This is a genomic window from Paenibacillus sp. HGH0039 (assembly GCF_000411255.1).
Lineage (GTDB): Bacteria > Bacillota > Bacilli > Paenibacillales > NBRC-103111 > Paenibacillus_F.
Genome location: NZ_KE150412.1, coordinates 2,154,942 through 2,212,612, shown reverse-complemented (window position 1 = coordinate 2,212,612; position 57,671 = coordinate 2,154,942). Strand labels below are relative to the sequence as shown.

Below are 57,671 nucleotides of genomic sequence, written 5' to 3'. Positions count from 1 at the left end.
TTGTGCTCGGCAGCAGCGAGCTCGGGATGAGCGAAGCGGAGGTATCCGCCTGCCCGCCGGAAGAACTAAAGCGCAGATGCGAGGAAGTGCGCGAGAGATTTTATGAAGCCGGGGCCCACTATGTGATTGAATCCGTCGGCAAGCTGGATGCGGTGCTGGAATTGATTGAGGCGAGACTAAAAGCCGATGCGGTCGCCCCTGCAGGTACGGCTGTATCTGCGCCGGAAGGTGTACGGCATGCATAAGGGGGAAGCGGAAATGGTACAGACGGACACCATGTACTCGGCGATGCCGGACAACGAATACCTGCTGCTGACGCCCGGACCTTTAACGACGACGAAACGCGTCAAAGCGGCCATGCTGCGGGATTGGTGCACCTGGGACCGGGATTATAACGGACTGGTCCAGGATATACGCGCCCGCCTTGTCGCTTTGGGTGCAGGACGTGCGGAGGGCTACACCTGCGTGCCGATGCAGGGCAGCGGAACGTTCTGCGTGGAGTCTGTCATCGGCTCTGTTATCCCGCCAGGAGGCAAGCTGGCGGTGCTCACGAACGGGGCTTACGGAGACCGTATCGCCCAGATGGCACGCGTACTCGGCATCGAAACGGCCGTTCTCGATTCGGGAGAGCTCAGCCCGGTCAGTCCCGGCGAGCTGGAGGAACTGCTTCGGCGGGATGAGACGATTACCCACGTGGCGGTCGTTCATTCGGAAACGACGACGGGCATGCTGAATCCGATAGCCGAAGTAGGCGCCGCAGCCAAGAAATACGGCAAAACCTTTATCGTCGATGCCATGAGTTCGTTCGGCGGTATTGAAATGGATATGAGCGAGCTCAATATCGACTTCCTGATCAGCAGCGCCAACAAGTGCATTCAGGGCGTTCCGGGCTTCGGCTTTGTGCTGGCCCGCACGGAGGAACTGAAGCGCTGTGAAGGGCAGGCAAGGTCCCTGTCGCTGGATCTGTATGACCAGTGGAACACGATGGAACGGCAGTCGGGCAAGTGGAGATTTACATCTCCCACGCACGTGGTTAGAGCTTTTCACGAAGCGCTTAAAGAGCTGGAGGACGAGGGGGGCATCAAGGCCCGCTGCGAACGTTACACCGAGAACCAGCGCACGCTGGCCGAAGGGATGGAAGCGATCGGGTTCCGGCCGCTGTTGGACCCGTCCGTGCAGTCTCCTTTTATCACTTCTTTTTACTATCCCGATTCGTCGGACTTCACGTTCCTTGCCTTTTACGAGGAATTGAAAAAGAACGGGTTCGTCATTTATCCCGGTAAAATATCCGCCGCCCAGACTTTCCGAATCGGATCGATCGGCGATATTCATCCGGCCGATATGCAGCGGCTTGTACGCACAATAGCGGACGTCACGGGAGGCGCTGCGGTAACAAAGGATGCAGCCCGGAACTAAGGCGGGAGAGCGGGATTTAAAGTGAACGGGACAAGCGGAATGATCACTTGCGGGGAGGATTCGTCATGAAAGTATTTTGTCTGGGCGGAGCGGGCCGGATTTGCAGGGAAGCGATCCTGGATCTTGTCCAGTATTCCGTATTCGAGCAAATTACGGTCGCCGATTTTAACGAAGAGGAAGGACGCAAGGTCGTGCGGGAGCTGAACGATCCACGTGTGGAATTCATAAAAGTGAACGTTTATGACAAAGAAACGACCGTCGCACAGATGCGGGGCTACGATATCGTCATGGACGGTACGGCGATCACGCTTAACGGCTTGTCTACGGCGTGCATAGCGGAAGCGGGCTGCCACGGCATCAACCTGAACGGCTTCGGGGACGAAGACGCTTCGGCGGCTCTGTTCGAGCGGTACGGCAAAACTTGCGTACCCGGTTTCGGCATGACCCCGGGCGTCACCCAGATGATGGCGATGCACGCCGCTTCGCAGCTCGATACGGTGGATACCGTCCGCGTCAGCCACGGGTCTTACCGGCCGATCGCTTTTTCGAGGTCCATTACGGAAACGACGACCTATGAGTACGATCCGAACCTTCCGGGCCGCGTCGTGTATGAAAACGGGCAGTTCATCCAGGTGCCGCCTTTTGCGCGTCCCCGTGAAATCCGGCTCCCCGAGCCTTACGGCACGTCGGTTCAATATATCATCCCGCATGCCGAAACAAAGACGCTGGCAAAGGCTCTGGCGAAGAAAGAAGTCCGTCTGATCGAAGTCCGCGGTACTTGGCCGCAGCCGAATATGAGGCTCGTCAAGGCTCTCTATGAGTATGGGTTTATGCGCAACGACAAGATACGGGTCAACGGCGCGGAAATCGGCATCATGGACTGCATCAGCGAATATTTGTACCACTCCCGCGAAGGCGCGGAGACGGAGCTGTACGGCTACGCACTGCATATCGAAGTCACCGGCGTTAAAAACGGCGTGCCGATGCGGCTGACGCTTACGCATACGCATCCGGCCTCCGACGGCTCCGTGCCGGGCTGGGAAGGACTTCGCGCCTACACCCGCAATGTGGGCATCCCGATGGCCATTGCGGCCGTCATGATCGCGGAAGGGCGGGTCAACGGCGCGGGCATCCTGACGCCGGAAGAAGCTTTCGAGCCGCAGGCGGTCTTCGCCGAGCTGGAGAAGCGAGGCATCCGCATCCATCAGGCCACGGAAGTGCTGATGGAACGGGAGCCGGTCCAGGCATGAGCGCAGCCATATCTTTCCACTCCGTTCCGCTCGGCTGCGCAGTTGATTTTGTACGAAGGCACAGAATAAAAGACGAACGGCCGATCATCAAGCGGCTGACCGTATGGATTGATCCGTCCGGAACTCATCATGGGTGCCGTATCCATAAAAGGCTGTCGCCCTTCCACAAGGTTGGGTATAATGAATCCGGAAACTATCACAGAACCGAAAGAACGGAGGCGGGCATGTGTCTCTAGTAGGGGAAGAACGCAAGGAACACATCCTCCACTTGCTCAATCTTCACAATAAAGTCCGGACACACGAACTGGTGGAGCATTTCGAAGTTTCCTCGGAAACGATCCGGCGCTATCTGGAGGAGCTGGAGCAGGAAAACAAACTCAAGCGCGTGTACGGCGGGGCGGTCAAGTTTGACTTGATGAGGGAAGAACCTTCCCCCTTTAACCGGGAAGTCACGAAAGCGGAGGAGAAGAAGCGGATCGGCCGGGCGGCCGCCGCGATGGTCCGGGACAACGACGTGATCGTCATCGACGACGGAACGACGACCCTGCAGATGATCAATTATTTGGCGAATACACGGAATTTGACCGTTCTGACGCCGTCGGTGCCTGCCTTGTCTCTGCTTATCGAATACAAGAACAAAGAAATGTTCTCCGGGGACATTTATTTTATCGGGGGCAAAATCAATGCGAAGCATTACCGTGCATCAGGCTCGGTAGCCGAGAGTATGATGGAATCTTTCTACGTGGACAAAGCGTTCGTGGCCGTCGACGGGCTCCATCCGCAAAGCGGGTTAACGAGCTACGATGCCGAGCGGGGGCTTCTCGTCCGGAAGTTTATGGAACATGCGGCCCAGACAGTCGCGCTGATGGATCATACGAAGAACGGCAAGACGCACTTCTACAAAATTTCGGATCTGAAAGAAATCCACGCGGTTATTTGCGATACGGAGCATCCACCCGAGTGGAACGGAGATTTCGAGGCGATAGACACGAAGTGGATTGTGGCGGAATAACCCGCCAGGACGGCGCGCGGTGTTAGGCGTCGCATGACGGTGGTCAACTACATGCAGGAATAAGGGAGGATGGCTCTGTAAGCCGTCCCCCTTCTCAAGAAGGTCTTGTCCCAAAATAGTGTTCGCACGGTAGGTCGGTATCCCCAATGGAAAACGAAAAGATCTCAAACCCACCGCAAGGTGGAGATGAGATCTTTTTTTATAGAAACATTTGATTGAAGTGGGGCGCGTAAAATCAAAATTGACTTTGTAACGGCCCCTTCGCCGCTTTAATAGGGAAGCCAAGTGAGCTTGCTGACGGGCTCGAATCGTTCATTGACATGATCCCAGTTGACGACTTTCCACCAGTCTTCGATGTATTTGGCCCTGTTGCTTTTATGTTTGAGGTAATAAGCGTGTTCCCACACGTCAAGCACCAGCAAAGGAATAACGTCCCATTGGGAAAGGTTCTGGTGTTTTTCCGCCTGCAAAATTTCAAGCCGGTGGCTGCGCGGGCTCCAAACCAGAATAGCCCATCCGCCGCCTTCCACTTTCTTGGCGGCTTCGGTGAACTGCTTCTTGAACCGGTCGAAGCTGCCGAACGATTTGTTGATTTCGGCGGCAATGGGACCGTAGGCTTTCCCGCCGCCGTTCGGTTTCATGATGTTCCAGAAAATCGTGTGCAGGTAATGGCCCGCGCCGTTGAAAGCCAGCTCCCGCTCCCAGTGCTTGACGAGATCGAAGTCTCCGCTGTCGCGGGCTTTCGCAAGCATCTGCTCGGCCTTGTTGAGATCATCGACATAGGCTTTGTGATGCTTGTCGTGATGCTCGCGCATGGTCGCCTCGTCGATATGAGGCTCCAGAGCGTTGTAGGCGTACGGCAGGGGAGGAAGCTTGTGCCCGCCTATCGGCACGGGCTTGTAGGGCGACAGAGCCGGGACGGTCTGCCCCTGCCCCGAAGCATGGGCCGGAGGCGGCGCTGCACCGCTCTGTGCCGCCATATCGCTTAGGGGCGGACGGTCGCCTTCCGTGCGCGTGTCCCAGGGGCCTTCCGGCCCGACAGGTCCGATCCCCGCGCCGGGATAAGCGGACGGTCCCGGCGTGTAGCTCGCCGGAGGACCGGGCACCCCGACGCCGAAGCCGGGAGGCACACCCGTTCCGGGTGTGGGGCCCACGCCCTGCGGGACGGGAAAGCCCGGGCTGCCGGATGAGTAACCCGGAGGGGTATACCCGGGGTATCCGACAGGATCGGGGCCGTCCGAATCGTGGCCGGGGACGGGCACGCTGTAGATCCCGTACTGTCCCGGACCGGTTCCGGGACCGGCTCCTCCGCCGCCCGGCCCCGGCGTGCTGACGCCTTCCAGCGAGCTGCCGGCTCCGCCGATGGAGGTACCGGGCAAGTCATGGCCGTCCGGGTTGTTCTCGGACCTGCCGAAGCCCGCCCCGGGCAAGATTACGCCGCCCGGCCCGTAATAGCCGGGAGCGCCCCATGCTCCGGGCGCTCCCCATGCTCCGGGCGCTCCCCATGCTCCGGGAGCGCCGCCCGGACTCCCGGGCGCCCCGAAAGCGCCCGGACCGTCCCCGGCTTGGCCCGCGTAGCCGCCAAGGCTCGAATGAGCGCCCGGCGGCCATTGGCCCGGTACGCCGAAGCCCCAGCTCCCCGTACCGTAGGGGCTGCCCTTCTGGGCGGTTTCAAGGCCTTTGAGCGTGCCGAGGAAGTACTCCGACTCGCGGATAATATGCTCGATGACCGTTTTGACAACGGGATTCGAGCTGACGGGTTTGCTTTCTTTTTCTACAATCTGCAAAAACTCGATAAATTGAACCGACTGCTTGGTGGAGACATCGATCAACTGACGCAGCTGCTGCTGAAGGAAGGGATCGGTGGGATTTTGAGTGCGGATCGCCCATTCTACCCATTGTACGGCTGCCGCCTCCGTCTTGGCGAAAACTTCCTCCCACTCCTTGAGCGCCTGCACATAGGCCGGCTCCAGCGCAGGGACCAGTTCGCGGATAACGACGGTATGCTCCTTCTCTTGGGTTTTCCAGAAACGGATTTCTTCTAAAATTCTAAGCGGCATCAAGCTGCCGTAGACCGAAAGCATCAGGACTAACCTCCCCGGAATCAACGTTATTCCTATCTTTATTCAAGGGAGGGATTGGCCTATTCTACTTACATTTCAACAAAACCCGATTCCGAAAGCTGGGGACGGGAGATTGTTTTCAGGAACCCGAAGGTGCGGGTGATGTATTCGTCGGGTTTCGCCGAGTAAATCAGTTCGTGTTTGCCGGTCGGAAGCACCCAGTAGTTGCTGAACACGTTGTGCTGATTTTTATAGACCTGTTCGGCAATTTCATGCGGGGCCCGTTCATCTTCATCGCCGTGAATGAAATAAATCGGCATCGGATATTCATGAGTAGTGACGGCCTGATACGGAATCTGATTCATGTTAACCCCGTTAAGAAGCGGGAAAAATACACGGACAAGAGGGAGCGAAGGGAATTTAGGAATATTTACATACTGTTTCATATTATGATAAAGCGTATCGGGATTGAGCAGGAACGTGCTGTCCAGAATCATGCCGTCGATATCTTTGGTCTGCAGGGCGGCCTGGAGGGCTGTGCCCGCTCCCATGGAGAAGCCCCATACATAGACGCGCTCGGAGCCTTTTTCTTTAATATAATTAACGGCCCCAAGAAGCTCTTTGGATTCCTGGATACCGGCCGTAACGATCCGGTCGTTTTCGGGATGGACGTAGCCGTAATCGAACATCAGCACGTTGTATCCGCTGTCATGAAGCTTTTTGGCAAGAGAATAGATGGGAACCCACAGTTCTTCGCGGTTGCCGCCGTACCCGTGCGAGAAAATGACCGTCTGGGAGGAAGCTTGTGCCGTCGGAATGTACCAGCCGCTAAGCGTGCTGCTGCCGTTCGAACTGGGAAATGTAACGTTCTGATAAGGCAGACCGACCGCTTTCGCAGGGTTCGAGCTTAACGGCGCAATGGTAGGCCGAGCCAGCGTCCAGGCGATAAAACCGTGGAAGCCGAGGATCAGACTGGAACAGAGCACGAAGAAGCAGAGAAGAGAAAGCAGGACAGCCTTCTTGCGTCGCGAAAACGATTTAACCGGAATATGATCCAGCGGTGCGGGTTGAAGGGGAGTCGAGTTAACGGGATGCATGCTCATATAGGTTCCCTCCTTTGGAGAATGGGTCTTTGTAGGAGAATTTAGTTAGTAGGAACCTGAATAATTAGAAGGTTTATAATTAACTAAATATTCTGAAAAGGACCTCGTGGTACTCTTATATTATGTCAACTTACACGCTTCGTCAATATGTGCAACACAATGTTAATTGTCTTGTAATCTCGCTGTAATACAAGGCTTTCGGGCGGTTTTTTCCTTTGCCTTTCGAGGGTTCATCAAGTATAATAAAAGAAACAGAGTTTCACTATGTGAAACAAAAATAGGCGGTGGTGAAACCCGATGGAGGAAGCAAAATCGACCGTCCGCGCCGTGGAACGGGCACTGGATGTACTCCTGTGTTATACCGACGCAACCGAACTGACGTTAACGGAGATTTCATCCAAAGTCTCTTTGCATAAAAGCACGGTTTACCGTCTCCTTGCGTCCCTGGAGGCGAAGGGATTCCTTGTGAGGGAGTCCGACGGAGACAAATACAGGCTCGGCTTCAGCATCTGGGAACTTGCCGCGCACATGTCCCAGAGCGACGACCCCGGCATGATCCTGCTGCCGGAGATGGAACGCTTGCGCGATCAGGTGAACGAGACGATCTCGCTGTACGTGCGAGACGGCCGGGAACGCGTACGCGTCCAGGCCGTGCAGAGCAACCACGCGATCCGGCGGGTCGCGCCGATCGGTGCGAGAATGCCCCTGTTCGTCGGGGCATCGAGCAAGATCCTTCTCGCCTTCGGCGAGGCGGAGGTGCAGGAACAGGCGATGCTGGAGGCCGAGCTTGCGGGCATCCTGCGGGAACCGTTCCTGCAGCAGCTTCACGAGACGCGGAAGGCGGGCTACGCCACCAGCGTCGAGGAGCGCGAACCGGGAGCGGCGGCGCTTGCCGCTCCGGTTTTTAACCGCGCGGGCAAGCTCGTGGCCGCGCTGGCGGTGTCGGGGCCGTCCAACCGGCTCACGCTGGAGGCCATGCTGGAGCAGGCTCCGGTCGTGATGGAGGCGGCCCGGCGGATGGGCACCATGCTGAGATAGCGCGGCATGGGGGTTGTGCGGACACAGGAAACAAGATGGCCGGAGAGGGACTGCGGGAGAAGCATCGGAGGGGATACCGGAGAACGGCCGGGACTACCGAAGAACAACCGGGAGACTACCGAAGAACAGCCGGACAACCGACTGCCGGAGGCATTCTTCAACCTGAAGGTCCTGTCCGGGATCTGGAGCGGGTTAGGCCCGCGGCCGGCCTGCTGTTTCAAACCCTTCCGCGGAAGCGTATCAATAGATAAGGCCAGCTGAGCCCTCGCCAGCTGGCCTTCGCTTGCCCGTGCGGGAAAGGGGAGGGAAAGCATGCTCCCTTTCCGAGAGGCCGTTTTCCCCAATATTCGATTGAGGAAGGCGCGTACAGGAATTTTTTTCCACCGTGGGGGCAATACTAGATCGGAACATACGGAAGGGGACGGGTTGATGGAACAGCGCAAGTCGATGATTGCGATCTGGATCAGCCTGATTAGCAATGTCGTCCTAACGGGCATCAAGCTGGTCGTCGGCTGGTTGTTCGGCAGCCAGGTTCTGATTGCAGACGGAATACATAATGCCGGAGACGTGATTGCCACGGCAACGGCTTACAGCTCCATGCGGATTTCCAACCGCCCGGCCGACCACGATCATCCTTACGGGCACGGCAAAGCGGAGGTGCTCGGCTCGGGGGCCGTCGCGCTTCTGCTGGGCGCCGCGGCAATCTATATGGGGTATCATGCGGTTATGGCGCTTTTAGAGCCGCCTGGCGAAGCTCATGTCCTCGCTCTGGTCGCGGCGGTTATTTCCCTGGTCTGGAAGCAATGGCTGTACGTATATACGATGAGGCTGGGCAGGGCCGCGAACAGCAAAGGCCTTATTGCCACGGCTTACGATCATCTGGCTGACGTTTATGCTTCCATTGCCGCTTCTGCGGGGATCGCATTGGCCCTGGCCGGGGATTACTTTGATATTCCTTTCTTGGCCTACGGGGATCCGGCAGCCGGAATTATCGTCTCTTTTCTCGTCATCAAGCTCGCTTATACGATGGGGACGGAAGCGGTCAATATTCTAATGGAAACGAACGTCGAGGACGCCAAGCTGCAGCAGTATAAGGAGATCATTGAGTCGTTTCCCGACGTCAAACGCATCGACCGGCTGCGTGCCCGCGAACACGGTCATTACATACTCGTTGATGCGCGGATCGGGATTATGGGCACGTTAACGATTCAGCAGGGGCACGATATCGGGCGCAGCATCAAGGAAGCGATCCGGGCCAAGCATCCCGAAGTGGACGAGGTGCTTGTGCATCTGAATCCTTGGTACCCGGATGAGGAACATAACCCGGATGCCGGCCGGATCCCTCATTCAAAAGCAGCAGCTAACCCGGTTAACGGAAAAAAGTGAAAAATAACGAAGACGGCATTCCTGCGGAAGGAAGGGCCGTCTTTTTCTATGCCATACAAAGCGGATCTTATGAACGCCGCTGCCTGAATTTAAAATTTAAGTTTTGCACGGCCTTTTACTAAAATTTATAAGATCGCTGCGCCTCTAAAGGTTTAGAAGATGTCTGTATGCGGCGGCTTTTCTTTTATACACTGAAGTTAGATCAAAGCATCGAGGATCAAATTCGTGTTAAAGGGGATATGGATATGGGTCTTGCCATGAAAACGGATTGCCAGATTTGCGGGCACACGCTTGACGCTCGGTCGGAAGCTTACATTTGCGTGCATGAATGCACATTCTGCAAAAATTGCACGGAAGAGAGAGGTCACATCTGCCCTAACTGTTCGGGAGAATTGGTGCGAAGACCGCGTACGCCGTTAACTGAGGCAGCAGCTTGTCCACTAGGCTAGGAAGAGCGAGAAGAGAAGCGCGAGAGATAGCTCATGTCCTTGATTGTTAAGGACAGAAGAGGGTCTCAGGAAGCATAGAGTTGAGGGCATGCTCCTCTTTTTAGCGCCGTTTGAGCTTAGAAGAATGAGGAACGCAGCATTTCTAACGCAAAAAAGAGAGCCCGAGGGCTCTCTTTTTTTGTTTACTGGTTACTAAGCGTTGGTTTTTAGTACATCATTTGACGGAGTACGGTTTGCAGGATACCGCCGTTACGGTAGTAATCCACGTCCACCATGCTGTCCAAACGAACGATAGCTTTGAACTCGAACGACGTGCCGTCTTCACGGGTAGCCGTTACGGTTACTTGCTCGCCTGGCTGCACATCGTTGGACAAGCCGGAAATCTCGATCGTTTCGCGGCCGGTCAGACCAAGCGTTTTCCATCCTTGACCTTCGAGGAATTGAAGCGGAAGTACGCCCATACCTACCAGGTTGCTGCGGTGAATACGCTCGAAGCTCTCTGCGATAACGGCTTTGACGCCCAGCAGAAGCGTACCTTTGGCCGCCCAGTCACGGGAGCTTCCGGTTCCGTACTCTTTACCCGCGATAACGACGAGGGAAGTGTTTTTATCCTGATAGTTCATCGAAGCATCGTAAATCGACATCACTTCGCCTGTCGGCAGGTAAGTCGTTACGCCGCCCTCGGTGCCCGGAGCCACTTGGTTACGGATGCGGATGTTCGCGAACGTACCGCGCATCATGACTTCGTGGTTACCACGGCGGGAGCCGTAGGAGTTAAAGTCTTTTTTGTCCACGCCATGCTCGATCAGGTATTTGCCCGCAGGGCTGTCTACCTTGATGTTACCGGCAGGAGAGATGTGGTCCGTCGTAACGGAGTCGGCAAGAAGCGCAAGCGTTTTGGCGCCGCGGACGTCTTTGATGTCGTCCAGGGACTGGCCAAGGTTTTGGAAGAACGGAGGCTCTTGAATGTAAGTGGAGTTTTTGTCCCACTCGTACAGCTCGCCTTCCGGTACCGCGATTTGGTTCCAGCGCTCGTTGGCACGGAACACGTCTTTATATTTCTCGCGGAAAGCTTCGGCCGTAACGGCTGTCGCGACAGCTTCCTCGATTTCTTTGTTGCTCGGCCAGATGTCTTTCAGGTAGACAGGCTCGTTGTTCGTGCCGTAGCCGATCGGATCTTTCGTCAGATCGATGTTCACGTTGCCTGCCAGCGCGTAAGCGACAACCAGCGGCGGGGAAGCGAGGTAGTTCGCTTTAACCTGTGCGTGAACGCGGCCTTCGAAGTTACGGTTACCGGACAGAACGGCAGCGACCGTCATGTCGTTGTCGGCAACGGCTTGGCTCACTTCGTCCGGAAGCGGACCGGAGTTACCGATACAAGTTGCGCAGCCGTATCCCGCTACGAAGAAGCCAAGATCTTCAAGCGGTTTAAGCAGGTTGGCTTTCTCCAGATAGTCGGTAACGACCAGGGAACCCGGAGTCAGGGAAGTTTTCACGTAAGCCGGCGTTTTCAGGCCGCGCTCGACGGCTTTCTTCGCGAGAAGGCCCGCACCGAGCATAACGTTCGGGTTGGATGTATTTGTACAGCTCGTGATCGCTGCAATTACAACGGCGCCCGTGCTCATTTTGGCTGTTCTGCCGTCCGCGTATTTCACTTCGACTTCTTCGGCGATTTTCTCGTCGGACAGGCCGTATCCGCCTTTGTCTACAGGCGTACGCAGGATGTCGTTGAAAGATTCTTTCATCGCCGTCAGCTCGACGCGGTCTTGAGGACGTTTAGGGCCTGCAAGGCTCGGTACAACGGTGGACAAGTCGATTTCGATTACATCGGAGTAGATCGGCTCTTCCGAGTCTTTCGTACGGAACATGCCTTGCGCCTTATAGTAAGCTTCAACGAGAGCGATCTGCTCTTCGCTGCGGCCTGTGTTTCTCAGGTATTCCAGCGTGCTGTTGTCAACCGGGAAGAAACCTACGGTTGCGCCGTACTCAGGAGCCATGTTGGCAACCGTCGCACGGTCGGACAGGACGAGGTCGTCAAGGCCGGGACCGAAGAACTCGACAAATTTACCGACAACGCCCTTCTTGCGAAGCGTTTGAGTGACGGTGAGGGCAAGGTCGGTCGCCGTTGCGCCTTCGGCAAGACGTCCGGTCAGTTTGAAGCCGATAACTTCAGGCGTTACGAAGTACAGCGGCTGTCCGAGCATACCGGCTTCGGCTTCGATACCGCCAACGCCCCAGCCTACGATACCGAGACCGTTGATCATGGTGGTGTGGGAGTCGGTACCTACCAGGGAGTCCGGATATACGGTCGTTTCACCGTCTACGGTTTTGGTAGCCGCAACGGAAGCGAGATACTCCAGGTTTACCTGGTGAACGATACCGGTCGCCGGAGGTACGGCACGGAAGTTATCGAATGCGGTTTGCGCCCAGCGCAGGAAGCGGTAGCGCTCTTCGTTACGCTCGAATTCAAGCTCCATGTTGGTTTCAAGCGCCATACCGTTACCGAAAGCGTCGACCATAACGGAGTGGTCGATTACGAGGTCAACCGGTACGAGCGGGTTAATGCGTTTAGGGTCTCCGCCTGCGCGTGCAACGGTGTCTCTCATGGCCGCGAGGTCAACTACGACCGGTACGCCGGTAAAGTCCTGCAGGACGATACGGGCAGGAATGAAAGGAATTTCTTTGTTGTGGTCGGCGTTCTCGTCGCCCCAAGTTGCGATTTGCTTCACGTGTTCGTCCGTGATGGCGCGGCCGTCGTATTGGCGGATTGCGGCTTCAAGCAGAACTTTAATGGAGAAAGGCAGTTTGGAAATTCCGGCGAACTGCTGCTGGAGATCCTGCAGGCTGTAGTAGTGGTAAGATTTACCGCCTACCGTCAGCTGCTTGCGTACGTTAAAAGCGTCTTTTTGCGGCATTGCAAAGCCTCCCTTATGATCTTTGAATGGCGAATTGAAATTTGTCCGTGTCTTACGTTTGGTTGGTTGGTGGTGTTTCATCTGATGAAACTCAATTTCATATTTCGCTATATCCTTAGTATACCGTGTTCCCCCTGCCGCGTAAAGAATAAAATGACTCATTTTTATTTGAAATTTTTCATATATTTAAGCGAATATCCACGCGGATTATCCATGCGTATAAGGCCGGTCCCCGTAACGGACTGTAGGCTCTTGGGAGGGAAAGGCATGTCCTGGAAAACAGCGCTGTACGATTATCTGCACGCACGCAATACGGCGGAAACGGAAGCGTCGGCCGGAGTGCTGGCAAACGTGGTGGAAGACGAACGGTTCAGCCGGGAAACCGACGCCCGGTATCACCGGCTGATCGAAAGCCGCAAAGAACGCGGAGTCAAGGCGCTGCGTGGAGAAATGCGGCTTAAGCTTCAGCATGTGCACGAACACGAGGAAGGCGTTACCGCGGATGTCGAGTGCCAGCGGCAGTTTTTTTACGAACAAGGGGGCAGGGAGCGGAAGGAGTGCATCGTCATCCGGGAACGGGTCGGCTTGATCCGTAAGGGATCGCGCTGGATCATCGCGCAGATTTCGGCCCGGGAGAGCGAGCGGGAAAAAACGAGACAATCCTACTCCTGGCTGGCGGAGGAAGGAATTTACACGCCCGAAGGTGAAATCTCCTCGTCGCAGCCCTACCTGAATTATAGTATACTGAACCATGTCGGAACTTACCCCGAAAGCCGGAAGAAGCTTTACGATCGCGACAAAGCGGTCAAATATGCGGACACCTGGTGGAACCGGTACAATCCGGCTTTTATTGAATTTGAAGTGGACTGCACAAGCTACGTCTCCCAATGTCTCTTTGCAGGGGGGACACCGATGAACTATACTGGGAAAAGAGGCGCCGGCTGGTGGTACGCGGGCAAGCAGGGCAGCCGCGAGTTCTGGAGTTACAGCTGGGCGGTCGCCCAGGCTCTTCAGCTTTACGTGCCCGCTTCCCGCAGAGGGCTGAGCGGAACGCTCGTTTCCTCGGCCGCCGAACTAAGGCCGGGCGATTTTATCAGCTATGACTGGGACGGAGACGGACGTTTTCAGCACAATACGTTCGTGACCGCACTGGATGCGAGCGGCATGCCGCTCGTGAATGCGCATACCGTCAGCAGCAAGCACCGCTACTGGGATTATAAGGACTCGTACGCGTGGACGGATAAAACCCGGTACGCCTTTGTCCGTGTTTCGGATGAAATGGATGGATAAATAAAGATGATCGAAATCAGGCGGAGGGGAAACATGAGCCGGAAATTGCGGATAGGACTGATCTATGGCGGTAAATCCGGGGAGCATGAGGTATCTTTGCAAACCGCGCATGCCGTCATTGGAGCATTGGATGCATCGAAGTATGAAATTACTCCTTTCTATATTACAAAGCAGGGGGAATGGCGCCGGGGAGCGGCTCTGAACGGCCGCGTGGAGCGCAAGGAGCTGCTCGCTTTCGACGCTTCCGAGGGCGAAGCGGCGGGTGCGGCTCTGGCTCCTTTCTTCTCCGGCCTTACGAGCCAGGCGGGCGGGGTAATGGCCGAAGTGGCCGCTGCGGGTGAAGCCGCCCGGACGGAAGCCGTCGATGTCGTGCTGCCGCTGCTGCACGGCACCTTCGGAGAGGACGGCACCATCCAGGGGCTGCTTGAGATGGCGAACATTCCGTACGTTGGAGCGGGCGTGCTCGCCTCGGCCGTCGGAATGGACAAAGTCGCCATGAAGAAAATGTTCGCGCAGGAGGGGCTCCCGCAGTGCGTGTACCGGCACTTCACCCGCTCCCAGTGGGAGAAGGATCAGCCGTTCTTCCTGATGGAAACCGAAATTTCCATCGGCTATCCGTGCTTCATCAAGCCGGCCAACCTGGGTTCGAGCGTGGGTATTTCCAAAGCCCGCAACCGGCAGGAGCTGATCGAAGCGGTGGAGTATGCCTTCCAGTTCGACCGGAAGGTGATTGTGGAAGAGTTCGTGGACGCGCGGGAGATTGAAGTCGCCATCCTCGGCAACGAAGAGCCGCTGGCCTCCGTTCCGGGCGAGATTGTATCTTCCAGCGAGTTTTACGACTACAAGGCCAAATACGTCGACGGCAAATCGACGATGGTCATTCCGGCGGATCTGCCGGAAGAAACCGCCGCGCAGATTCAGGAGCTCGCCGTCCAGGCATTCCAGTCCATCGACGGATCGGGCCTGTCGCGGGTCGATTTCTTCCTGACCCGGACGGACGGCCAGATTTATATCAATGAGATCAACACCATGCCGGGCTTTACCCCGTTCAGCATGTATCCCCTTCTCTGGAAGGAATCCGGCAAACCTTACGCGGAGCTGCTGGACGATCTCATCCGGCTTGCGCTGGAACGCCACGCGGCCAAACAGCAAATCAAATATACGGTGGAGTAACGGCTTGGCCGGACACCGTTTTCGCATGCAGGGGAGCAGGTTGCCGTCCGCAGGTACAACCCCGCGGGCCCGGGGAAACCGGAGGCTGACGATGACGCCGGAGAGCGGCTTTCCCGTATGCTCTTTTAGCAACGACTACTATTTCGATCAGCCGGGAGGGCGCTATGGGCTTTCAGACCGAATTTAATTCCGTATGCAAATTCAAATCCGAGCAGGAACTGTACGAGCTGTTGGAATACGGGCGCTGCAAGATGCGCAAAAGCGGGTTTCGCGTATATCCGACCGGCCAGAAAGTAATCGCGTATTCGCCGGCCAACGAGGCGGTGGCTATCGTAAAGATCAGCGCTTCCATTGCGGAAATCACTTTTCAGGGGGATGAAGTTACCCTCGTGGAAATGGATCTGGTGCGCAAGCTGACCGAGGAAGAGGCGCGCGTGCAGACCGCGTTGGCCCACGAGATGTTTTTCGGCGAACAAGGAAGCCAGTAAGAAGCGACCGTTTCGGACAATCCTTTTCGTTGTATACCATGAATATGAAAAGCAGCTTTGATCTCGGCCCCGGTTGAGAAAACGGCTGCTTTTTGTTTTGGGCCGCTGAAATTTCGGATCGTTAAAATTTTGCCTCCATAAATATAGTAGCCTTTTATTCGGGGCATCTTATCACTAAAGACCAATCAGGAGCAAGGATGTGACCAACGGCCATGATCGTACGCTTGGGGTATGTGGCGATGTCCACGGAAGTGAAGAATGCGTCCCCGTCCAAGACGATGACGGCAACGCTGTTCGGCCAGTTGAATGACCGGGAAGCCGCTGTCCGCAAGCTGGAGAGAATAGGAGCCGAGAACCTTCACAATACGCTCCGGTTGCTTAGGCATAACCGCGCTTACGATATCAAGGTGTACCGCTATTCGTCCAAATTGATTCCCTTGCTGGGCCATGACATGCTGGAAGGCTGGGATCCGATCCCGGCTCTTGCCGAGGAATTTAAAGAAGTGGGGGATTACGCCAAGCTGCACGGAATGCGGACGAGCTTCCATCCCGATCACTTTACGGTTCTCAGCACCCCCCGCAAAGATGTCCTGCTCAAGTCTTATGCGGACCTTGAGCGGCATGCCGCGATGCTGGAGGCAATGGGACTCGGAGAGGACGCCAAGCTCAACATCCACGTAGGCGGAACTTACGGAGACAAACCGAAAGCGGCCAAGCGGTTTCTGGCTCATTTTGCCGATTTGAACGAAAGCGCCCGGCGCCGTCTCACTCTGGAAAACGACGACAAAACGTTCACCGCCCGCGAAACGCTGGAAATTTGCGAGAAGGTCGGAGTGCCCATGGTGCTCGATGTCCATCATCATCAAGTGAATAACGAGGGGGAGGACATTCTGGAGCTGTGGCCCCGGATACAGGCGACATGGGAAGGGCAGCTCTGCGTCTCGCTTCCGGATAGCGCGGATCAGCCGCTGCCGCCCAAAATCCATGTGTCGAGCCCCAAGAACGATAAAGACATTCGAAGCCATGCGGATTACGTGGAAGCCGGACCTTTGCTGGAATTTTTCAGAGGCATTGCCGGGATCACTCCGCGGCTCGACGTTATGATTGAAGCCAAAATGAAGGACGCCGCCCTTTTTCGTCTGATGAAGGATCTGGAACCGGAAAAAGACGTAGACATACTGACAGAGGCTTCCGTGCAAATAAACGTTCCGTAGGATCGTGCCGGAAGCGATGAAGGCAAGGGAATCGGTCTCTGCGAGATGATGGCCCACATAGGCTGCGATTTTTCGCTTAAATCTATAAAAACCTCCGGAATTCCGCGTTAATCCGGTAACGGTGCATGTTTTTGCCGTGTTCTTCTTGTCTTTGCCGGTCAAATGGGGTACCTTGTTAAAGTGAAGGATTGTCCAATTTCGAACCGAGAGGAGATTGTCGAATGACGACATCGGGTTTATTGAACGGCAAGAACATTCTGGTTATGGGGGTTGCCAATGACCGCAGCATCGCATGGGCGATTGCGCAATCTTTGGCGGCTCAAGGCGCGCGCCTCGCATTCACTTATGAGAGCGAGCGTGTGGAAGAGCGTGTACGCAAATTGGCCGGTAATATTCCGGATTCGCTTATTTTGCCCTGCAACGTAACGGTAGACGAAGATCTCGTACGCCTGGCTGATACGCTCAAAGGCGAGTTCGGCGTTCTGCACGGAGTGGTGCACAGCATCGCGTTCGCACGCACGGAAGAGCTGGAAGGCATGTTCGTGGATACTTCCCGCGACGGCTACGCTCTGGCACAGGACATCAGCGCATTCTCGCTGGTTGCGGTGTCGAAGCACATGTATCCGCTGATGACGGAGGGCGGCAGCATCATGACGATGACCTACCTCGGCGCGGAACGCGTTATGCGCAACTACAACGTGATGGGCGTGGCCAAAGCGGCGCTGGAAGCAAGCGTACGTTACCTGGCAGCCGATCTTGGCCAGCACGGTATCCGTGTGAACGGCATTTCGGCCGGTCCGATCCGTACCCTCGCCGCCAAAGGCATTAAAGATTTCAACTCCATCCTGCATCAGGTGGAAGAGAAAGCTCCGCTGCGCAAAACGACGGAAACGGCGGAAGTCGGCGATACGGCCATGTTCCTGATGAGCCATCTGTCCCGCGGCATTACCGGCGAAATTATTCACGTAGACGGCGGTTACAACATCGTAGGCGCGTAAAGCTGCGCTGCCTGCAAGGAATAGTCCTTCCGAAAATTTGCAACTCCATACATACATGAAGACCCCTTTGGGCGGTTACACCTTGAGAGAATGGAAAGGTGTGCGCCGTCTGTGGGGGTTTTTGTGTTTTTTGTTGTTGTGAAGCGGTCCGATATCAGGTAAAATTTATGAAAATCAAGCTTATTTTGCAAAAAGAGAGGACCTTCCATGACGCGTTTTTTGACCCGGATCGGAAATGAGCGGATCGGCATTGAAACGGACTCCCCGGTACTCGGTGAGTGGTTGAGAGAATCATTTGATAGAGGCTTCGGGGACGACGGGGAAGAGCCGCGTCTGCGGCTGAACATAAAGGGCGGCTACGGCGTGCCGTTTGTCGATTTCGACGTTGCCGCGGAGAAGCGCGGCGGGAAGGTTATCTATACCCGGGCCGATTACCGGATCGAAGCCGACGAGGATCTTAAGTCGGCTTCCGTGGCGGTTCAGGACGAGTTCGCGCTGAAGCATGCGCTGATGAACGTCTACAGCGCTTTCCTGATCCGCAACGGGCTGGGCCTGCTGATGCACTCTTCGTGCGCCGTTCAGGACGGCAGGGGCTACTTATTCGCCGGGCCGTCCGGAGCAGGCAAATCAACGGCCGCGCTGCTGTCCAGGCCGCGTGTCCTGCTCAGCGACGAGGCGACGGTGATCGCCCTTCCCGAAGCGGGACCGGACGGCGGAGCCGAGGCGCTGGCGTACAACTCGCCTTTCCGCAGCGATTCGCGCTGGGATATCGGCGATGGCGTTCCGGCCGCTCCGCTGGAGGGGATGTACGTGCTCAGGCAGTCGGAGGAAGTCCGGACGGAGCCGATGAAAGCGGCGGATGCTCTGCCGATTGTCATGAGCCAGGTCTTCTTCTGGACGACGGGGGCAGAGGAGACCCGCACGGTGATGCAGCTGTGCATGCGTTTCCTGGAACGGGTACCGGTCCACGAGCTTTTCTTCCAGAAGAACGATCTCTTCTGGAATGTCATTGCTCCCCGGAAGGCCGGCGTCTGATGGGCGGAGAGGTCCATAGCCGCCTCGGCAGCGAAGGACTCGGCGCCGAGGCGCTTGTCGTGAGGCGCGCCCTGGAGCTTAAAGGGCGCGTGGAGATTCCGTCGCGCGGCACGAGCATGCGGCCGCTGATCCGCGAGGGCAGCGTCTGCACGTTCGTGCAGGCGAGCGCCGCGGATCTCCGGAGAGGCGATATCGTCCTCTTCCAAGGGGAAGAGGGAGGGCTTATCGCCCACCGTCTGATCCGCCGTGGAGGAGAAGGCCCGCAGGCTCCGCTGCTCTGCAAGGGCGACGCGAACATCGGCTTCGATCCGCCTGTGCCCGCCGCGAAGGTGCTGGCCCGGCTGGAGACGATAAGCCGGGAAGGCCGCGTATCGTCGAGGCTCTCGCCAGGCTTCCGGATCTGGGGCCGGATCATGACGGCTTTTCCGGTACTTTCGCGGGGATTCCGTCTAGCTTCGCGGGTTGCGGGAAGGCTGCGCGGGCAGAAAAATTGACCGGTGGATGAATGTACGGCGTACGCGGCTTTATTTTTTGGCAGATCCTACGAGGAAATTTGGGTGAAACGATGTGGCACGGAATTCGTTTCATTTACTATACTAGAACTATACTAGATTGCGAGAGAAAAGAGTGATATCCAATGACGACTGTAAATCAGGAACCTTACCGTGTCGGCGGCAAAAGCTTTACGGCCGTCGCTATCAATACCGCCGCGAAGGCGGGCGAATGGATTAAGAGCCGGGTGGGTGAAATCCGCCGGGTGGATGTGAAGTATTCCCCCCACGATCTTGTGACGGAAGTGGACAAGGGATCGGAGAAAATGATCCGCAATCTGATTCTGACGCATTTTCCCCATCATGCGTTTCTTGGCGAGGAAGGCGTGGAGCCGGGTCCCGAGGCGTCGGCGGCCGCCCTTGACAACGTGAGCGATGCCGAGTACTTATGGATCGTCGATCCTATCGACGGTACGACGAATTTTATACATGGATTTCCGTTCTTCAGCGTATCCATTGCGCTTGCTTACAAAGGTGAAGTGATTGTGGGCGTGGTCTACGATCCCATGCGCGACGAGCTGTTTGTGGCGGAAAAAGGCAAGGGCGCTTATCTGAAAGCCGCTAAGCTTGGCGTATCGGATGAATCGGCGCTGTCCGAAAGTCTGGTCGGAACCGGTTTCCCCGCCGACCGCGAAGGCGCTCTTCCAATCAACCTGGCCGGTATCAACGCTCTCATGCCGAAGGTGCGCAATCTCCGCAATGCGGGTTCGGCGGCGCTGCATCTGGCTTACGTGGCGGCGGGCCGTCTGTCGGGCTTCTACGAAATCGGGCTGAATGCCTGGGATATAGCCGCGGGTGCGCTGCTCGTCCAGGAATCGGGCGGTCGTGTAACCGATACGGCGGGACAACCTTATACGCTTGGCGTACGCAATGTGATGGCGACAAACGGTCTCATTCACGATGAGCTGCAAAATGAGCTTCAGCAGGCCGGCGCCACAGGTTTATAGGCTTTTCGGACTTGTTGACGTGAGGCGCTGCCGGAACCCGCTTAGGTACCGGGACGCAAGGAAATGCGAAGGCTTAGGCCCCAGGCCCCGAAGGAAACTTCGGGGTTTGTTTTTTTGGCGCGGAGGAAGTAACATGGACAAAGAGAGAAACGGAGGGGAACGGATGAATAGAAGAAAATGGATGATCGGACTCATTTTGTTGTGTCTGGCTGCCGGGATATACGCGGTGATCCGTTTTAACATAGATCCGACGCTAGCGCCCGAGGACATTAAACTCCGTGCCCGGGTCGTGCCTGCGGCGGAGAAGCCTGCGGAGGTGCCGTCTCAGGCATCCGCAGCCGCGGCGTACGCCACGGTGGTCGAGGTAGAGCTGGAGAGCACCGGCGGCAAAGCGCTGAAGCAGGAAGGATACAGCTACAAGGTGTATCCTTACGTTCAGAACGGCACCGTGGCCGCTTGGGAGCCCGCGCCTGACGCGCTCGGCAAGGGCCAGAAGCCGGAGAGCTACGCCTTCGGTCCCGATGCCGTGACGATGCCGCGTGCGCTGGAGATGATCGAGCGCCTTACAGGCGCGTCGACGAACGAAGAAGAAGCGAAGAAGGCGGGCATGTCCGGCGGGTTCGTCTACACCGGCGAGACGTTCCCGGCGAAAGTTCGCTATTACGCCAAGGAAGCGGGAGCGGGCACGGATGCGAACGACGGGCGCACCTATATCCTGTTCTCATACCACGAGAAAAAATGGGGCAAAGACGTCAGTTGGGTCAAAGCGGTGAAAGTCGCTCCTTAGCCGTCGGCGGAGCCGTTCGGGGGAAGGCAAGCGGGTCCGCGCCACGTATGAGCAGAGCGGAATGAGCGGCTTGATGGTGCGTCTGCAGGAGCATGCCACGGGCAGCCTCCGTATGTGGCGCTGCGTCTGGATGCCTGGAGCTTCGGATAGCAGCGCGAAAAGATACAAAATGCCGGTTCGGCGCAGCAGGAAAAACAGCCCTTGTCCGGGAGTGGACAAGGGCTGTTTTTGTTTGGCCGCTATTTCGGCCGGTACGGTCTTCACGTCACGCCGTGTTCTTGCGGTTTCTCCAGGCTGCCGAGCTTACCGTCGCGGTACTCGCGGGGAGAGAGGCCCATCCGCGCCCGGAAGGTGCGGTGGAAATACGAATAGCTGTGGAAGCCGCATGATTCCGCAGCCTGTTCCAGCGTCATCGCGCCGAAGCGGATGCGCTCGCACGCCATCGAGATCCGGACCTCGATGGCGTAATCCATGACGGACTGGCCGAACGTCTCACGGAACAGGTGACCCGCGCGCGAGGTGCTTAGTCCGACGTGGTCGGCCAGATCCTGGAGCGTGAAGGCCTCCGAGGCATTCTGCTCGATGTACGTTTTCATGCGCTGGACCATGTAAGAGAAGCGCGGCTTCTGGGGAAACGACCCCAGATCCGCGAGATCGCCGATGACGCGGTCCAGCGACAGGCAGAGCACGCGAACGAGATAATCGCCGATTTCCTGAAGGTTATCGTGCAGCCGGCGGCGTTCGCGGAAAATTTCCCGCCAGATGTTCAGCCAACTGTCGTCCAGGCCGACCCGGATAATGCCGGGCCTCTTGAAACGCTCCCACCAGGCGTCCATCCAGCTTCCGCTGCACATCAGGTAATAATCGCCGCTGTATACGGTATCGGCGTCCGGCGGTAAAGTCTCGTGCTGGCTGCCGATGCGCAGCTCGTAGGCATCTCCGGGACGGTACAGCAGAAGATCGCCCGGCTCTGCGGTTACATAGCGGCCTTCCTGCCAAACCTGGCAGGTGCCTTCCGTTTGAAGCCGCAGCAAATAGTATTCAATTCCGTCCCGCTGATTGGAGACGAAAGGCTTGCGGTGCACCGAATAACCGGCGGACAAAATATGGACCTCATCTTTAACGGCTGACGCCGGGTCCTGAATTCCTGTCACGAGGCATCGTTCCTTTTTGATAATTTAGCGAAATAGTTCATGTTCTGCGTGGATCATTCATTCTCATTATAAACGAGGTATGGTATCAATAGAAGGAGAGGTTTTTTGGCGAAGGGAAGCGTTTCCCTTCCGACATCCCCATAACCCAGGACAGAGGAAAGGTGATCGTAGATGACAAAGATCGGAATTGGCGTGCAGTTATACACCCTGCGTTCGGAAACGGAGAAGGACTTCAGAGGCTCTTTGCGGAAAGTGGCGGAGCTCGGGTATGAAGGGGTGGAATTTGCCGGTTACGGAGGACTTTCTCCCCGTGAATTGAGTGAACTTCTGAAAGAACTGAACCTGACTTCGGTCGGCAGTCATGTGGGCATTCACCGTCTTCAGGAAAACCTGGACGAGGAAATCGAAATGAACGTGGCCATCGGCAGCAAGTATGTCGCCTGCCCGGGCTGGTTTCCGCCTGAACGTACGGAGGAAGGCTTCCGTGAAATCGTGGAAATTCTCAAGGAGAGCAGCCGCCGTTTCGCGGAACACGGAATCGCTTTCGGGTATCACAACCATTCGTTCGAGTTTGAAGAGAAAATCGGCGATCAGACGATGTTTGACGCATTTTTCTCCGCGCTCCCGCAAAATGAGCTGTTCGTGGAATTGGATGTGTGCTGGGCTCATAACGCCGGCTTCGATCCGATCGGGGTTATGAAGCAGTATGCGGGCAGAACGCCGCTTCTTCACGTGAAAGACCTGCGCAAGGAAGACGGTAAGCTGCTCACGGTTGAGCTGGGCACAGGCGAAGTCGACCTGAAGCCGGTACTGGCCGCCGCCGAAGAAATCGGTACGAAGTGGTTCATCGTCGAGCAGGACGAGTGCCAGAATCCGCCGTTTGAAAGCATTGCCGCAAGCCGGGAATGGCTGCGCCAAAACTATCGGTAAGCATTTAACCCGCCGGGGTTCCGGCGGTTCAGGAAGAGCATTTCCCTTCGGGGAGATGCTCTTTTTTTGTGAGCGTTAAAGGGGATGGATTGCCTTTACGAATACCGGACCAGGAAATAACTTCCCGTGCGGGTGAAATCCTGTTACAATAAACCTGATTGTAAACCTTAATTTATTTTATTTGGTTAACAATTAACGACCGAACGAAATTCATGGAATGTAAAATTCGGATGATTATTCAACTTTTTTTGGCAAGAAAGGACGTGCTGAGCATGCATACGGAACAACAAACGGCTGGGGGGACAGGAATCCTGCCTAGATGGGAACATTACGCGGACAAGGCGCTTCGGGGCGAGAAGCTTGAGATGGAAGAGGCGCTTACCGTACTCCGGGCCGATGACGATGAGCTGCTGCCCCTTATGCAGGCGGCTTTCCGTGTACGCAAGCATTATTACGGACGCAAGGTGAAGCTCAATCTCATCATTAACGCGAAGAGCGGACTGTGCCCCGAGGACTGCGGCTACTGCTCTCAATCCATCGTGTCCAAGGCTCCCATCACCAAGTACCCGCTTCTGGAGAAGGATGTTCTGATCGAGGGGGCGCGGAAAGCGCTGGAGATGAAAGTGGGCACCTACTGCATCGTAGCCAGCGGCAGAGGACCGACTAACCGTGAGCTGGATCAGGTGGTTGAAGCCGTGCAGACAATTAAAGGGGAAATGCCCCTGAAAATTTGCGCCTGTCTGGGCATCTTGTCGGACGAGCAGGCTGTGCGCCTGAAAGAAGCCGGGGTGGACCGCTACAACCACAATCTCAACACGAGCGCTTCCCATTTCGCCAAAATTACGTCCACGCATACATACGATGACCGGGTCCGGACGGTAGAGCAGGCGAAGCGGGCCGGAATGTCGCCCTGCTCCGGAATTATTGCGGGGATGGGCGAGTCGGAAGAGGAACTGGCGGAGATGGCTTTCGCGCTGCGTGAGCTGGATGCCGACTCCATTCCCGTCAACTTCCTGAACCCGATTCCCGGCACGCCGCTGGCGGAGCAACGGAGCCTGAATCCGCGGCAGTGCCTCAAAATTCTCGCGCTCATGCGGCTGATTTGCCCGTCCAAGGAAATCCGCATCGCCGGCGGCCGGGAAGTGAATCTGAAATCGCTGCAGCCTCTGGGCCTGTATGCGGCGAACTCCATTTTCCTGGGGGATTATCTGACCACGGAAGGCCAGGAAGCCGGCGAAGATCACCGGATGCTGGAGGACCTCGGCTTCGAGATCGAATTGTGCGCCTTGTAGGCAGCCTTTTTTAAGCAAATAGCGCAGCGGTCAATCTCGAACGAAAAAGAGCAGAAGGGCAGAACGCCCTCTGCTTTTTTTTGCATTTTTATACAAACGAATGTGAATTGCATTGAATAGTATTAATTTTCGTTGTTCCGTCAAATGGGCGGACAAAGCGAAAGCGGATACAATTAGTCTAACGGCTTAAGGCCGGAAAGGAGGGGAGACAATGGCACAAGTTGCAGTAGAAACCAGCGTAAGTAAAGAGGCGAAAAGCCCGTCGATATGGAAGCGTTTTTTCAAACAGTGGGATATTCAGCTCATGGTATTGCCAGGGATTGTTTTTCTTCTTATCTTCCATTACATTCCGATGTACGGAGTGTTGACTGCATTTAAGGATTATGATCTTTTCAACGGTTTTTTCGGAAGTCCTTGGGTAGGACTCAAGCATTTCAAAATGTTTTTCGAGTCTCCTGATTTCCCGAGGGTCATGAGGAACACGATCATGATCAGTTTGTTCAAGCTTCTGATCGCATTCCCGGCGCCTATTATACTGGCCCTCATGCTGAACGAGGTCCGGAACAAGTTTTTCAAAAACGTCGTACAAACGGTCACGTACCTGCCCCACTTCTTGTCCTGGGTTGTCGTAGCGGGATTCGTGACGTCCTTCCTGTCCACGGACAACGGAAGTTTGAACATCGCTATGCAGAAGCTGAGCATGATCGACGAGCCGATCAACTTCCTGGCGATACCGGAATATTTCTGGACGATCCTGATCTCCACGGGGATATGGAAAGATATCGGGTTCGGCTCGATCGTCTATTTGGCGGCTATCGCGGGAATCGATCCGGCTTTATACGAATCCGCATCGATCGACGGAGCGTCGCGTTTTAAGCAAATCTATCTGATTACATTGCCTTGCATTTTCCCGGTCATCATCATTTTCCTTATTCTCGCCATCGGAAGTCTGATGAACGCGGGCGCCAACGGCGGATACGAAGATATTCTTCTGCTCAGTGCGAATCCGGTCCTTAGGGAATATTCGGACGTGCTGGATACGTTCGTATATCGGACCGGCATTCAGAACCAGCTGTTCTCTTACGCGACGGCAGTCGGATTGTTTAAAGCGGTGATCAGTATTGTTCTGCTGAGCGGCGCCAACTTACTTGCCCGCAGAACGGGGCAAAGTCTATGGTAGCTGGAGAAAGAGAGGCGGACACAACATGTTGAGAGCAAGCTTTGGGGACCGGTTCATGACGGTCGTCATTTATACGCTGCTGATACTTCTGGCCTTCATTACGCTGTATCCGTTCTGGAATTCGGTGGTCATTTCGTTCAACAGCGGGAAAGACACGATGCTGGGCGGTATCACCTTCTGGCCGCGTGAATTTACACTGGAAAACTACAACGTCGTTTTCGAAGACAAGAGGATCATTCAAGGCTTTCTGATTACGGTCAGCCGCACGGTGATGGGAACCATTCTCGGCATTCTGGCGACCTCCATCTTCGCCTACGGGATGTCCCGGCGCGATCTTGTCTTTCGCAAATATTACATGGTTATGGCCGTGGTCACGATGTATTTCACCGGCGGCCTGATCCCGTCCTTCCTGCTCATCCGGGGCCTCGGCCTGATGGATACGTTCTGGGTCATGATCTTGCCGGTACTGATCAACGTCTGGAACATGATTATCTTCATGACTTTCTTCCGGAGTATTCCGGCGGGGCTTGAAGAAGCCGCCAAGCTGGACGGCTGCAGCACCTGGTCGGTTTTTTTCCGGATCGTGCTTCCTTTGTCCGGGCCCGTTATCGCGACCTTGGGGCTGTTCACGGCGGTTCAGCACTGGAACGAGTGGTTTCTGCCCAGCATCTACCTGAACAACACCGATTTGTACCCGGTACAAACGTTGCTGAGACAAATTTTGAACTCCAATATTATGTCGGAGCAGTTAGCCAATCTGGACTCTGCGGCCCTGACCCAACTGTCCAAGATGCAGTCGATTACGACCAAATCGTTGTCGATGGCCACGATGGTCGTTTCTACCCTGCCCGTTATGCTCATTTATCCGTTTGTACAGAAATATTTTTCGAAAGGCGTTATGATCGGCTCCCTCAAGGAGTAGATCTTCGCTTTTCGAACGGAATGTAAGCGCAATCACATGCAACACGATTGACCACATAGATTATAATATCGATTAAGGGGAGTGTCACAAATGGCAAAATGGAAAAAAGGGGTCTCGCTCACGCTCATTACCGTGCTGTCTTCCATCGCGGTGCTTAGCGGCTGCAGCAGCGACGGCAAACCGGCTGCTTCGGATTCCGGCAAACAAGGTACCACTCAATCGACCGGAGTGAAGTTCGGCGAGCAGCAGCTGGATATCAGCTTCTACGGCAACTACGACTGGTTCACTATGCCGGTGTGGGGCCAGGATCTCGCTACAAAATGGGTAAAAGAAAACAAGAAAGTCAACGTAACGGGCGTACCTAACGGCGGGAACTCCGAGCAGAAGTTCAATACGCTGATGGCTTCCAAAGAGCTGCCGGATGTCATCTGGCTGGAGCGCGGAGCCCAGGTAGAGAAACTGCGTGCGGCAGGCATGCTGGTGTCTTTCGACGAATACCTCGACAAATATCCTAACCTGAAGAAGTGGGCGGGAGAAGCGACCCTCAACATGCTGCGCTCCAGCGACGGCAAGCTCTATCAGTTCCCGAACTGGTATACGCAGCGTCCTGCAGGCAACGCGGGTTATATGATCAACCTGAAAATTTACAAAGAACTGGGCGAGCCGAAGCTCGAAACCTACGATGATCTATACGCTTACCTGAAACAAGTGAAAGCGAAATATCCGGAGGTGACTCCGTTCGATTCCGGCGTGCAGGCTCAAAACGTTGAAATCATGTACCCGGGCTTCGCCAACGATCATCCGGTCACGAACATCTCCATGCGTGCCGTTCCGGAAGGCAACGAACTGAAATCGATCTTCGCGGATCCGGTTTACCGGGAGTCTCTGACTTACTCAAGCAAGCTTTTCCGTGAGAAATTGATTACTCAAGACGTATTGACTCAAACGAAAGACCAGATCGACGAGAAAGTGAACAACGGCAAAGTTGCGGTTATGGCAGCTTCCAGCGTGACGGAATTCGGCTCCAAAGGTACGACGGCTCTTCAAACGAAGGATCCGAGCCACCCGGGCTACCAAATGATCTGGCCGGTTCATAAAGAAGGCGTGGACAAAACCAAAGTATTCCCTGGCCACTACGCAACACTCGGCTGGAACGTAAACGTTATTACGAAGAGCGCCAAAAATCCGGAAGCGATCTTTGCCTTCCTCGATTGGATGACCGGAGAAGAAGGACAGCGCGTTATGTTCTGGGGTCCTGAAGGCGAATACTGGCAGGGCGTAGACGAGAAGGGCACACCTAAATTCACGGATAAATACTACAGCGACGCAACCGGACGCGCGAAGCTGATGGATTCTCTCGTCAACCTGCAATGGGTCGGCAATACGACCTACATCGATACGGCCAAGACGGATATCGAGCTGAAGCTTCCTCCTGAAAAGCAAAGCTGGGAAACACGGAACCAGACTCAGGTTGCCTGGAAAACCGTATTTAACCGCACGGAGTTCGTAAATCTCGATCCGCCTTCCAACACGGAAGAAGGTATGGTACAGCAGCGCATTAAGGATATCTTCACCGAATCCCGCGCCAAAGCTCTCTTCGCGAAAAGCGATGCGGAAGTGACATCCATCCTGGATAAAGCGGAGAAGGACGCTCAGGCTGCCGGATACGCCAAACTGCTGAAATACCAAACGGAACGCTGGCAGGAAAACAAGAAGAAAATCGGCAAATAAGAAGTTGATTGGAAATTTAATGCCGCCTAGGCGGGCAGAAGAGGTATACTTGGGGTATACCTCTTTTGCTATTCGCCGGGAAAGGAGAACAACATGTATAACGTGCTGCTGGCAGACGATGAAATATTGGACCTGGAGGGCATGCAGACTTTTATTCCTTGGGAGCGTCTCGGTCTTCATGTGGTCGGGGCCGTCAATAACGGCTTCGATGCCGTAAGGGTTATGGAACAGGAGAAGGTCGATATCCTCGTGACGGACGTACGGATGCCGAGCATGACCGGCCTGGAGCTGGCCCGTAAGGCGCTGGAACGGCATACGGGGCTGCGGGTTATTTTCGTCAGCGGGCATCAGGATTTCGGCTATGTTAAGGAAGCGCTTTCCTTGAAAGCGTGCAGTTATGTGTTAAAGCCCATGGATGATAACGAACTGATCCAATCGCTGGAAACGATTATAGGCGATCTTAACCGGGAGCAGAAGCGCCGCAAAACGGAACGGGCCTTCGAGCAGATGAGACCGATTGTGCACAATGAATATGTGTTTCGTTTGCTGGAAGGCACGGCAGGCCGGCAGGAGCTGGATGACCTGTTGACCGAGGAAGGCCTGGAACCGATCCGGTATCCCATCCGGGCCGCGGTTTTGGAAACCGACGATCTGTCGTGGAAGCTGAATCCTTATACGGCGAAGGAACGCCAGGATATGCTCAACGATTTCGGCGGACAAATTATGGATTTGTGCCGGCCGCGCGGAATTACCCATATGTGCCGGATTACAAAGCAGCGCCTGGGCCTGCTGGTTACGGCCGATGAGAAGGGGACCAAAGAGCTTCAGGAAGTGATCGCATACGTGAAGGAGCATTTTCCTTTTACGATCACGATCGGGCTCGGCAACCCGGCTGACGATCCGTCGGCTCTGCAGGAGTCTTACCGCGAGGCGCTTGCTGCTCTCGATGCCAAGATGTTCTACGGCAAAGCGAAGATTATCGAGACCCGCGAAATTCCGAAGGAAGAAATCGCCGACGCCAAGCAGCTGGAATTCCGGCTCGACGCCTTGTTCACCGCGATGGTCCAGTATGACCTGGTCGGCATTCATGATGAAATCGACCGGCTGTTTAACGTGGCGGTGTGTCTGCGGTCGCGTTTTACGATCCATAACTTTGCCACGTACCTGATCGTCAAGCTGGACGGCTATCTCCAGACGAGAAACGAGCAGTTGTTCACGCTGCTGGGTATGGAGCTGCAGAACCTTGACATCCTGCTGCAATTCGAAACCATCGAGGACATACGGAGCTGGATGCGCCGCATGCTTTTCGAAATTTCGGAGAAGTTGAACATGGGAAATCAGAGCAAAAACCGCAAGCTGATCCGCGATATGATGGAGTACATCAAGGAACGGCTGCAGGAGAATGTGACGCTGCGCGACGTGGCGGACCGTTTTTCTTTTTCCCCGAACTATCTCGGCCATGTGTTCAAAGAAGAAACCGGCCAAAATTTCAGCGATTACGTGATTGCGCTGCGGATGGAGAAGGCGAAGGAGCTTCTGGGCGATCCGACGCTTAAAATTTACGAGGTGGCGGACCGGATCGGCTACAGATATCTGCCTTATTTCAGCCGGCAGTTCAAAGAAACGTTCGGTATGACCCCCATGCAGTTCAGAAGAAACCACTAACGGCGGGGATGCGCCCCGGATGCAGGAAAGGAGCCGGAACGGATGAAACCGGAAGAGCGCCGGCGGTTCGTTCCGTTCGGTTATAAGCTGATGCTTTCGTACGCGCTCTGCATTCTCGTACCGGTGATCATTGTAGGCTCGTTCGCGGTTTCTACTTTGGTGAAGTCGGTACGTGAGCAGGCGGAGAGCAGCGTACAGGGCACGATGAGACAGATCAGGGACAATATCCAGTACAAAATCGAGGATACGAGACGTCTGACGAATATGATTTACGTGGATACGACGCTGGCCAAACATTTAAAGCATTACGAAGAGGGGTGGGTAAGCTACGACGCGACGACGTCTTACCTCCTTCCCAAAATGATGCAGACGATTCAATCGAGCAGCCTCAGGCTGTGGCTTTCCGTCTATCTGCACAATGAAACCCTGCCGGAAGTGTACTACAATCACGAGAATATCGATCCCCTTATGACGGTAGGAAAGCTGTACGAGCTCTACCATATGAACCGGATCGAGAACGCCGACTGGTATAAAAGTTTCCCGCCCGAGCGCTACGGAACGACGATGCAGTGGCGGCAGATTGAGGACGACGCGAAGTTCGGCCGCCTTTCTTTGCTGCGCAGAATCGTGGATACGACGAACGGGGTAGAGCTGAGGGAAATCGGCTTCATCCGGGTTACCGCCCATCTGCAGGATCTTTTTGAAAGTGTGGATTACACGAAAGTCGGGGAAGGCAGCGCCATTTACATCGTCGGTCCCCAGGGCGACATCCTTTATTCGTCGGCAGCCGATCCAAACATGACGGGTAAGACATGGAATGAATCGTGGACCCGGAATCATCTCGTGCTGCGCCAGCCTCTGGAAGGTCTGGAGTGGAGCGTGGTTTCGCTCGTTCCGACCGCGATCATGGAAAAGGATGCGGACAAAGTGCGGATGCTGACGGCGATCGTGTGCCTGATTTCCGTTCTGGTTATTTTTTTCGTGGGCTGGATGTTTTCAAGGTTTTTCTCCAAAAGGGTGACCAAAATCGTCTCCGTCCTGCACGCGTTCAGGGAAGGGGAATTCCGCAAGCGGATGGCGTACGAAGGGCGGGACGAATTCGCCCAGATTGCGGCCGCGCTGAACGATATGGGGCAGCACACGGAAGGGCTCATCCGGGAAGTCTATCTCACGAACCTTCAGAAAAAAGAGGCGGAGCTGGAATCGCTGCAGGCGCAGATCAACCCGCACTTTCTGTATAACACCTTATCGTCGATCAGCCGCCTGGCCCGGTTCGGCGATATCGACAAGCTTCACCGGATGGTGATCGGACTGGCGAAATTTTACCGGCTGACGCTCAACGACGGACGGACCTTCATCCCGCTGAGCAAGGAGCTGGAGCAGGTTCAGGCTTATGTGGACATTCAATCCATCAAGTACGGCGACCGTATGGAAGTCCTCTTCGATATCCAGCCGGAAGTGAACCGGTACGATACGGTGAAGCTCATCGTGCAGCCTTTTATCGAAAATGCGCTTCAGCACGCCTGGTGCGGCGATCATATTCACATCCGGATCAGCGGGGAAATCATCGGCGGCGATATTCATCTGAAAATCATCGATGACGGCAACGGCATCCCGCAGGACCGGTTCCGCAAGCTTTTCGATCCTCTGGACGAGGTGGAATCCGGTTACGGCATCCGCAATGTGGACCAGCGGATCAAGCTTCATTTCGGCAAAAAGTACGGCGTCTCGCTGGCAAGCCGGCCCGGAATCGGCACCGCCGTGCTGCTGCGCATACCGACCTACAAACACAAGAAGAACCAAGGGTGACCACGCAAAAAAGCTCCCGTCCTGCATAAGCAGAGCGGGAGCTTTTGGTATGGGGGCAGGCTGCGCAAGCGAAGCGGCCTCTAAGAACGGAGGAGGCTGGGCCTCTTGCTGCGGTGCGCCCCACAGCGGGCGTAAGGCGGCGCTTACGGCGCTGATAGAGCGGCCGCTTGAGCCGGTGTCCGGCTTTTCGTGCACGCGCATACGAAGCTCCGGCCTGCGCCAGCATCACAAATGCGACGGACAAGAGACGGGGTCGGGGCTGCGAGGAGACGCCGTAAGGACGACTCTTCCGCCCCGGAGCATCAGCCCAGCAGGCGGAAGGCCTCGTCGGCTGCCTGCAGCGTGCGGGCTACGTCTTCGTCGGTGTGCGCGGTGGTCAGGAACCACGCCTCGTACTTCGACGGCGCGAGATTGATGCCGCGCTCCAGCATGAGCCGGAAGAAGCGGCCGAACCGCTCGCCGTCCGTGTCCTGCGCCTCGTCGTAGTTCGTGACCGGATGGTCGCAGAAGTGCGTCGAGATCGCGCCGGCGATGCGGTTCACGGTCAGCGCGACGCCGTGGCGGGAGGCCGACTCGCGGAGGCCGTCCGCCAGCTTCGCGCCGAGCTGCTCGAGGCGCTCGTACGTGCCGGGCTGCCTCAGCACCTCGAGGCAGGCGATGCCGGCGGAGATGGAGGCGGGGTTGCCCGCCATCGTGCCGGCCTGGTACGCAGGTCCGAGCGGAGCGACCTGCTCCATCACTTCCTTACGGCCGCCGTATGCGCCGATCGGCAGACCGCCGCCGATGATTTTGCCGAGCGCCGTAAGGTCGGGCTCGATCTCCTCGGGCCGGCTGTTCAGGCCCGCGTAGGTTTGCGTCGTTCCGTAATGGAAACGGAACGCGGTTATCACCTCGTCGTAGATGACGAGGGAGCCGTTTGCGCGCGCGGCGGCGCAGAGCCCTTCGAGGAAGCCCGGCTTCGGCATCACCATGCCGAAGTTGCCGACGATGGGCTCGACCATCACCGCGGCGATGTCGCCGCCCCAGCGCGCCAGGGCTTCTTCCAGTGCCGGGATATCGTTGAACGGCACGGTGATGACCTCCTTCGCGATGGAAGCGGGGACGCCGGCGCTGTCGGGCGTGCCCAGCGTGGATGGGCCGGAGCCGGCCGCGACGAGCACGAGATCGGAATGGCCGTGGTAGCAGCCGGCGAATTTGATGATCTTCGTGCGGCCGGTGTAAGCCCTCGCCACGCGGATGGTCGTCATGACGGCTTCCGTGCCGGAGTTGACGAAGCGGACTTTGTCCAGCGACGGAATGGCTTCCTTCAGCATCCGGGCGAAGGTGATTTCAAGCTCCGTCGGAGTGCCGTAGAGCGTGCCGCTGCGGGCGGCGCGGACGATCGCTTCGGTCACATGCGGATGGGCGTGACCCGTAATAATCGGTCCGTAAGCGGCGAGATAGTCGATGTATCGGTTATCGTCCTCGTCCCAGAAGTAGGCGCCTTCCGCACGTTTCATAAATACGGGAGCGCCGCCTCCGACCGCTTTGAACGAACGGGAAGGGCTGTTGACTCCGCCGACAATGTGCTGGAGCGCTTCTTCATGGAGCTTTTCGGAACGTGTATGATTCATGGTTTTGTAACTCCTTTGTTTATGTAGTTGGATCGTGTCCTCTATAGCCTATCACCGAATGGAGGAGGCCGGGAAGAAAAATAACGTGCCGTCTCCCTGGAGGAGACGGTCACGTTAGAAAGCTTTACTGCCTGGTGTTCTTGTTGGCGCCGGAGGTTCCGGCAGTTCCGGAAGTGGAGCTCCCCGAACTGCCGCCGGACGAGCTGCTGCCCGGACCCGAGCCGGTGCCCGTATCGGTGCCGGTTCCTGTACCTGTTCCGGGAACGTCCGCCATGCCATCGAACACATCATCGAGATAGCGCTTGAGCTTCGTTTTATCGACGGACAGGACCTGGGCGCCGCCGATTCTCCGCTCGATGAGCAGATTTTCGGGAGGCAGCTGGATGCTCTGGATTCCCTTGGCCCGGGCATCGAAAGCAAGCGAGCCGAGCTTGAGCATATCGCCGAACGACAAGTTCGTATTGATGTAAGGCTCCATACTCTTCAAAATGGAAGGCAGCTTGAGGATAGACTGCGTACTCTGCATTTTATCGGCTACGGCCGTCAAAAATTTGCGCTGGCGTTCCGTACGGGCGTAGTCGGACTGGGCGTCGTGGCGGAACCTGACGTACTGCAGAGCGGTCTGGCCGTCCAGATGCTGCATGCCTTTTTTCAAATTAATATCGAATACGTGTCCGTCCGCGGCATCGGTGTACTTCATGTCCTTCTCGACTTCGAGGTCGATTCCGCCGATGGCGTCCACAAGGGCGATAAACCCTTTGAAATCCGTGTACAAGTAGTACTGGATGGGAATCCCGGTCAGCTCGCTGACGGTTTTCATCGCCAGATTGGGCCCCCCGATCGTAAAGGCCGAGTTAATGCGCCCTTCATCGTTGCCGGGAATTTTGACCCAGGTGTCCCGGAGGATGGACATCAGGGAAGCCTTCTTGGTCACGGGATCGATGGAGGCGATCATGAGCGTATCGGAGCGCGGCGGCTCCCCGTTCTCTACGCCCCTGGAGTCCGCGCCGAGCAGAAGCACGTTCACACGCCCGGTTCCCTCCCAGACCGGAGGCTTATAGTCGTCCCCCTGGTACTTCTTATCAAATCCCTGAATTGCGTCTTTATTGTTAATGTTATCGGCGAAGCTGTATATGCTGTAAGCAAAATAGCCTGCGGTGCAGATCAGGGCGAAAACAATCCCGACAATCAGCATCCGCCACGGTCTTACCCGTCTTTTTTTAGGCTTCGGCATGTGAGTTCATTCCCTTTCCATCTATAAAATAGGCGTTGTCTGTACATGATTAACTGGATATCCGGCTGCTGAAACAAGGCTTCCGTATTCCCGCGATTTGTACCGGAGCCGCCTCCGGGTGTTTTTACAAAAAGCTCTTTTGTTGTATGATGAGGGGTGGGAATGGCGAACTCATGTATTTTATTATAGGGGCAACTTCTTCTCTGCCGCAAGTTACACATGAATTCACAGGGCTTTAAAAATTTCCCAGTCTAACTAAACAGCAGGAGGAAAACATGCCAGCCATCGAAGTGAGAGATCTTCGCAAAGAGTTCCGCGTGCAGAAAAGCAGAAGCGGGCTCAAAGGAGCGTTTCGCGATCTGTTCGACCGTGAATATAACCAGGTTACGGCCGTTAAAGATATCAGTTTTGAAATCCCCGAGGGAGAGATTTGCGGCTATATCGGAGAGAACGGCGCCGGCAAATCGACGACGATCAAAATGCTCACGGGCATTCTCGTTCCCACTTCGGGTCATCTTCAAGTGAACGGATATATCCCCTACAAGGAGCGCGAAGCTTTTGTCAAAGGCATCGGGGTCGTTTTCGGCCAGAGGAGCCAGCTGTGGTGGGATATCGGCGTCATCGAATCGTTCCAATTGCTTAAGAAAGTATATCGGGTTCCGGAAAACGATTTTAAAGCACGGCTGGACGAGCTGTCCGACCGGCTCCAGCTCGGCGAGCTGCTCAGCCGGCCGGTCCGGAAGCTGAGTCTCGGTCAGCGGATGCGCTGCGAGCTTGCGGCTTCGCTGCTGCACAACCCCGCGATCGTTTTCCTGGACGAGCCTACGATCGGGCTCGATATCGTAGTGAAAACCGAGATCCGCGAGTTCCTGAAATCGCTGAACCAGCGCTATGGGACGACCATTCTGCTTACCACGCACGATCTTCAAGATATCGAAGCCCTATGTTCAAGGGTCATCATGCTGGACGACGGACGCATCATTTACGACGGCGGTCTCGATCAGTTGAAGGAGACGTGGGGCAAAGGCAAGGAAGTGGTGCTGCAGTTCAACGACCCGGTGCCTCTTGAAAGTCTGAAGCTGCTCACGGAAGGTCTGGACGTGACCTGGGAGCAGGACAGCTCGCTGGACGCCCATGTGTTCATCCCGCAGCGGAGCGCGAACGTGTCCGACGTTCTGGCGCGGATCGTCGGTGTCGTCCGGATTGCGGATATCCGCATCCTGGAAACGAATACCGACGATATCGTCCGCGAGATTTACAAATCCGGTTCGGCCGAAGTCCGGAAGCCGTCCGCGCCGGAAGCGGGGGAGCCGGGCAGCGGGGCCGAAGAGGACAAAGGAGCGGTGCCGCATGTATAAGGCTTACGTGGAGCTGATCCGCATCCGGTTCATAACCATGCTCGCCTACCGGGTTAACTATTACAGCGGCATCCTGGTGTACGCGCTCAACATCGGTTCCTACTATTTCCTGTGGAAGGCGATTTACGGCAGTCAGGAAACGCTTGGCGGCCAGACGCTGGGACAGATGACGACGTATATCGTGGTGTCCTGGATGAGCCGCGCTTTTTACTTCAATAACTTGGACCGGGAAATCGCGAATGAAATCCGGGACGGAAGCGTCGCGATCCAGTTTATCCGTCCTTACAATTATGTCGTGTACAAAATGATGCAGGGCCTCGGAGAAGGCTTGTTCCGGTTTCTTCTCTTTACGACGCCGGGTCTTGTGATCGTCTCACTTTTGTTCCCGGTCGAGCTGCCGACGGATATTTCCTTGTGGCTTGTCTATCTGCTCATGCTGCTGTTCGCTTTTTTAATCAATTCCCAGATTAATATTATGACGGGATTGTCCGCGTTTTTCCTGGAAAACAGCGAGGGCATGATGCGGATGAAGCGGGTGGCGGTCGATCTGTTCTCCGGACTGATTCTGCCGATCACCATGTTCCCCGGTTGGACGGCGAAGCTCCTGCAATGGCTGCCGTTCCAAGCCATTACGTATTTGCCCGGTTCGGTGATTACCGGCAAAATGACCGGAAGCGCCGTATGGCAGGCGGTTTCGATTCAAGTCATCTGGTTCGTCGCGCTTCTTGTGCCGATTGCCTTCATGTGGCATAAAGCAAGAACCCGGCTGTTCGTGCAGGGGGGGTAACGCATGTTCTATTTATCGCTTATTCTGGATTACCTGAAAAATTATTTAAAAACCAGGCTGACCTACCGTTCGGATTTCTGGATCGAGGTCGTTTCGGACTTGCTGTTCAACGGGTTGAACCTCGTGTTTATTCTCGTCGTTTTCCAGCAGACTGCGCTTCTCGGAGACTGGAACCGCGATCAGATTTTGTTCATATACGGCTTCTTTATGATCCCTTACGGACTATTCTCGACGATTTTCAACCTGTGGAATTTCAGCGAACGCTACATCGTCAAAGGGGAAATGGATCGTATTCTGACCCGCCCGGCCCACAGCCTGTGGCAGGTTATGTTGGAGAACATGGACCCGGCCTCCCTGTTCAGCGCTCTAGCCGGACTGGTCGTGATGATCTACTCGTGGGGCCAGCTCGATTTGCCGGTCCACTGGAGCGATCCGCTGGTGATGCTGATGATGGTTGTGTCCGGCCTGCTGATTTACGGCGGCATTTACGTCTCCCTGAGCGCACTTGCGTTCTTTTCCGATTCGCCGACCGGCATCATGCCTCTGATCTGGAACATCCAGAACTACGGGCGGTATCCGGTTACGATTTACAACAAGCTGCTGCGCGGTGTTCTGACGTGGATTCTGCCGTTCGCATTCGTCGGGTTTTATCCGGCGGCTTACTTCTTGGATCCGCTCAATTGGAAGGGCTTTGCCCTGCTGACGCCGGTTGTGGGCATTGTTTTCATTACGATCGGCCTAAGCGTGTGGAACATCGGGGTCAAGCGCTACCGGGGAGCGGGGTCCTGATTCGGCTGGTGAAAGGAAGTTCCCACAATTTTCAGGTTGCTTTCAGCAAAGTTTTAGGTTTCGCTAAGCTTCGCGTAAAAGTTCCGTCATAACTTCTGCCTATACTTGGGGTGTAGCATAAACAAGCCCCCATTTGAAAGGTGGAAATAAGAATGAATAAAACCCGCAGCAAATTGATGGTATCCACATTGGCCGCAGCACTTCTGCTCGGCGGAGGAGCCGCTCTTTCCAGCCAGGTATTCGCAGCCGACAGCACCGATTCGGGTCAAGCGTCGACTCAGCAGTCGGCGCCATTCAAGCATGACGGCAAGGACCGCAAACCTTTCGGACAATTCGGCGGTCCGGGATCTTACCTGAAAGACGCGGCAGCCGTTCTCGGTCTGGAAGAAAACGCCTTGATCACCGAGCTGAAAGCGGGCAAGTCCCTGGCTCAGTTGGCCGAAGCTAAAGGCATCAGCCAGGCGGACCTGGTGAAGAAGCTGGTGGAAGCTTCCACGAAAGAGATTGATGCCAAAGTAACCGAAGGCAAAATCGACAGCACGAAGGCGACCGAACTGAAAGCCAACCTTGAGCAGCGCATCGAGAAAGCTGTTATGGTTACCGGCATGCAGAACTTCAAAGGCGGCAAACACGGCCGTGAAGGCGGCTTTGTAGACCAGGAGAAGCTGGCGGCTATTCTCGGCATTACCAAGGAAGAGCTGAAAACGCAGCAGGAAGCCGGTAAAACCGTCGCCGAGATTGCGTCGGCCAAAGGTATCACAAGAGAGCAGCTTCTTGAGAAGTTGAAAACAGAGCTGACTCCTTCGCTGGAGAAGTTTATCGATGCGAAGAAGGGCGATAAGCCTCAGAAGAAAAACCAGAAACAAGCCCAGACGGAGCAGGCCGAGTAAGAACGTTGGCATGCAGCAAGCAATACGGTCAAGGGAATGAAAGAAAGACCGGCAGCGGACAATGCTGCCGGTCTTTTTGCGTAACAGGCTTGAACTCGATTTCCAATGAATCTGTTAGATGAGTATAATGGAAACTAATGCAAAAACGACGAACCGAAGGAGGCTCCCGATATGAGTATAAACACGGGGCATCAAGCACCGGACTTCGAACTGCCGGCCAACAACGGACAGCAGGTGAAATTGTCCGATTTTAAAGGGAAGAAAGTGGTCCTGTATTTCTATCCGAAAGACATGACGCCGGCCTGCACGACCCAGGCGTGCGATTTCCGGGACAAGCATACGGAATTCGAATCTTTAAACGCCGTCATTCTGGGCGTCAGCACGGATTCCCTGAAACGGCACGAGAAATTTATCGACAAGTACAGCCTGCCTTTCCTGCTGCTGGCCGATGAAGACCATGCGGTAGCCGAAATCTACGGGGTCTGGAAAGAGAAGAGCATGTACGGCAAGACGTTTATGGGTATCGAACGCTCGACGTTTCTCATCGACGAAGAAGGCATCCTTATCAAGGAATGGCGCAAGGTCAAAGTGAAAGGCCATATCGAAGAAGCGCTGGCGTATCTGAAGGAAAATTAATCTGTTTTGAAGAAATTCGCTTGCATACTTGGACAGCGGGAGCGGAGCCATGGTGTCTGAACGCCGTCTGCCGCGTTAAGAAGACGCGGCAGACGGCGGATGAGCGGTGAGCCGCCCGCTATCTCCCAGCAGCGAAGCCCGCCGCTCGGACCCGGGGCGGAGCGGATGAAGAGGGGGGAACTTACACGTCCACCCACCGCTGGCGCTCATGGCTTTGCAGAACCGCTTCGACGATTCTCATTATGCCGCAGGCCTGATTGAAGGTAGCGAACTTGGAGCTCGTTTCATCCGTCTGGCGCGCTCTGCGTTTGCCGATGAGAGAGTAGTAGTCGAGCAGCAGGTTTTTAAGCGCATCGGGCCAGCCTTCTTCATGACCGCCGGGATAATGGGTGATGGAGGCGGCCTGGGAGCTCATCAAGCTGGCATCGCGCATCTGGATCTGATTGGGTACATCACGGGAGCCGATCCACAGCCGGTTCGCTTCCTCCTGGTCCCAGCGCAGGGCGCCTTTTTCGGCGGAAATCTCGAAATACAGCTTGTTTTTACGGCCGGGACTGACCTGGGAAATGCAGAAGACGCCCTTGGTGCCGTCCTCGAACCGGACCAGAATGGACCCGAAATCCTCGGTGTCCACCTCAACGCGTTCGCAATCCTCCGGCTTGGGCGCGGCGTTCGTGAACGTGGCCCGCTCGTCCTTGGGCTTATACCGTACGGGATGGACGATTCCGAGGTCCGCGAAGACCGACACGATCCGGGTGCCCAGCACGTACTGGACGGTATCGCACCAATGGGAGCCGATGTCCGCCACCGCCCGTGAAGGCCCGTTCAGGCGTGAATCCATGCGCCAGTTATAATCCGTCTCGTACAGCAGCCAGTCCTGGAGGTAGCCGCCCAGCACATAGTGCGGCTTGCCGTATGTCCGGGAAGCGATCTGCTGCTTGATTTCCTCGACGAGGGGATAGTGGCGGTATATAAACGCCACGCCGGCGACGAGACCTTTTTCCCGCGCAAGCTTCTGGAGTTCATCCGACTCCTCGACGGTAACGGAGAGCGGCTTTTCGGACAAGACGTGTTTGCCGGCAAGCAGAGCCGCCTTATTGAACGTGTAGTGCAGATGATTGGGCGTACAGTTGTGTACAACGTCGATATCCGGGTCCTGGATAAGCTCCATGGCGTCTCCGTAATACATGGGGATCCGGTAGCGGGCCGCCGCTTCCTCCGCATGCGACAGCCGAGAAGAAGCAATCGCGACGACTTGAACCGAAGGCACCCGCTGGAGGGCCTCGATGTGGGCCATGGCCGAGAATCCGGTCCCGATCACGCCGACTTTAATATCTCCCATTCGTTTCACCTCTTTAATTAGTCTGGTTTGCGGTTAACTGCGCTAACGTTTAGCTCCTTGGAACAGGCAGCAGGTTACAGATTAAGCTTTTAATCTGCTTTTACCCCAAAAAGCGCCGGATTGATTGAAGAACTGAAAAATTTCGGAAATCGGAGGGCTTTTATGGAAGCGGTCATACGTGAAAAATTAAAAGAAATCGAAGAAAACGAGCAGGTAAAAGTCTTGTTTGCCATTGAGTCGGGAAGCCGCGCCTGGGGATTTCCTTCCAGGGACAGCGACTATGACGTGCGGTTTGTTTATGTCCGCAGACCCGAATGGTATCTTTCCATCGACGACAAAAGAGACGTGATCGAAGTGCCGATCAACGAGATGCTTGATATTAACGGCTGGGATATCCGGAAAGCGCTGAAACTGTTCCGCAAATCGAATCCGCCTCTTATGGAATGGCTGATTTCGGATATCGTCTATCAGGAAGCTTACGGATTCAAGGAAGAGATGCTCCGCCTCCGCAGCGAAGTGTTTTCGCCCAAGGCGTCTCTTCATCATTATCTGAGCATGGCGAAGGGCAATTTCCGGGAATACCTCCAAAGGGACCAGGTCCGGATCAAAAAATATTTCTACGTGCTCCGTCCGATTCTGGCCTGCAAATGGATCGAGGAAAACGACACGAACCCGCCTATTCTTTTTCAGGAGCTGGTAGATAGGCTTCTGCCCGAATCCGGGTTGAAAGATCAGATCAATGAGCTTTTAAGGAGAAAAATAGCCGGGGAAGAACTGGATCTTGAAGCGAGGGTCGAGGAGATTCACGCGTTCATCGGGAGAGAGATCGAGCATCTGACCAAGGTGGCTGCGGCAAGCACGGCGGAACTGACGGACCCGACACCCCTGCTTGACGATGTATACCGCCGCTATTTGACCCTCGTATGGAAATAAAGTGCTAGATTTGTCTATCCGCATACCGCTTAATTACGGGAGCCTGGCGTCAGCCGGGCTCTTTTTTGCGTGCAAAAGCATACCCCCGGCAACTCTCTCATATACTCTATCAGCAGCCAAATGATCGAATAATGCGGAGGGATTGTCATGCTGAAAACGAAGTTGTCCCACTTTCGCTTCACCCGGATCGTTCTTATCCTTCTCCTTATTTTCGTTGTATTCCCGTCTGTGCAGCCTGCGTACAGAGCTTATGCGGCCGAAGCGGACGGCGACCCGGCAGAGAGTATTTACGAAGCGCTTATAAGCGGGCAGAAGGTCGCCTCGGACCGGCCCTACGCTGTTCCTGATAAACCGACGGTCTATTTGACGTTCGACGACGGACCGAGCAAATATACACCGGAAGTGCTGGATATTTTGCGAAAAGAAGGAATCTCCGCCACGTTTTTTGTCGTCGGTGAGCACGTGGAGGAAAATCCGAAGATGGTCAAGCGGATCGTCTCCGAAGGCCACGCGCTTGGCAACCACAGCTACGATCATACCTACAAGAAGCTGTACTCGGATTACAAAGGCTTCTGGAAGCAGGTCGAGCAGACCGACCGGGCTATCGAGAAAGCGGCCGGTTTCCGGACCGGCTTGATGCGGGCGCCCGGCGGAACCGCCGAGAATTTCGATGCCTTCTACTTCTACTACATGAAGGAAGCGGGCTACACGCTGTTCGATTGGGATATCGACAGCGAGGACTCCAAACGGACGGGCGTTCCCGCGGCGGAAATTATCCGCTCGATCCGTAAAGCTCCGCTCAAGCATGAGCTGACGGTTTTGTTTCATGACGGGACCGGGCACAAGGAAACGGTAAAAGCGCTCCCGGAAGTTATCCGGTACTTCAGGGACAAGGGCTATGCCTTTGCGAGGCTGGACGATCAGGTGAAGCCCGCCCAGTTCCCCGTCCGCAAAGCCGGACGGTGGCACCGGAGCGCGCCCGGCGAAGCGGAATTCGCCCGGACGGCTGCGGCGATGAGAGACTGGGCCGCTACCGCTACCGCTTCCGGCGGGCGCACGACTGTCCCGTCCGGCGAAGAAGCGGCCGTGGGAGCGGGCTCCATCCGGCCCCGGCAGGCGGAGCCGCAGCTTCCTCTGACGCTGATAGTAGACGGCAGAAGAACGGTGCTTCCCCCCGAGCAGGCTCTTTTCCGGGAGGAGCGGCTCGAAGTGCCGCTGCGAGTGCTTGCGCAGCAGATGGGGGCCAAGGTCAGCTGGGACCAGGCGACCTCTACAGCGGGCGTCGACTACGGGTTCACCCGGCTGGACTACAATCTGCGCGACTACACCTTGTCGGTGCGCCTATGGGCCGGGGTGACGGCCGTCTATCATCTGCCCAATATGCGTCTTCTCGACGGGAGTCTCTATGTCCCTCTGAGGAAGACAGTAGAGCTGCTCGGCAGCGACATACTAGACTATCACGCGGACGAAAGCGGGAGAGAAGTGACGATTTCCGGCGGAACCGCTCTTTTTTCCTAGCAAACTGCAAGTCTATTTCCATAGAGAACGGGGAACACTGGGAATATATCATTTCACTAGGAGGCTTTCCCCGTGATTTCCAATCGGACGTTCTTATTTGACCAGCCCCATACTCTTCTTCAAAAAGTAGTCGATCAAGTCGCCAAAGTCGTTGTCGGCAAACGGGATGTGATCGAGAAAAGCGTCATTGCCATGCTGTGCGGAGGCCATGTTCTTCTGGAAGATGTGCCGGGCGTAGGCAAAACGCTGCTTGTCCGCAGTCTGGCGGCCACGGTAGGCTGCGGCTGTAAAAGAATTCAATGCACGCCGGATTTAATGCCGTCGGATATTACGGGAGTTTCCGTATTCCGGCCGCAAACCGCCGCATTCGAATTCAGACCGGGACCGATTATGAATCCGGTCGTTCTGGCCGATGAACTGAATCGCGCGCTGCCCAGGACACAGGCGGCTTTCCTGGAAGCGATGGAGGAGCGCAGCGTAACCGTGGACGGTGTCACCTACGAGCTTCCGAAGCCCTTCCTGCTGCTCGCCACGCAAAATCCGCTCGATCATGAAGGGACGTATCCCATTCCCGAAGCGCAGTTGGACCGTTTTCTGATGAAGCTGTCGCTCGGCTATCCGGAACACGGGGACGAAGTCGGCATGTTGGAGCAGCAGCTTCAGCGGCGTTCGCCCGACAGCTTGAGGCCTGTTTTGCTGCAGGAAGAATGGGTGCAGCTGCAGAACGAGGCCGCCACGGTCAACGTCGACGAGTCCCTGCGCGAGTATATCGTAAGCCTCGCCGGGGCCACGCGGAGGCATCCCGATCTGCGGCTCGGGGCCAGTCCCCGCGCATCCGCGGCCTTGATGCGGGCCGCTCAGGCCAGAGCGCTGATGCAGGGCCGCCGCTACGTCGTGCCCGACGACATCAAATGCCTGGCCGTGCCCGTTTTCGCCCATCGGTTGCTGCCTTCGACGGACGCGCTTATCGGCGGCAGAACCCCGCAGGCTGCGGTGGAAGCGGCCGTCGCTTCCGTGCCGATTCCCGTGCTGCGTTTTGCGGCTGTCCGCTAGGAGGACGCCATGATGAAAACTTGGCTGAATCTGGCGGGAACGGTCGCGGGAGCGGTAGGGGCACACGTTCTTTACCTCGCTGCCGGGGGACTGGCTCCTCTGATCATCGAGTGCCTGCTCTGGGCGAATGCGGTCTCCGGCGCTTCCGTCCTTTTCTTCACGCTTAACGGGGCGGAGGTTTCCCGCAGGCTCGGGGCGCCCCGGCTTTTTGCGGGTCAGAACGCGGAAGTGAAGCTTGAAGTGACTCAGCGCTCCCTGCTGCCCGTATGCTGGATGGTGGTCCGCGAGCACTGGGTGCATGAGGGACGGGAAGAGAGCAGCTGCAAGTCGCTGCTTTGTTTTCCCTGGACCGCGCCGACTTTCTCACTTTCATACAGCCTGGAAGATGTAGGCCGGGGACAGTATGTTTTGGAACGGACAGAACTGCTTTGCGGGGATTTGTTCGGGCTGTTCACCAAAAGGCGCGTCGTGAAAACAGAAGCCGCCTTCACGGTCTACCCGGCGCCTGAATCATTCGGGCTGCGCGGAGTGCCGGGTACGGAAAGCGAAAGCCGCGGGAAACCGTCCCGGCACCTCCGTACAACCGGCGTGTCTGCCGGCATACGGGTTTATGCCGAGGGAGATCCCATGTCATGGATCGACTGGAAAGCGACCGCCCGTACAGGCTCGCTGCAGACGCAGGTGCATTCTGGGATGGTTAAACCGTCCCGGATTATCGTGCTCGACACGGAGCCGGGCTGCGGGGGAGCGGACACCGGGTGCGAATGCGTGCATTCGGCGGGCAAGGGCGCCAAAGGCGGGAAAAGTGCAAGCAGCGCAAAAAAAGGCAAGAACGGGAGGAAAGGCTGGAACGGAACGAGCAGGGAGAGCGATAGGTCCGGGGAAAGCGGCCAGGGTGAGAAGCTCGGCAGCCTGACAGGGACATTGGTTCCAAATTCGGCAGACCGGAACTACCCGGCTAGAACGGATGGACATCCGCAAGCAGATCGCCGCCTCGCTTTCGGCAAAAGCAAACATATCCGCGGCAAGCACTCGGCATCCGGCCCATGTGGTCTGGGACAGGCCATGCTGGAGAAGCGTATCCGTCTTGCCGCCTACGCCGTCCTTGAACCGGATACGGGAACCGGCGGGATCGTTACGGGGACCTCCTTCCGGGAAAGGGCTGTACTTGCTCAATCGGCGCAGCCGTACAGCTTTCCCGGGTTCCAGGGCGTATCCTCTTTTAACCCAGATAACGGTGCTTCGGCTCCAGTTGCAAGCGCGCCTCTGGAACTGCTGGCGGCCGTCCGGGGCGAGACAGGCAAAGGGATTCACATGCTGCGCAAGGAGCATGCTTCAAGAGGCCCGGGCGTTACGCTGCTCTATCTGACTTCACGTTTGGATGAAGCCCTGATTGTCTGTGCCATGGAACTGCTTGCCGCAAGACGGCCTCTGCAGATTGTGTACGTTTCACAATCGCCCATGCTAACGTCTCAGGAGCAAAAACGGCTCTCCGTGTTGCGTGAAGCCGGGGTAGAGGCGGCTTGTTTTGCCGCCACGGAAGATAGGGCGGCCGAGGCGTCTGCCGCGGGGTACGGACAAAGCGCGAAAAACTCCGGTTCCGCCGTCAACAAACGAACATTTTTCATGAAAAAACATAAAGCGAAACGAATGAAAGTTCCTGCCTCCGCCGATAATTCCGCGAGAATTCAGGAGATGGAGAGGGTCGGCAGCAACGCTTATCCGGGGGTCGTGTCCCGGTCATCCGGCAGCGCTGATTTTTTTAATGAGCATTCGTCTGTCCCTCACCGGATCGCGGGAGATCAAGAGAAGCCGAAAGAGGGAGGGGCGGAAGATGCAATCGGTTAAAAAGCCGCTTATTTCACCCTATAAAGCAGCGGATTCCGGGACTTATTCTGATAGGAACCAAGCTGCCGGACGCCTCGCTGAGAACGAAAAACAGGGGGAGATTTCCTGGGTACGGGACGCTGCGCTGACTGTGATCTGGTATATGCTTCTGCTCGAATGGCTGAGTCCGCTTGCTCTCGGTTCTGCCGAATTCCAGCCTTTCGGCATCACTCCTTATGCGGTCATGTTCGGATACTTTCTGCTGATTTCAGCCGGGGTGCGTTCCTTTACGCTGTTATGGACACTTAAGCTGGCCGGGATTGCCGCCGTTTCGGGCTATCAATTTCAAAAAGAGCTGTTTCCTTTTGGCCCTTGGCCGGTCCGACTTTGGGAAACGTTCTTGACTGACCTCGACTATATGGCATCCGGTCAACTTGGCGCACTTAGCGGATTGACCGAATCGCTGCTGTTTTTGTTCGGTGCGGCCGCTTTTATTTCGGCCTCCCATCAACTGCTGCTGCACCGGCAAAACGGGGCCTGGTTTGCAGCCGCAACCGGCGGTTACTTGATGCTCCTCCAGGTCGGCCTCGGCATCGACACAACGCCCGGTTTGATCCGCACCGGAGCGCTCGGACTGCTTCTGCTTGCGGGCCTGACCGTTCCTCGTCTGCGGAGACAATTCGGCATCGCCGCAACCGGCCGCGGCGGGTCTTTGCCGTGGATGGGCATCAGTGTCCTTGCTGCAGCGGTTTTCTATGCGGCGGGTACCTGGGCAGCGGGCGAAGCCGGATCAGCGGCAAAAATGAAGCCCCTGAGCTTGTCCGCCGCCGCAGACAAGTGGGCTGCGCTTACGCGCGGACATACGGGCTCAGGCGCCGACCAGGCAAACGGCTCATCCTCCTCCCTGAGAATTTCGGGATACGGAACCGATGATTCCGTGCTGGGCGGTGCGCTGATTTCAGACAACAGGGTTGTGTTTACCGCCCGGACGCCGGTTCTCGCGTATTGGCGCGGGGAAGCCAAGAGCGTCTATGACGGGCGCGGCTGGTCCCAGCCTTCCGGCACACTCCGTCCGGCATTCCCGGCTTTGCCGGGGCAGACGGAGTCGGCGGGGAGAGATGCGTTTTCTACGGGCGGCGCGTCGCCCGCAGAGGCTAAAGCCGGAGCGGCCGCCGATAACGGACAGCCTGCGGAGGGAAGTAACACGGCTTCGGCCGATCGCAAAGCCTCTGATGCAGCAGCCGTGAAAGGCCCCTACACCCAGGAGGTTACAGGGATTTCGGGGCAGCTGGGGATGCAGCTGTTTGCCGGAGGTGAAGTGTTGAAGCTGGAAGAAGCCAAAAATATTTCCGGCCAATCCGTTAAGCCGGAGACCCTCTGGCTGAACAACGAAAGCGGGAAAGTTGCCCTTCCCGTGACGGATGATCCGCTGCAATCCTACCGTGTGACGGTTAAGCCGTTTGCATTCGGCAGCGGCTGGTCCATGCCCGATCCGGGTCCGCAAGCGTCCACGTTTATGCCGGTGAGCGACGCCGAGATCAGAAGCGGGCTGCGCAGCAGCGGACTTGGAGCGGGAAATGGCGGAGATGGTAGAGGGAATAGGGCCGTGGACAAAAATGCCAGCGGTATGGGGACCGCAGGAGGCGGTTCCGGTTCAAGTAATAGGGGTGGAAACGCTAGTGGTACGGGAACCACAGATGACTACTCTGGCGCAGCGAATGGCAGCCCGGGAGCCGGCGGCACAAACGTCAGCGGCAGGGGAAGCGCAGGCGAGCATTCTGACACTGTAAGCGGCAGCGAAACAAACGCGGGTTCCGTCAGCAGACCCGGACCCGAGGCGAATGGCGCAAATGCCGACCGTACGGGAAGCGCGGGCGAACAATCCGGCACAGCTGACAGCAGCGAAGTAAATGCGGCGGCTGATATCCCTATTTCCGCTGCAGGAGGCAACGGCAGCCGTAGTGAAACCGTAGGCGCGGAAGCCGGGAGCCCCGGGCGGAACACGCAGGCTCCAGCTGCGCATGCCGAGCCGGAGCCTGCCGAGCTCGGCGCGTACCTCCAGCTCCCGGACCGGCTGCCGCAGCGCGTCCGCGACCTTGCGGAGCGCGTGACCGCCGGCAGCGGACAGGACCGCCTCGCGGCGGCGCTCGCCCTGGAGCGGTACCTCCGCACGGAGTACCGCTACAGCATGGACAAGCCGACGCTCCCGGCCGCCGGCGAAGACTTTGTCGACCACTTCCTGTTCGTCGACAAGCTGGGGTACTGCGACCATTTCTCGTCGGCTATGGTCGTGATGCTGCGCGCGGCGGGCATTCCCGCCCGCTGGGTCAAAGGCTTCGCCCCCGGCGAAGCGGGCGAACGCGGCCCGGACGGCAGCCTGGCGGTAACCGTCCGCAGCCGCGACGCCCACTCGTGGGCCGAAGCGTACATCCCGGGCGCCGGCTGGCTCGCGTTTGAGCCGACGCCCGGCTTCGCGGCTCCGTCCGGCGCCGGAGCCGGGGCCGTGCCCGCAGCCGTCTCCTCGCCGGAAGAGGAGACGGCCCCTGCGGACACGGCCGGCCCTTGGGCAGCGGAGCTGCTGCCCGCACTTGCCCGGGCGGCCGATTCGCCGGCCGTCCGGGGTTTGGCCGCGCTGCTCGCTCTGCTGGGCGCGGCCTGGCTGCTGCAGCGCTTCCGGCCGCGCCGCGCATCCAAGGCGCCGCTGCGCAAAAGCGCGGCGCTCCGCCGCGGCACAGGCAGCACGGCGCTGATGGAGCGGCTGTGGCTGAAAGTGTTCCGCAGCCACGGCCGCCTAGCCCCGCAGCAGACGCTGCGCGAGTACGTCGCGGGACTCGCTGGACTTGATCCCCGCCGGCGACGGGCGCTGGAGGAATTTGCCGCTTTGTACGAGGAAGTCCGCTATGACTGCAGCGGCGCCGGGATTATCGGCAAAGGGCGCATTTTGGAGCTTTGGAAGCGGATCGAAGGCTAGGGTATGCCTTGATTCATCCGCCTTTGTTATATATAATGATCAAGATTATACTAGGAGGCGGACCATGGATATCCAAAAATCACACGAATTGATTGTCGTTTTAGACTTCGGCGGGCAGTACAATCAGCTGATCGCCAGACGCATTCGCGACCTTGGCGTTTACAGCGAATTGCTCCCTTACAATACTTCAGCGGACAAAATCCGCGAATTGAACCCGAAAGGGATCGTTTTCTCGGGCGGACCTGTCAGCGTATACGGAGAAGGTTCTCCGGTCGTAGACCCTGGTGTGTACGATCTCGGCATTCCGATCATGGGCATTTGCTACGGCATGCAGATGATCGCGCACCAGCTGAACGGTAAAGTAGAGCGCGCCGTTACGCGCGAATACGGCAAATCGGAAGTTGAATTCCAGTCTCACAGCCGTCTTGCGAAGAATCTGGATTCCAAGCAAGTGGTCTGGATGAGTCACGGGGACCATGTCTGCGATCTGCCGGAAGGATTCGTTCTTGACGCAAGCACGGAAACGTGCCCGATCGCGGCGATGAGCCACCCGGATAAAAACATTGTGGCCGTCCAATTCCACCCGGAAGTCCGCCACTCGGCGCAAGGCAACGAAATGATCCGCAACTTCATTTTCGATATTTGCGGCTGTACCGGCGACTGGAGCATGGAAAGCTTCATCGAAGATACGATCCGCGATATCCGCGAACAAGTCGGCGACCGTAAAGTGCTGTGCGCACTCAGCGGCGGCGTAGATTCTTCCGTTGTGGCCATTTTGATCCACAAAGCAATCGGAGATCAGCTGACCTGCATGTTCATCGACCACGGCCTGCTCCGTAAGGACGAAGCCGAGAGCGTGATGGAGACCTTTGTAGGCAAATTCGATATGCACGTAGTCAAAATCGACGCACGCGACCGCTTCCTCGGCAAACTGGCCGGAGTGAGCGATCCGGAGCAGAAGCGTAAAATTATCGGCAACGAGTTTATCCGCGTCTTCGAAGAAGAATCCGAACAGTTGGGCGATTTCGCTTTCCTCGCTCAGGGTACGCTGTACACGGATATTGTCGAGAGCGGCACGGCAACGGCTCACACAATCAAATCTCACCACAACGTAGGCGGACTTCCCGAAGACATGAAGTTCCAGCTTGTCGAGCCTCTTAAGGCGCTCTTCAAGGACGAAGTGCGCAAAGTCGGCGAAGAATGCGGCCTTCCGGGCGCCATCGTTTGGCGTCAGCCGTTCCCGGGCCCGGGTCTTGCGATCCGTGTTCTCGGCGAAGTAACGGAAGAGAAGCTGAAAATCGTCCGTGATTCCGACGCGATCCTTCGCGATGAGATCGCCAAAGCCGGTCTCGACCGCGAGATCTGGCAGTACTTCACGGCTCTTCCTAACATGAAGAGCGTGGGTGTTATGGGCGATGCCCGGACCTACTCTTACACAGTAGGCATCCGTGCCGTTACATCCATCGACGGCATGACGGCCGACTGGGCGCGTATTCCTTGGGATGTCCTGGAGAAAATCTCTGTACGGATCGTCAACGAAGTGGATAACGTCAACCGTATCGTCTACGATGTGACGTCGAAGCCGCCTGCAACAATCGAGTGGGAATAGCACAAAAAGAGCAAGGCTGGGACCCTTACCGAAAGGGCTCCGGCCTTTTTTTATCGTCTCCGTTCCTCTCCGCCTTACATGGAAAAAATCCCGAACATTAACTCTTTTTTGCCAGTTAAATATTCGTTATTCCGTATTGACAAGATCCGATTCGCTTACTAGAATGAAGAAGAATAACAAAATTGAATGCTTTTCGTATAATTCCGGGGATTGGCCCGGAAGTTTCTACGAGGTCACCGTAATGATCTGGCTACGAAAAGAACGTGCAGCCCAGCGGCCTTTGGCGCCTCTTTTTGAAATGGACGATCGCGAATTTGCTCCGGCAAATTAGGGAAGTTTATTTCCAAAGGAAGTGACCGATGACCGTGGGAGCCGCTCTTTCTTGCAACCGGCCCAGGTGATAAAACGTCGCCCGGGCTTTTTGTTGTTCTCATCCAATTTAAGGGGGATTTCGTTGCAATGGATCGTTTTTTTAGATTAAAGGAAAACGGCTCAAACGTACGGACCGAAATTATGGCGGGTATCACCACGTTTATGGCTATGGCTTACGTGCTGGTGATTAACCCGAACATCTTGACCGCTTTCGGCAAAACAGGCATGGAGTGGTATCCCGTATTTCTCGCGACGGCTCTGGCCGCCGGTATTTTTACCATCGCCATGGGTCTGTTCGTGAACTTTCCGGTCGCTCTGGCGCCGGGTATGGGACTTAACGCGTACTTTGCGACTGTCGTGGTATCCACCGCTTCCACCAACAACCCGATTACTTGGCAGATGGCTCTGACCGCCGTCTTTATCTCGGGGATCATTTTTATCATTCTGACCATTACAAGACTGCGGCAGATGCTGCTCGTCGCGATTCCGGACGGAATCAAGCACGCGATTACGGTGGGGATCGGTCTTTTTATCACCATCGTGGGGTTGAAAAATACCGGCCTTATGACAATTGCGGCTGAAACTGTTAACGATATTCCGAAAGGCCAGTTTACACCGCTTAAGGGCTTCGAAACCGTTATTGAACTGGGCAGCTTTAAAAGCCCGGACGTGATTATGGCTTTGATCGGCCTCGTCCTGATTTCCATTCTGATGGTGCTCCGTGTACGCGGTGCGATTTTGTTCGGTATTTTGGGCACGACGATTATCGCTCTTCTGATGGGATACGTTGACCTGAGCTCGCTGAACAATCCCCAGACGCCTTGGATCCCGGATCTCGGCCAGCTTAACTTCTGGGAGTTTGATTTTGCCGGTATTATGGGCGTAGGCATCGTATCGGTCATCGTGACCTTTACCTTCGTCGAAATGTTCGACACGTTCGGTACGCTTGTAGGTACGGCTAACCGTGCCGGCATCATGAAAAACAAAGAAGAAGGCAACAAACGCGTCGGTAAAGCGATGTTCGTCGATGCTTTTGCGGTGAGCGGCGGCGCCATGCTGGGTACCAGCACCGTAACCGCTTATGTGGAAAGCTCCGCCGGTGTTGCGGAAGGCGGCCGTACCGGTCTGACTTCGCTCACAACGGGCATCCTGTTCATTCTCGCTCTGTTCTTCGCTCCGATTATCGCTTTGATTCCGGGTTCCGCGACAGGCGCGGCCTTGATCGTCGTAGGCGTTCTGATGATGCAGTCGGTGCGTGACATCGACTTCCAGGATCTCGTGATCGGGATTCCGGCGTTCCTGACCATCACGTTCATGCCGTTCACTTACAGCATTGCCAACGGTATTTCTCTTGGTATCGTAGGTTATGTCATTCTGGCGGTTATTTCTCAGTTGAGCAGCCGCGTTGAAAAGAAACACAGCATTCATTGGCTCATGTGGGTATTGTTCGTCCTCGTTATCGCGCGCTACGTGTTTATCGGCGTGAGCGGTTAATGGTTTGAAAAGTCCCGGACCGGCCTCGGATTAAATCCGACTGGCCGGTTTTTTTGTGGTCATTTACTTGATTTTATTTTCACTATTTCCAAAATTTTATAGATCGTATATACTAGGTTTTGTGCCTTTGTTTTTCCTCATTCCCCCTCCCGCTCGTCCCTCTAACTCCTTTCGTGTCATTTTTATCTCTTCCATTGCTGTGCCAATCAAAGCTATTTGGTTTACTCTCTATGTTTATTTGCTGTGCCTGCTTCTACTATTTAACGTGTGAAAAGGAGGTTTTTTAATGGTTTTTCTCAGAAAAAACAAAAGTATTTGGGGAGCTGCCCTTTTATTTGGGACGGCCGCTTTACTCCTGCATGAGGATGCCAAAGCAGATGGCCTTACGACAGAGATTGCCGCAGTTGTTCCGGTCCGGTCTTCTAGCGATGTAGGGGGGCACTGGGCTGAATCGCTTATCCGCAAGGCAGCCGAGCTTAACCTGATACAAGGGTACAGCGACGGCACCTTTCACCCGGACGGCAAAATTACGCGTGCCGAATTCGCGGCTATGTTGAACCGCGCTACAAAGCAGAAAACGGACACCACGGCGGCAGAGAACTCCCTTTCCGGCTTGCAAAACCACTGGAGCCAAGCGGAGGTGAACAAGCTTGCTGTTCTCGGCTTTATAGACCAGAGCGACTATAAGGACGGCTTTTCACCCGACCGGGAGCTGACGCGCTACGAAATGATCAAATGGATTTCATCGGGCCTCGCCCAATCGGAACCAAGCTTTAAACAGGCGTTGGAGGACACGAAGGGGACCCTGCTGCCGACTCCCGAAACCTACGAGGGAGGTATTGTCAGCGACCAGATTCCTTATGTGGCGCTCGTAAAGGGGACCGGTATCGTAGACGGGTTTGAAGACAGCACGTTCCGGCTTGCCCAAGCGACCACAAGGGCGGAAGTCTCCGCCATTTTGATGCGTTTTATGGAGGTGGAAGGCAACAAAGCCGAACAATACAAGGGGCTTAACGAGCTTAGAGAGGTTGGGCTGACAGGGTCTAATTTGACGACTATAACGAAGTATAAGTATGGGATGGATTATAACGGCGTAGTTCGTGACTTTTCTTTTATAAGAGGCAAAAGTATTTCTCTCCGAGGCGGCATCGGGACAATGAAAATCAACCGCGTAATCGCTGTGGATTCCGATAATGACAGCAACGTCAGCATTTATAAGCCTATGTTTCATGAAAATGTCGAGAAGTATCAGAGAGGTAAGTATATTTTGTATAGTGAAATTGCGGTTCAATCCAGTGTTAAAGATTTAACGAATTTAGAATTAGGGAATTCGATGGGGAATGGAATCACATCATCTACAAGGTTACTTGGAGACAACGTTACTCGATTTGGGTTAAAGACTTTGTCCAACCGAAATAACAATGAACTTCTTAATAGCAGCAAAGATGAGTTTTTCTGGGTTTCACAAGTGCTACAAACAACTTTACCTGAAAATCGACCATCTCTTTCTTATAGCATAACAGCAGATAATAAAGATTTTATAATGATATATTTATCACAATAAGAAAGGGAAAAGTAGAAGTGACGATGAAGCTAAAATTAATAAGAATTATTTCTATAATTGGACTGCAATTGCTTTTGATTTTATGTTGGACTACCCAAACTGTAAGGGCCTTAGAACCCCCTAAATCGTCAAAGAGTTCTAAAACTAAAATAGCACTTTCGGGAAGTGTGACCGCTAATCCGGGAGTATATTGGTACCAATTGGATAACGGGAAATTCCGAGCCGACTATTCAAACGGTACGAAACAAAAAGATGTGGAGTGGAATAGAGTTTGTGACAGTCCTTTCCCAATAAAATCATCCATGGAAGATGATATAAACTTATCGAAGTGGAAAGCACAAACATGGGAGTATAACGGAAGGACGATTCCAAGGGATAAAGTTGATAAAGTTCGATTGTATGAAGTTACATATCATGATGCATTTTCATATGAACCCGTCGTTCCGGGATCAAAACCCGACATAATCAACGATAGTTACGCTTTGTTAAATACCTATACAGGTATGGATTATATCGAATCGGATTACAAAGAATTTATGAAGAGACCGAATGGCTGCTCGAAAGTAGTGGTCATGTACGAAACCCCAGTCGATATCACCTGGGCAGGAGACATCTACGAGGAAAAAGAAATCACCGTAGTACCCGACTCGTCCATTTCCGTGGGTCAGAAAGTTCAGCTCCAGGCAAACGTCAAAACAAAAGACTGGGGAGCGAATGACTGGGGAAAGGAATATGACGTTGCCACCCGAACAACCGAAACCACGTGGAAATCCGAGGACGAAACCATCGCGACTGTGAATGCCTCCGGACAAGTTCAAGGAAAGAAGGCCGGCAAGGTTAAGGTAAGAGCTACTTGGGATAACGGCGATTACCGCATCTCGGATGTTGCTGAAATTACGGTTACAACAGACCCCGGCCTTGTCATCAATCTCCCGAAGCCCGAATTCTGCACCTCCGACTCCTCTCCACAGCAGGCGGAAGCCATATTGACTAAGCCGGACGGCACCTCCTGGCCCCTCCAAAAACACGATAAACTTACTTGGACCAGTTCCAATCCCTCCATCGCAGTCATTGACCAAACCGGCAAAATCACCCTGAAAGCAGCAGGAGCAACGGAAATCACGGCTCATTTCAAAGATGATCTTCAGCATCTGGACGAGAAGAAATCGGTCACGCTGACGGTCAAAGATTGCGGCTCCTCAGGCGGAGGAAACCCCGGTACGGGAAATCCCCAGCCTCCCGGAGGAACCAACGGATGCAGTCCGGTGATCAATCCGCCGGCTAAAGGCCTCACGCAAAGCGGCTACTCCATGGACCCCCAAGCAAGCGCAATACTGCGTGCCGACAGGCGCGGTGCCGAAACCTTTAACGTCCTCGAAGGCATCCCCACTTCCGAAAGCCTTTACGCCAATGTACAAAGCCTCCACTACCTCTTTCAAAACAAATTCACCAACATGACCGGAGAGGTCACCTACAGCATCCCCGTCACCAAAACGTATGTATGGACCGTTCCCGTTCCTCCGCCCGGTGTTCCGATTCCCATGAGCCAGACAGTTACTCAAACGATGACCGTCAAGCGTCCTTACGACTACTGGCAAATCGATAATTTGGAAATTTACCGGCCAGGGAAGGCGCGACTCAGCAACTATGCTCTTGGCGGGTATGGCGGTTCGGTTACTTTGGACGCTAACAATTACACGCCTCCTGTTGTAACGAGCACAAGTAAAGGCGACGTATCTTCTCACGTACAACCCTCGAACTGCAATTCCGTAAACTTGGGTACCGGCGGAGGCCCGCCTATGAACGAGACCGGCTTGTTTCAAGCTGCTGCGGAAGCTGCGGTCGGCGCTAACAAAGTGAGCAACGATCTTCTGGTGTTCGACGGGGTCACGCTTATGGACAACCGGATTCACGACGCCGCGGCTCCACTGCCCAAGCCTATTCCGCAGCCTGCCAGGCTTGGTGCGGATACTTTTTACGGGACCGGCTACATGATCAGCAAAACACTGGCCAATCGGCAGGCCCAGCCCACAACGGGAACAATCGCGTACACGCTTCTCCCGGGGAATATTAAAGGAGGAGCGGACAGAACCTTCGACATCCCCGGAATCAATCCCGTCACGGTTCACACGCCGGTCATTATGGTGCCTTCGGTTTCCGACGATCAGGCGCATAATCAGAAAACGTCCCCTGCCTACGACCGCTCCGCGCTGATCCTTGACCGTCCTTTTAGCGTAACTCTACCCACAACGGGTCCGCACCGCGGCATCCCGGGTTACGGAATTCGTGATTATGCTAAGTACACCAGGCAGAAACAAGTGTGGTTCCCGTTTGACACTTACGACGCATCTATGAAATTCATACCGAAGCATACGTGGATTGACATTCCGGTAGGGCAATTGTCTGCGACGTTTTATATGCCTGTATGGGTCGACGAAGGTCCTTATAGTGTTCTTTTTCGCTCTATTGCGGAAAATGCTCCGGTATCGTTTACGACAGAACCGCAGGCTAACCTAACCTTGATCAATCATGTTGCCACTGATACGGTTCCGGTCGATGTGATCGGACGTCTCTATGATTTTAAAGTGACGGACATCGCAGATTATAATTGGGAAAACGTATTTCGTACGGCTAAAGGCAGTGCAGCACACACCGGAACGAAATATTGGATAGGGGAAAAAGGTATCGACGGTCAACCGCGGCCGACAGGCTATCCCTTCATCCTTCCGATTCATCCGGGAAGCCACCCCGAAGAGGGATATAAGAACATTTCGGTCAAAACAGGCTATCATATTAAGTTTGATCTCAAGACCAAAGGCAATATGTTCGGTTCGGAGGATGGTGTGCGGATTACGCCTACGTTCTATTTCATCTCTAATGAAGACGGCAAAAGACAGCCCGTTGATTTGTATTATCATGCCGATAACAAGCCTTTTGTCCGTATCGGTTCCCCGCAGGACCAGGAAAAGCGTTTTGTCGTATTAAACGACCGGCTTCGCAATTTGAGCGCGCTGGAGCTGGAGCAGACGGCGAGGTATCTTTTCGATCAGGCTCCGGGTTCCTTCACGAACCGGGCGGCATTTACGGCCGACTATATAAAGAAAGCGGCCAAGCCGACCTGGGTGGGGACTTATCATTGGCTCATTTTGCCCCAGCAAGTGCGGACTTTTATTAGGGAGACGCAAAACATTCCGGCTGGAGTTGATAGAGCCAGGGCCCTCGCTTCCGATCAAAAATGGTATGGGGAGTACAGCCTGCCTGCAGCGGTCTATGCCGTACCGAAAGGAACCGACCTCGCCGTCTATGGCCGGAAACAAACGCTCGACGACGGGTCACCTGTCTTTTTGCGGAATGGCTACATCGTCGTGAATTTCAATATTGAAAGCATTCGGGGAGGAGACGTGAACAGGGCATATTTGCAATATATCCACGGCCCGTTGAATAACCAGTGGCAGATGGAGGGTGGCACGGGGAGCGTTACCGATACCAAGGGGCAATCATTCCCGGTGATGGACGGAGACGTCGTTTTTTATCATGGAGATCTTTCAAGCTACGATGATTTCGGCTCTAACGGTACTCATTAGACATTAAGGTTACACAATTGCCAGTAAAAAGAGGCAGAGAAAAGAGTCTGGAACACGGCTCTTTTCCGCTTCCACAAAATGGTTGTTGCAAAAGACGTCGGATGCTGGTAAAGTTACTTCTTGCCGGCAACAACGAAACATGCCGCGAAAAAAGAAATTCAAAAAAAGCTTGCATAACTGAGCGCGACTGTGTTATAGTATAAAAGTTGTCGCTGAGACAAGCGCTAATGACAAAGGCCGTAAGGTCTTACAAGATTGTCCTTTGAAAACTGAACAACGAGTGATTGAAGCGTCTCAAG

General features: G+C 55.4%; 44 protein-coding genes and 1 riboswitch (1 of these 45 only partly in view). Of the genes, 37 read left to right on the top strand and 7 right to left on the bottom strand.

Going from position 1 to position 57,671, the window contains the following annotated elements:
- From phnX to HMPREF1207_RS09530, 4 genes are all read left to right on the top strand, one after another.
- Positions 1–245, top strand: partial view of a phosphonoacetaldehyde hydrolase gene (phnX, locus tag HMPREF1207_RS09545; protein WP_009676892.1) — the 3' end only. The gene continues 598 nt to the left of window position 1, outside the view; 245 of the gene's 843 nt are visible here — the last part of the coding sequence; the start codon falls outside the window, past its left edge; the stop codon is at positions 243–245.
- Between the two features lie 43 nt (positions 246–288).
- Positions 289–1,416 (top strand): 2-aminoethylphosphonate--pyruvate transaminase, encoded by a 1,128-nt coding sequence (gene phnW / locus HMPREF1207_RS09540; RefSeq protein WP_085981309.1) that lies wholly within the window; start codon positions 289–291, stop codon positions 1,414–1,416.
- Between the two features lie 65 nt (positions 1,417–1,481).
- Positions 1,482–2,666 (top strand): saccharopine dehydrogenase family protein, encoded by a 1,185-nt coding sequence (locus tag HMPREF1207_RS09535; RefSeq protein ID WP_009676927.1) that lies wholly within the window; start codon positions 1,482–1,484, stop codon positions 2,664–2,666.
- 226 nt (positions 2,667–2,892) lie between these two features.
- On the top strand, positions 2,893–3,678 hold the full coding sequence (locus tag HMPREF1207_RS09530; RefSeq protein ID WP_009676920.1) for a DeoR/GlpR family DNA-binding transcription regulator: 786 nt from the start codon (positions 2,893–2,895) through the stop codon (positions 3,676–3,678).
- Positions 3,679–3,947: 269 nt separating this feature from the next.
- On the opposite strand, the gene HMPREF1207_RS09525 is transcribed toward HMPREF1207_RS09530, so the two are convergent.
- Together HMPREF1207_RS09525 and HMPREF1207_RS09520 are read right to left on the bottom strand one after the other, a co-directional pair.
- Entirely contained in the window at positions 3,948–5,762 is a 1,815-nt protein-coding gene (locus tag HMPREF1207_RS09525; RefSeq protein ID WP_009676900.1) for a Fe-Mn family superoxide dismutase, read from the bottom strand.
- A 68-nt stretch (positions 5,763–5,830) separates the two neighbouring features.
- A complete protein-coding gene (locus tag HMPREF1207_RS09520; protein WP_009676903.1) occupies positions 5,831–6,844 on the bottom strand; it encodes an alpha/beta hydrolase in 1,014 nt (337 codons plus the stop codon).
- A gap of 297 nt (positions 6,845–7,141) precedes the next feature.
- Here HMPREF1207_RS09520 and HMPREF1207_RS09515 point away from each other — a divergent pair, with 297 nt between their 5' ends.
- The 3 genes from HMPREF1207_RS09515 to HMPREF1207_RS28670 all read left to right on the top strand — a co-directional run bounded on the left by HMPREF1207_RS09515 (position 7,142) and on the right by HMPREF1207_RS28670 (position 9,717).
- Positions 7,142–7,882 (top strand): IclR family transcriptional regulator, encoded by a 741-nt coding sequence (locus tag HMPREF1207_RS09515; RefSeq protein WP_009676919.1) that lies wholly within the window; start codon positions 7,142–7,144, stop codon positions 7,880–7,882.
- A 429-nt stretch (positions 7,883–8,311) separates the two neighbouring features.
- Positions 8,312–9,268 carry a cation diffusion facilitator family transporter gene (locus HMPREF1207_RS09505; RefSeq protein ID WP_009676890.1) on the top strand — a complete coding sequence of 319 codons (957 nt, stop codon included), beginning with the start codon at positions 8,312–8,314 and terminating at the stop codon, positions 9,266–9,268.
- Between the two features lie 245 nt (positions 9,269–9,513).
- The gene (locus HMPREF1207_RS28670) at positions 9,514–9,717 is read left to right on the top strand and encodes a DUF1272 domain-containing protein (protein WP_082211326.1); all 204 of its coding nucleotides are present in this window, start codon (positions 9,514–9,516) and stop codon (positions 9,715–9,717) included.
- Positions 9,718–9,923: 206 nt separating this feature from the next.
- Here the strand turns inward: HMPREF1207_RS28670 and acnA are convergent, their stop codons facing one another.
- On the bottom strand, positions 9,924–12,632 hold the full coding sequence (gene acnA / locus HMPREF1207_RS09500; protein WP_016423617.1) for an aconitate hydratase AcnA: 2,709 nt from the start codon (positions 12,630–12,632) through the stop codon (positions 9,924–9,926).
- Between the two features lie 267 nt (positions 12,633–12,899).
- Here acnA and HMPREF1207_RS09495 point away from each other — a divergent pair, with 267 nt between their 5' ends.
- The 9 genes from HMPREF1207_RS09495 to HMPREF1207_RS09455 all read left to right on the top strand — a co-directional run bounded on the left by HMPREF1207_RS09495 (position 12,900) and on the right by HMPREF1207_RS09455 (position 21,115).
- Positions 12,900–13,922 (top strand): amidase domain-containing protein, encoded by a 1,023-nt coding sequence (locus HMPREF1207_RS09495; RefSeq protein WP_009676924.1) that lies wholly within the window; start codon positions 12,900–12,902, stop codon positions 13,920–13,922.
- Positions 13,923–13,955: 33 nt separating this feature from the next.
- Complete coding sequence (locus HMPREF1207_RS09490; protein ID WP_009676909.1) at positions 13,956–15,095, top strand: D-alanine--D-alanine ligase; 1,140 nt, start codon at positions 13,956–13,958, stop codon at positions 15,093–15,095.
- 164 nt (positions 15,096–15,259) lie between these two features.
- Complete coding sequence (locus HMPREF1207_RS09485) at positions 15,260–15,583, top strand: hypothetical protein (RefSeq protein ID WP_009676907.1); 324 nt, start codon at positions 15,260–15,262, stop codon at positions 15,581–15,583.
- 212 nt (positions 15,584–15,795) lie between these two features.
- The gene (gene uvsE, locus HMPREF1207_RS09480; RefSeq protein ID WP_009676914.1) at positions 15,796–16,797 is read left to right on the top strand and encodes a UV DNA damage repair endonuclease UvsE; all 1,002 of its coding nucleotides are present in this window, start codon (positions 15,796–15,798) and stop codon (positions 16,795–16,797) included.
- Positions 16,798–17,018: 221 nt separating this feature from the next.
- Positions 17,019–17,795 carry an enoyl-ACP reductase FabI gene (gene fabI, locus HMPREF1207_RS09475; protein ID WP_009676877.1) on the top strand — a complete coding sequence of 259 codons (777 nt, stop codon included), beginning with the start codon at positions 17,019–17,021 and terminating at the stop codon, positions 17,793–17,795.
- A gap of 207 nt (positions 17,796–18,002) precedes the next feature.
- The gene (locus HMPREF1207_RS09470) at positions 18,003–18,830 is read left to right on the top strand and encodes a hypothetical protein (protein WP_009676873.1); all 828 of its coding nucleotides are present in this window, start codon (positions 18,003–18,005) and stop codon (positions 18,828–18,830) included.
- Positions 18,830–19,324, top strand: a complete 495-nt coding sequence (locus HMPREF1207_RS09465) for a S24/S26 family peptidase (protein WP_009676886.1) — start codon at positions 18,830–18,832, stop codon at positions 19,322–19,324. The genes HMPREF1207_RS09470 and HMPREF1207_RS09465 overlap by 1 nt, the downstream gene beginning before the upstream one ends.
- 143 nt (positions 19,325–19,467) lie before the next feature.
- Positions 19,468–20,328 (top strand): inositol monophosphatase family protein, encoded by an 861-nt coding sequence (locus HMPREF1207_RS09460; protein WP_009676869.1) that lies wholly within the window; start codon positions 19,468–19,470, stop codon positions 20,326–20,328.
- A 133-nt stretch (positions 20,329–20,461) separates the two neighbouring features.
- On the top strand, positions 20,462–21,115 hold the full coding sequence (locus tag HMPREF1207_RS09455; protein ID WP_009676874.1) for a hypothetical protein: 654 nt from the start codon (positions 20,462–20,464) through the stop codon (positions 21,113–21,115).
- Positions 21,116–21,375: 260 nt separating this feature from the next.
- Here the strand turns inward: HMPREF1207_RS09455 and HMPREF1207_RS09450 are convergent, their stop codons facing one another.
- Positions 21,376–22,269, bottom strand: coding sequence for an AraC family transcriptional regulator (locus tag HMPREF1207_RS09450; protein WP_009676905.1), 894 nt, complete (start codon positions 22,267–22,269; stop codon positions 21,376–21,378).
- Positions 22,270–22,440: 171 nt separating this feature from the next.
- On the opposite strand from HMPREF1207_RS09450, the gene HMPREF1207_RS09445 reads away from it, so the two are divergent.
- From HMPREF1207_RS09445 to HMPREF1207_RS09415, 7 genes are all read left to right on the top strand, one after another.
- Positions 22,441–23,199 (top strand): sugar phosphate isomerase/epimerase family protein, encoded by a 759-nt coding sequence (locus HMPREF1207_RS09445; RefSeq protein ID WP_009676879.1) that lies wholly within the window; start codon positions 22,441–22,443, stop codon positions 23,197–23,199.
- A 272-nt stretch (positions 23,200–23,471) separates the two neighbouring features.
- Positions 23,472–24,491 (top strand): biotin synthase BioB, encoded by a 1,020-nt coding sequence (bioB, locus tag HMPREF1207_RS09440; RefSeq protein ID WP_016423616.1) that lies wholly within the window; start codon positions 23,472–23,474, stop codon positions 24,489–24,491.
- Positions 24,492–24,702: 211 nt separating this feature from the next.
- Positions 24,703–25,671, top strand: a complete 969-nt coding sequence (locus HMPREF1207_RS09435) for an ABC transporter permease (RefSeq protein WP_009676918.1) — start codon at positions 24,703–24,705, stop codon at positions 25,669–25,671.
- 25 nt (positions 25,672–25,696) lie between these two features.
- Complete coding sequence (locus HMPREF1207_RS09430; RefSeq protein ID WP_009676917.1) at positions 25,697–26,593, top strand: carbohydrate ABC transporter permease; 897 nt, start codon at positions 25,697–25,699, stop codon at positions 26,591–26,593.
- Between the two features lie 90 nt (positions 26,594–26,683).
- Positions 26,684–28,324 (top strand): extracellular solute-binding protein, encoded by a 1,641-nt coding sequence (locus HMPREF1207_RS09425; protein ID WP_009676876.1) that lies wholly within the window; start codon positions 26,684–26,686, stop codon positions 28,322–28,324.
- 93 nt (positions 28,325–28,417) lie between these two features.
- Positions 28,418–29,989 (top strand): response regulator, encoded by a 1,572-nt coding sequence (locus tag HMPREF1207_RS09420; protein ID WP_009676932.1) that lies wholly within the window; start codon positions 28,418–28,420, stop codon positions 29,987–29,989.
- Between the two features lie 42 nt (positions 29,990–30,031).
- On the top strand, positions 30,032–31,798 hold the full coding sequence (locus tag HMPREF1207_RS09415) for a sensor histidine kinase (RefSeq protein ID WP_009676899.1): 1,767 nt from the start codon (positions 30,032–30,034) through the stop codon (positions 31,796–31,798).
- Between the two features lie 302 nt (positions 31,799–32,100).
- On the opposite strand, the gene HMPREF1207_RS09410 is transcribed toward HMPREF1207_RS09415, so the two are convergent.
- Both HMPREF1207_RS09410 and HMPREF1207_RS09405 read right to left on the bottom strand, forming a co-directional pair.
- Positions 32,101–33,411, bottom strand: a complete 1,311-nt coding sequence (locus HMPREF1207_RS09410; protein WP_009676885.1) for a glutamate-1-semialdehyde 2,1-aminomutase — start codon at positions 33,409–33,411, stop codon at positions 32,101–32,103.
- Positions 33,412–33,535: 124 nt separating this feature from the next.
- Positions 33,536–34,645 (bottom strand): LCP family protein, encoded by a 1,110-nt coding sequence (locus HMPREF1207_RS09405; RefSeq protein ID WP_016423615.1) that lies wholly within the window; start codon positions 34,643–34,645, stop codon positions 33,536–33,538.
- 275 nt (positions 34,646–34,920) lie between these two features.
- Between HMPREF1207_RS09405 and HMPREF1207_RS09400 the strand changes: the two genes are divergently transcribed.
- The 5 genes from HMPREF1207_RS09400 (at position 34,921) to bcp (ending at position 39,105) form a co-directional block, all read left to right on the top strand.
- Positions 34,921–36,003: an ABC transporter ATP-binding protein gene (locus HMPREF1207_RS09400; protein ID WP_009676926.1), complete on the top strand. Its 1,083-nt coding sequence runs from the start codon at positions 34,921–34,923 to the stop codon at positions 36,001–36,003.
- On the top strand, positions 35,996–36,790 hold the full coding sequence (locus tag HMPREF1207_RS09395; RefSeq protein WP_009676893.1) for an ABC transporter permease: 795 nt from the start codon (positions 35,996–35,998) through the stop codon (positions 36,788–36,790). The genes HMPREF1207_RS09400 and HMPREF1207_RS09395 overlap by 8 nt, the downstream gene beginning before the upstream one ends.
- Positions 36,791–36,793: 3 nt before the next feature.
- Complete coding sequence (locus HMPREF1207_RS09390) at positions 36,794–37,579, top strand: ABC transporter permease (protein WP_009676871.1); 786 nt, start codon at positions 36,794–36,796, stop codon at positions 37,577–37,579.
- A gap of 152 nt (positions 37,580–37,731) precedes the next feature.
- Entirely contained in the window at positions 37,732–38,469 is a 738-nt protein-coding gene (locus HMPREF1207_RS09385; RefSeq protein WP_009676902.1) for a hypothetical protein, read from the top strand.
- Between the two features lie 171 nt (positions 38,470–38,640).
- The gene (gene bcp, locus HMPREF1207_RS09380; RefSeq protein WP_009676883.1) at positions 38,641–39,105 is read left to right on the top strand and encodes a thioredoxin-dependent thiol peroxidase; all 465 of its coding nucleotides are present in this window, start codon (positions 38,641–38,643) and stop codon (positions 39,103–39,105) included.
- A 181-nt stretch (positions 39,106–39,286) separates the two neighbouring features.
- On the opposite strand, the gene HMPREF1207_RS09375 is transcribed toward bcp, so the two are convergent.
- The gene (locus HMPREF1207_RS09375) at positions 39,287–40,447 is read right to left on the bottom strand and encodes a Gfo/Idh/MocA family protein (RefSeq protein ID WP_009676898.1); all 1,161 of its coding nucleotides are present in this window, start codon (positions 40,445–40,447) and stop codon (positions 39,287–39,289) included.
- 162 nt (positions 40,448–40,609) lie between these two features.
- On the opposite strand from HMPREF1207_RS09375, the gene HMPREF1207_RS09370 reads away from it, so the two are divergent.
- The 9 genes from HMPREF1207_RS09370 to HMPREF1207_RS09330 all read left to right on the top strand — a co-directional run bounded on the left by HMPREF1207_RS09370 (position 40,610) and on the right by HMPREF1207_RS09330 (position 57,372).
- Positions 40,610–41,380, top strand: coding sequence for a nucleotidyltransferase domain-containing protein (locus HMPREF1207_RS09370; protein ID WP_009676933.1), 771 nt, complete (start codon positions 40,610–40,612; stop codon positions 41,378–41,380).
- A gap of 147 nt (positions 41,381–41,527) precedes the next feature.
- On the top strand, positions 41,528–42,898 hold the full coding sequence (locus tag HMPREF1207_RS09365; RefSeq protein WP_009676922.1) for a polysaccharide deacetylase: 1,371 nt from the start codon (positions 41,528–41,530) through the stop codon (positions 42,896–42,898).
- A gap of 72 nt (positions 42,899–42,970) precedes the next feature.
- On the top strand, positions 42,971–43,951 hold the full coding sequence (locus tag HMPREF1207_RS09360) for an AAA family ATPase (protein WP_009676894.1): 981 nt from the start codon (positions 42,971–42,973) through the stop codon (positions 43,949–43,951).
- Positions 43,952–43,960: 9 nt separating this feature from the next.
- The gene (locus HMPREF1207_RS09355; RefSeq protein WP_009676908.1) at positions 43,961–45,799 is read left to right on the top strand and encodes a DUF58 domain-containing protein; all 1,839 of its coding nucleotides are present in this window, start codon (positions 43,961–43,963) and stop codon (positions 45,797–45,799) included.
- Positions 45,786–48,749: a DUF4129 domain-containing transglutaminase family protein gene (locus tag HMPREF1207_RS28460; RefSeq protein WP_016423614.1), complete on the top strand. Its 2,964-nt coding sequence runs from the start codon at positions 45,786–45,788 to the stop codon at positions 48,747–48,749. Before HMPREF1207_RS09355 ends, HMPREF1207_RS28460 begins: the two co-directional genes overlap by 14 nt.
- A 64-nt stretch (positions 48,750–48,813) precedes the next feature.
- Positions 48,814–50,358 carry a glutamine-hydrolyzing GMP synthase gene (gene guaA / locus HMPREF1207_RS09345; protein WP_009677216.1) on the top strand — a complete coding sequence of 515 codons (1,545 nt, stop codon included), beginning with the start codon at positions 48,814–48,816 and terminating at the stop codon, positions 50,356–50,358.
- Positions 50,359–50,531: 173 nt separating this feature from the next.
- Positions 50,532–50,631: riboswitch (purine riboswitch) on the top strand.
- A 186-nt stretch (positions 50,632–50,817) separates the two neighbouring features.
- Positions 50,818–52,224 (top strand): NCS2 family permease, encoded by a 1,407-nt coding sequence (locus tag HMPREF1207_RS09340; RefSeq protein ID WP_009677212.1) that lies wholly within the window; start codon positions 50,818–50,820, stop codon positions 52,222–52,224.
- A 286-nt stretch (positions 52,225–52,510) separates the two neighbouring features.
- Positions 52,511–53,788, top strand: coding sequence for an S-layer homology domain-containing protein (locus HMPREF1207_RS09335; protein WP_009677214.1), 1,278 nt, complete (start codon positions 52,511–52,513; stop codon positions 53,786–53,788).
- Positions 53,789–53,811: 23 nt separating this feature from the next.
- Positions 53,812–57,372 (top strand): DUF5704 domain-containing protein, encoded by a 3,561-nt coding sequence (locus HMPREF1207_RS09330; protein ID WP_009677215.1) that lies wholly within the window; start codon positions 53,812–53,814, stop codon positions 57,370–57,372.
- The last annotated feature ends 299 nt before the right edge of the window (positions 57,373–57,671 follow it).

Coding starts and splice junctions, on each gene's coding strand:
- guaA (WP_009677216.1), top strand. CDS start 48,814: ATGGATATCCAAAAATCACACGAATTGATTGTCGTTTTAGACTTCGGC.
- HMPREF1207_RS09520 (WP_009676903.1), bottom strand. CDS start 6,844: ATGAGCATGCATCCCGTTAACTCGACTCCCCTTCAACCCGCACCGCTG.
- HMPREF1207_RS09375 (WP_009676898.1), bottom strand. CDS start 40,447: ATGGGAGATATTAAAGTCGGCGTGATCGGGACCGGATTCTCGGCCATG.
- HMPREF1207_RS09445 (WP_009676879.1), top strand. CDS start 22,441: ATGACAAAGATCGGAATTGGCGTGCAGTTATACACCCTGCGTTCGGAA.
- HMPREF1207_RS09535 (WP_009676927.1), top strand. CDS start 1,482: ATGAAAGTATTTTGTCTGGGCGGAGCGGGCCGGATTTGCAGGGAAGCG.
- HMPREF1207_RS09525 (WP_009676900.1), bottom strand. CDS start 5,762: ATGCTTTCGGTCTACGGCAGCTTGATGCCGCTTAGAATTTTAGAAGAA.
- HMPREF1207_RS09340 (WP_009677212.1), top strand. CDS start 50,818: ATGGATCGTTTTTTTAGATTAAAGGAAAACGGCTCAAACGTACGGACC.
- HMPREF1207_RS09485 (WP_009676907.1), top strand. CDS start 15,260: ATGGGCTTTCAGACCGAATTTAATTCCGTATGCAAATTCAAATCCGAG.
- HMPREF1207_RS09415 (WP_009676899.1), top strand. CDS start 30,032: ATGAAACCGGAAGAGCGCCGGCGGTTCGTTCCGTTCGGTTATAAGCTG.
- HMPREF1207_RS28670 (WP_082211326.1), top strand. CDS start 9,514: ATGGGTCTTGCCATGAAAACGGATTGCCAGATTTGCGGGCACACGCTT.
- HMPREF1207_RS09370 (WP_009676933.1), top strand. CDS start 40,610: ATGGAAGCGGTCATACGTGAAAAATTAAAAGAAATCGAAGAAAACGAG.
- HMPREF1207_RS09335 (WP_009677214.1), top strand. CDS start 52,511: ATGGTTTTTCTCAGAAAAAACAAAAGTATTTGGGGAGCTGCCCTTTTA.
- HMPREF1207_RS09420 (WP_009676932.1), top strand. CDS start 28,418: ATGTATAACGTGCTGCTGGCAGACGATGAAATATTGGACCTGGAGGGC.
- fabI (WP_009676877.1), top strand. CDS start 17,019: ATGACGACATCGGGTTTATTGAACGGCAAGAACATTCTGGTTATGGGG.
- HMPREF1207_RS09460 (WP_009676869.1), top strand. CDS start 19,468: ATGACGACTGTAAATCAGGAACCTTACCGTGTCGGCGGCAAAAGCTTT.
- HMPREF1207_RS09455 (WP_009676874.1), top strand. CDS start 20,462: ATGGACAAAGAGAGAAACGGAGGGGAACGGATGAATAGAAGAAAATGG.
- acnA (WP_016423617.1), bottom strand. CDS start 12,632: ATGCCGCAAAAAGACGCTTTTAACGTACGCAAGCAGCTGACGGTAGGC.
- HMPREF1207_RS09505 (WP_009676890.1), top strand. CDS start 8,312: ATGGAACAGCGCAAGTCGATGATTGCGATCTGGATCAGCCTGATTAGC.
- HMPREF1207_RS09385 (WP_009676902.1), top strand. CDS start 37,732: ATGAATAAAACCCGCAGCAAATTGATGGTATCCACATTGGCCGCAGCA.
- HMPREF1207_RS09330 (WP_009677215.1), top strand. CDS start 53,812: ATGAAGCTAAAATTAATAAGAATTATTTCTATAATTGGACTGCAATTG.
- uvsE (WP_009676914.1), top strand. CDS start 15,796: ATGATCGTACGCTTGGGGTATGTGGCGATGTCCACGGAAGTGAAGAAT.
- HMPREF1207_RS09405 (WP_016423615.1), bottom strand. CDS start 34,645: ATGCCGAAGCCTAAAAAAAGACGGGTAAGACCGTGGCGGATGCTGATT.
- HMPREF1207_RS09430 (WP_009676917.1), top strand. CDS start 25,697: ATGTTGAGAGCAAGCTTTGGGGACCGGTTCATGACGGTCGTCATTTAT.
- HMPREF1207_RS09400 (WP_009676926.1), top strand. CDS start 34,921: ATGCCAGCCATCGAAGTGAGAGATCTTCGCAAAGAGTTCCGCGTGCAG.
- HMPREF1207_RS09435 (WP_009676918.1), top strand. CDS start 24,703: ATGGCACAAGTTGCAGTAGAAACCAGCGTAAGTAAAGAGGCGAAAAGC.
- HMPREF1207_RS09390 (WP_009676871.1), top strand. CDS start 36,794: ATGTTCTATTTATCGCTTATTCTGGATTACCTGAAAAATTATTTAAAA.
- HMPREF1207_RS09355 (WP_009676908.1), top strand. CDS start 43,961: ATGATGAAAACTTGGCTGAATCTGGCGGGAACGGTCGCGGGAGCGGTA.
- HMPREF1207_RS09410 (WP_009676885.1), bottom strand. CDS start 33,411: ATGAATCATACACGTTCCGAAAAGCTCCATGAAGAAGCGCTCCAGCAC.
- HMPREF1207_RS09495 (WP_009676924.1), top strand. CDS start 12,900: ATGTCCTGGAAAACAGCGCTGTACGATTATCTGCACGCACGCAATACG.
- HMPREF1207_RS09515 (WP_009676919.1), top strand. CDS start 7,142: ATGGAGGAAGCAAAATCGACCGTCCGCGCCGTGGAACGGGCACTGGAT.
- phnW (WP_085981309.1), top strand. CDS start 289: ATGCCGGACAACGAATACCTGCTGCTGACGCCCGGACCTTTAACGACG.
- HMPREF1207_RS09490 (WP_009676909.1), top strand. CDS start 13,956: ATGAGCCGGAAATTGCGGATAGGACTGATCTATGGCGGTAAATCCGGG.
- bcp (WP_009676883.1), top strand. CDS start 38,641: ATGAGTATAAACACGGGGCATCAAGCACCGGACTTCGAACTGCCGGCC.
- HMPREF1207_RS09465 (WP_009676886.1), top strand. CDS start 18,830: ATGGGCGGAGAGGTCCATAGCCGCCTCGGCAGCGAAGGACTCGGCGCC.
- HMPREF1207_RS09395 (WP_009676893.1), top strand. CDS start 35,996: ATGTATAAGGCTTACGTGGAGCTGATCCGCATCCGGTTCATAACCATG.
- HMPREF1207_RS28460 (WP_016423614.1), top strand. CDS start 45,786: ATGCAATCGGTTAAAAAGCCGCTTATTTCACCCTATAAAGCAGCGGAT.
- HMPREF1207_RS09425 (WP_009676876.1), top strand. CDS start 26,684: ATGGCAAAATGGAAAAAAGGGGTCTCGCTCACGCTCATTACCGTGCTG.
- HMPREF1207_RS09365 (WP_009676922.1), top strand. CDS start 41,528: ATGCTGAAAACGAAGTTGTCCCACTTTCGCTTCACCCGGATCGTTCTT.
- bioB (WP_016423616.1), top strand. CDS start 23,472: ATGCATACGGAACAACAAACGGCTGGGGGGACAGGAATCCTGCCTAGA.
- HMPREF1207_RS09470 (WP_009676873.1), top strand. CDS start 18,003: ATGACGCGTTTTTTGACCCGGATCGGAAATGAGCGGATCGGCATTGAA.